Source organism: Arthrobacter sp. 9AX, from assembly GCF_902506095.1.
Lineage (GTDB): Bacteria > Actinomycetota > Actinomycetes > Actinomycetales > Micrococcaceae > Arthrobacter.
This window is the reverse complement of sequence record NZ_LR733293.1, coordinates 2489044-2546714: the sequence shown is the minus strand read 5'-3', so window position 1 is coordinate 2546714 and position 57671 is coordinate 2489044. Positions and strand designations below refer to the sequence as shown.

General features: G+C 65.2%; 49 protein-coding genes and 4 pseudogenes (2 of these 53 only partly in view). 39 read left to right on the top strand and 14 right to left on the bottom strand.

Annotated features, from left to right (window positions below; translation table 11 throughout):
- The 5 genes from BACI348_RS11660 to pdxS all read left to right on the top strand — a co-directional run.
- Window positions 1–3203, top strand: the 3' portion of a protein-coding gene (locus BACI348_RS11660) for a DNA polymerase III subunit alpha (RefSeq protein ID WP_159826001.1). The gene continues 286 nt to the left of window position 1, outside the view; only the last 3203 of its 3489 coding nucleotides appear in the window; the start codon falls outside the window, past its left edge; its stop codon occupies window positions 3201–3203.
- Window positions 3204–3319: 116 nt separating this feature from the next.
- Window positions 3320–5329, top strand: coding sequence for a threonine--tRNA ligase (thrS, locus tag BACI348_RS11655; RefSeq protein ID WP_159825999.1), 2010 nt, complete (start codon window positions 3320–3322; stop codon window positions 5327–5329).
- 18 nt (window positions 5330–5347) lie between these two features.
- Window positions 5348–5935, top strand: coding sequence for an HIT family protein (locus tag BACI348_RS11650; protein WP_159825997.1), 588 nt, complete (start codon window positions 5348–5350; stop codon window positions 5933–5935).
- Window positions 5925–6548 carry a phosphatidylinositol phosphate synthase gene (gene pgsA / locus BACI348_RS11645; RefSeq protein ID WP_159825995.1) on the top strand — a complete coding sequence of 208 codons (624 nt, stop codon included), beginning with the start codon at window positions 5925–5927 and terminating at the stop codon, window positions 6546–6548. The genes BACI348_RS11650 and pgsA overlap by 11 nt, the downstream gene beginning before the upstream one ends.
- Before the next feature lie 146 nt (window positions 6549–6694).
- A complete protein-coding gene (pdxS, locus tag BACI348_RS11640; protein WP_159825993.1) occupies window positions 6695–7621 on the top strand; it encodes a pyridoxal 5'-phosphate synthase lyase subunit PdxS in 927 nt (308 codons plus the stop codon).
- 69 nt (window positions 7622–7690) lie between these two features.
- Here the strand turns inward: pdxS and BACI348_RS11635 are convergent, their stop codons facing one another.
- Complete coding sequence (locus tag BACI348_RS11635; RefSeq protein ID WP_159825991.1) at window positions 7691–9709, bottom strand: M3 family metallopeptidase; 2019 nt, start codon at window positions 9707–9709, stop codon at window positions 7691–7693.
- 86 nt (window positions 9710–9795) lie between these two features.
- On the opposite strand from BACI348_RS11635, the gene BACI348_RS11630 reads away from it, so the two are divergent.
- A complete protein-coding gene (locus BACI348_RS11630; protein WP_159825989.1) occupies window positions 9796–11055 on the top strand; it encodes a CapA family protein in 1260 nt (419 codons plus the stop codon).
- Between the two features lie 50 nt (window positions 11056–11105).
- Here BACI348_RS11630 and BACI348_RS11625 read toward each other — a convergent pair whose 3' ends face one another.
- Together BACI348_RS11625 and BACI348_RS11620 are read right to left on the bottom strand one after the other, a co-directional pair.
- Complete coding sequence (locus BACI348_RS11625) at window positions 11106–11867, bottom strand: type 1 glutamine amidotransferase (RefSeq protein WP_159825987.1); 762 nt, start codon at window positions 11865–11867, stop codon at window positions 11106–11108.
- Entirely contained in the window at window positions 11864–13156 is a 1293-nt protein-coding gene (locus BACI348_RS11620) for a Mur ligase family protein (protein WP_201298413.1), read from the bottom strand. Before BACI348_RS11620 ends, BACI348_RS11625 begins: the two co-directional genes overlap by 4 nt.
- Before the next feature lie 89 nt (window positions 13157–13245).
- On the opposite strand from BACI348_RS11620, the gene pdxT reads away from it, so the two are divergent.
- From pdxT to BACI348_RS11575, 9 genes are all read left to right on the top strand, one after another.
- The gene (gene pdxT / locus BACI348_RS11615; RefSeq protein WP_159825983.1) at window positions 13246–13956 is read left to right on the top strand and encodes a pyridoxal 5'-phosphate synthase glutaminase subunit PdxT; all 711 of its coding nucleotides are present in this window, start codon (window positions 13246–13248) and stop codon (window positions 13954–13956) included.
- 3 nt (window positions 13957–13959) lie between these two features.
- Window positions 13960–14715, top strand: a complete 756-nt coding sequence (locus BACI348_RS11610; RefSeq protein WP_159825981.1) for a YebC/PmpR family DNA-binding transcriptional regulator — start codon at window positions 13960–13962, stop codon at window positions 14713–14715.
- Between the two features lie 32 nt (window positions 14716–14747).
- A complete protein-coding gene (gene ruvC, locus BACI348_RS11605; protein ID WP_159825979.1) occupies window positions 14748–15326 on the top strand; it encodes a crossover junction endodeoxyribonuclease RuvC in 579 nt (192 codons plus the stop codon).
- Between the two features lie 99 nt (window positions 15327–15425).
- Window positions 15426–16070: a Holliday junction branch migration protein RuvA gene (gene ruvA, locus BACI348_RS11600; protein WP_159825977.1), complete on the top strand. Its 645-nt coding sequence runs from the start codon at window positions 15426–15428 to the stop codon at window positions 16068–16070.
- Window positions 16063–17151: a Holliday junction branch migration DNA helicase RuvB gene (ruvB, locus tag BACI348_RS11595; RefSeq protein WP_159825975.1), complete on the top strand. Its 1089-nt coding sequence runs from the start codon at window positions 16063–16065 to the stop codon at window positions 17149–17151. Before ruvA ends, ruvB begins: the two co-directional genes overlap by 8 nt.
- 209 nt (window positions 17152–17360) lie before the next feature.
- Window positions 17361–17771 carry a preprotein translocase subunit YajC gene (gene yajC / locus BACI348_RS11590; RefSeq protein WP_159825973.1) on the top strand — a complete coding sequence of 137 codons (411 nt, stop codon included), beginning with the start codon at window positions 17361–17363 and terminating at the stop codon, window positions 17769–17771.
- Window positions 17772–17874: 103 nt separating this feature from the next.
- Window positions 17875–19635, top strand: coding sequence for a protein translocase subunit SecD (gene secD, locus BACI348_RS11585; RefSeq protein ID WP_159825971.1), 1761 nt, complete (start codon window positions 17875–17877; stop codon window positions 19633–19635).
- On the top strand, window positions 19635–20651 hold the full coding sequence (gene secF / locus BACI348_RS11580; protein ID WP_159825969.1) for a protein translocase subunit SecF: 1017 nt from the start codon (window positions 19635–19637) through the stop codon (window positions 20649–20651). Before secD ends, secF begins: the two co-directional genes overlap by 1 nt.
- Window positions 20652–20783: 132 nt before the next feature.
- Window positions 20784–23174: a RelA/SpoT family protein gene (locus BACI348_RS11575; protein WP_159825967.1), complete on the top strand. Its 2391-nt coding sequence runs from the start codon at window positions 20784–20786 to the stop codon at window positions 23172–23174.
- Here the strand turns inward: BACI348_RS11575 and BACI348_RS11570 are convergent.
- The 3 genes from BACI348_RS11570 to BACI348_RS11560 all read right to left on the bottom strand — a co-directional run bounded on the left by BACI348_RS11570 (window position 23055) and on the right by BACI348_RS11560 (window position 26483).
- A complete protein-coding gene (locus tag BACI348_RS11570) occupies window positions 23055–23792 on the bottom strand; it encodes a type IV toxin-antitoxin system AbiEi family antitoxin (RefSeq protein ID WP_159825965.1) in 738 nt (245 codons plus the stop codon). The two genes, BACI348_RS11575 and BACI348_RS11570, sit on opposite strands and share 120 nt — an antisense overlap.
- A gap of 100 nt (window positions 23793–23892) precedes the next feature.
- On the bottom strand, window positions 23893–25635 hold the full coding sequence (locus tag BACI348_RS11565; protein WP_236557533.1) for a DUF349 domain-containing protein: 1743 nt from the start codon (window positions 25633–25635) through the stop codon (window positions 23893–23895).
- Between the two features lie 617 nt (window positions 25636–26252).
- Entirely contained in the window at window positions 26253–26483 is a 231-nt protein-coding gene (locus BACI348_RS11560; protein ID WP_159825963.1) for a hypothetical protein, read from the bottom strand.
- A 711-nt stretch (window positions 26484–27194) separates the two neighbouring features.
- Here BACI348_RS11560 and BACI348_RS11555 point away from each other — a divergent pair.
- Window positions 27195–27437, top strand: a complete 243-nt coding sequence (locus BACI348_RS11555; protein ID WP_159825961.1) for a hypothetical protein — start codon at window positions 27195–27197, stop codon at window positions 27435–27437.
- A 674-nt stretch (window positions 27438–28111) separates the two neighbouring features.
- Window positions 28112–28348 (top strand): annotated as a pseudogene (locus tag BACI348_RS11550) (acyl-CoA dehydrogenase family protein); the annotation flags it as partial.
- 497 nt (window positions 28349–28845) lie between these two features.
- Here BACI348_RS11550 and BACI348_RS21110 read toward each other — a convergent pair.
- The 3 genes from BACI348_RS21110 to BACI348_RS11535 all read right to left on the bottom strand — a co-directional run bounded on the left by BACI348_RS21110 (window position 28846) and on the right by BACI348_RS11535 (window position 30117).
- Window positions 28846–29190 carry an Lrp/AsnC family transcriptional regulator gene (locus BACI348_RS21110; protein ID WP_159825958.1) on the bottom strand — a complete coding sequence of 115 codons (345 nt, stop codon included), beginning with the start codon at window positions 29188–29190 and terminating at the stop codon, window positions 28846–28848.
- Window positions 29187–29333 (bottom strand): Lrp/AsnC family transcriptional regulator, encoded by a 147-nt coding sequence (locus BACI348_RS21105; RefSeq protein ID WP_159825957.1) that lies wholly within the window; start codon window positions 29331–29333, stop codon window positions 29187–29189. The genes BACI348_RS21110 and BACI348_RS21105 overlap by 4 nt, the downstream gene beginning before the upstream one ends.
- Before the next feature lie 208 nt (window positions 29334–29541).
- Window positions 29542–30117 (bottom strand): MarR family winged helix-turn-helix transcriptional regulator, encoded by a 576-nt coding sequence (locus tag BACI348_RS11535; protein ID WP_159825956.1) that lies wholly within the window; start codon window positions 30115–30117, stop codon window positions 29542–29544.
- Window positions 30118–30225: 108 nt separating this feature from the next.
- Here BACI348_RS11535 and BACI348_RS11530 point away from each other — a divergent pair, with 108 nt between their 5' ends.
- Both BACI348_RS11530 and BACI348_RS11525 read left to right on the top strand, forming a co-directional pair.
- Window positions 30226–31296, top strand: a complete 1071-nt coding sequence (locus BACI348_RS11530) for an FUSC family protein (protein ID WP_159825955.1) — start codon at window positions 30226–30228, stop codon at window positions 31294–31296.
- Between the two features lie 873 nt (window positions 31297–32169).
- Window positions 32170–32724: an HNH endonuclease family protein gene (locus tag BACI348_RS11525; protein ID WP_159825954.1), complete on the top strand. Its 555-nt coding sequence runs from the start codon at window positions 32170–32172 to the stop codon at window positions 32722–32724.
- A gap of 123 nt (window positions 32725–32847) precedes the next feature.
- Here BACI348_RS11525 and BACI348_RS11520 read toward each other — a convergent pair whose 3' ends face one another.
- The gene (locus BACI348_RS11520) at window positions 32848–33894 is read right to left on the bottom strand and encodes an AAA family ATPase (RefSeq protein WP_159825953.1); all 1047 of its coding nucleotides are present in this window, start codon (window positions 33892–33894) and stop codon (window positions 32848–32850) included.
- A 578-nt stretch (window positions 33895–34472) separates the two neighbouring features.
- Between BACI348_RS11520 and BACI348_RS11515 the strand changes: the two genes are divergently transcribed.
- Complete coding sequence (locus tag BACI348_RS11515) at window positions 34473–34736, top strand: antibiotic biosynthesis monooxygenase (RefSeq protein WP_159825952.1); 264 nt, start codon at window positions 34473–34475, stop codon at window positions 34734–34736.
- Between the two features lie 261 nt (window positions 34737–34997).
- On the opposite strand, the pseudogene BACI348_RS20690 reads toward BACI348_RS11515, so the two are convergent.
- Window positions 34998–35105: pseudogene (locus tag BACI348_RS20690) on the bottom strand (LacI family transcriptional regulator); the annotation flags it as partial.
- On the opposite strand from BACI348_RS20690, the pseudogene BACI348_RS11510 reads away from it, so the two are divergent.
- The 5 genes and pseudogenes from BACI348_RS11510 to BACI348_RS11490 all read left to right on the top strand — a co-directional run.
- Window positions 35104–35658: pseudogene (locus tag BACI348_RS11510) on the top strand (carbohydrate ABC transporter permease); the annotation flags it as partial. The pseudogenes BACI348_RS20690 and BACI348_RS11510 overlap by 2 nt on opposite strands.
- Window positions 35659–35704: 46 nt before the next feature.
- Window positions 35705–36625 carry a DAK2 domain-containing protein gene (locus BACI348_RS11505; RefSeq protein ID WP_159825951.1) on the top strand — a complete coding sequence of 307 codons (921 nt, stop codon included), beginning with the start codon at window positions 35705–35707 and terminating at the stop codon, window positions 36623–36625.
- On the top strand, window positions 36622–37116 hold the full coding sequence (locus tag BACI348_RS11500; protein ID WP_159825950.1) for a ribose-5-phosphate isomerase: 495 nt from the start codon (window positions 36622–36624) through the stop codon (window positions 37114–37116). Before BACI348_RS11505 ends, BACI348_RS11500 begins: the two co-directional genes overlap by 4 nt.
- A complete protein-coding gene (locus BACI348_RS11495; protein ID WP_159825948.1) occupies window positions 37113–38105 on the top strand; it encodes a 3-hydroxyacyl-CoA dehydrogenase family protein in 993 nt (330 codons plus the stop codon). The genes BACI348_RS11500 and BACI348_RS11495 overlap by 4 nt, the downstream gene beginning before the upstream one ends.
- Before the next feature lie 513 nt (window positions 38106–38618).
- Window positions 38619–38866 (top strand): annotated as a pseudogene (locus BACI348_RS11490) (NAD-dependent epimerase/dehydratase family protein); the annotation flags it as partial.
- A gap of 285 nt (window positions 38867–39151) precedes the next feature.
- Here the strand turns inward: BACI348_RS11490 and BACI348_RS11485 are convergent.
- Window positions 39152–39952 (bottom strand): peptidylprolyl isomerase, encoded by an 801-nt coding sequence (locus BACI348_RS11485; RefSeq protein WP_159825946.1) that lies wholly within the window; start codon window positions 39950–39952, stop codon window positions 39152–39154.
- 225 nt (window positions 39953–40177) lie between these two features.
- On the opposite strand from BACI348_RS11485, the gene hisS reads away from it, so the two are divergent.
- On the top strand, window positions 40178–41548 hold the full coding sequence (hisS, locus tag BACI348_RS11480; protein WP_159825944.1) for a histidine--tRNA ligase: 1371 nt from the start codon (window positions 40178–40180) through the stop codon (window positions 41546–41548).
- 83 nt (window positions 41549–41631) lie between these two features.
- On the opposite strand, the gene BACI348_RS11475 is transcribed toward hisS, so the two are convergent.
- Window positions 41632–42873, bottom strand: coding sequence for an APC family permease (locus BACI348_RS11475; RefSeq protein WP_159825942.1), 1242 nt, complete (start codon window positions 42871–42873; stop codon window positions 41632–41634).
- Between the two features lie 109 nt (window positions 42874–42982).
- On the opposite strand from BACI348_RS11475, the gene aspS reads away from it, so the two are divergent.
- Together aspS and BACI348_RS11465 are read left to right on the top strand one after the other, a co-directional pair.
- On the top strand, window positions 42983–44761 hold the full coding sequence (gene aspS / locus BACI348_RS11470; RefSeq protein ID WP_159825940.1) for an aspartate--tRNA ligase: 1779 nt from the start codon (window positions 42983–42985) through the stop codon (window positions 44759–44761).
- 73 nt (window positions 44762–44834) lie between these two features.
- On the top strand, window positions 44835–45620 hold the full coding sequence (locus BACI348_RS11465; protein WP_442858498.1) for a GNAT family N-acetyltransferase: 786 nt from the start codon (window positions 44835–44837) through the stop codon (window positions 45618–45620).
- Window positions 45621–45630: 10 nt separating this feature from the next.
- Here BACI348_RS11465 and BACI348_RS11460 read toward each other — a convergent pair whose 3' ends face one another.
- On the bottom strand, window positions 45631–46302 hold the full coding sequence (locus BACI348_RS11460; protein ID WP_159825938.1) for an acVLRF1 family peptidyl-tRNA hydrolase: 672 nt from the start codon (window positions 46300–46302) through the stop codon (window positions 45631–45633).
- Between the two features lie 82 nt (window positions 46303–46384).
- On the opposite strand from BACI348_RS11460, the gene BACI348_RS11455 reads away from it, so the two are divergent.
- From BACI348_RS11455 to aroB, 11 genes are all read left to right on the top strand, one after another.
- A complete protein-coding gene (locus BACI348_RS11455) occupies window positions 46385–47794 on the top strand; it encodes a replication-associated recombination protein A (protein WP_159825936.1) in 1410 nt (469 codons plus the stop codon).
- Window positions 47795–47964: 170 nt separating this feature from the next.
- Window positions 47965–48591, top strand: coding sequence for a 30S ribosomal protein S4 (gene rpsD / locus BACI348_RS11450; protein ID WP_015937210.1), 627 nt, complete (start codon window positions 47965–47967; stop codon window positions 48589–48591).
- A gap of 146 nt (window positions 48592–48737) precedes the next feature.
- On the top strand, window positions 48738–49112 hold the full coding sequence (locus BACI348_RS11445) for a DUF948 domain-containing protein (protein ID WP_139029301.1): 375 nt from the start codon (window positions 48738–48740) through the stop codon (window positions 49110–49112).
- 17 nt (window positions 49113–49129) lie between these two features.
- The gene (locus BACI348_RS11440) at window positions 49130–49372 is read left to right on the top strand and encodes a hypothetical protein (RefSeq protein ID WP_236557532.1); all 243 of its coding nucleotides are present in this window, start codon (window positions 49130–49132) and stop codon (window positions 49370–49372) included.
- A gap of 132 nt (window positions 49373–49504) precedes the next feature.
- A complete protein-coding gene (gene alaS / locus BACI348_RS11435) occupies window positions 49505–52183 on the top strand; it encodes an alanine--tRNA ligase (protein ID WP_159825934.1) in 2679 nt (892 codons plus the stop codon).
- A 7-nt stretch (window positions 52184–52190) separates the two neighbouring features.
- Window positions 52191–52790, top strand: a complete 600-nt coding sequence (ruvX, locus tag BACI348_RS11430; RefSeq protein ID WP_159825932.1) for a Holliday junction resolvase RuvX — start codon at window positions 52191–52193, stop codon at window positions 52788–52790.
- Window positions 52787–54523 (top strand): endolytic transglycosylase MltG, encoded by a 1737-nt coding sequence (mltG, locus tag BACI348_RS11425; RefSeq protein ID WP_159825930.1) that lies wholly within the window; start codon window positions 52787–52789, stop codon window positions 54521–54523. The genes ruvX and mltG overlap by 4 nt, the downstream gene beginning before the upstream one ends.
- The gene (locus tag BACI348_RS11420) at window positions 54520–55380 is read left to right on the top strand and encodes a shikimate dehydrogenase (RefSeq protein WP_159825928.1); all 861 of its coding nucleotides are present in this window, start codon (window positions 54520–54522) and stop codon (window positions 55378–55380) included. The genes mltG and BACI348_RS11420 overlap by 4 nt, the downstream gene beginning before the upstream one ends.
- A 26-nt stretch (window positions 55381–55406) precedes the next feature.
- Window positions 55407–56606 carry a chorismate synthase gene (aroC, locus tag BACI348_RS11415; protein ID WP_159825926.1) on the top strand — a complete coding sequence of 400 codons (1200 nt, stop codon included), beginning with the start codon at window positions 55407–55409 and terminating at the stop codon, window positions 56604–56606.
- Between the two features lie 57 nt (window positions 56607–56663).
- Window positions 56664–57173 carry a shikimate kinase gene (locus BACI348_RS11410; protein WP_201298508.1) on the top strand — a complete coding sequence of 170 codons (510 nt, stop codon included), beginning with the start codon at window positions 56664–56666 and terminating at the stop codon, window positions 57171–57173.
- Window positions 57170–57671, top strand: partial view of a 3-dehydroquinate synthase gene (gene aroB, locus BACI348_RS11405; protein WP_159825922.1) — the start only. It continues 590 nt past the right edge of the window; only the first 502 of its 1092 coding nucleotides appear in the window; it begins with the start codon at window positions 57170–57172; its stop codon lies off the right edge, out of view. The genes BACI348_RS11410 and aroB overlap by 4 nt, the downstream gene beginning before the upstream one ends.

Sequence of the window (57671 nt, the reverse complement as noted above, 5' to 3'; positions counted from 1 at the left end):
GCTACCGTGCGCTGTGCCGGCTGGTGTCCGATGCCCATGCCCGCACCTCGGGAAAATCCGGGGGAACTGTTCCTGTGGCTGTGACCCGGGCGGAACTTGCCTCCCGCACCCTGGATCCCCACACCCTGAAACCCGTGCTGATGGTCCTGATCGGGCCGGATTCCGACGTCGGCCGTGCCATGGGCGGGCGGCGTTACCTTCGGCCGCGCACCCTTTTCAAGCAGTGGCTGGACGCCATGCCCGCAGGAACCGTGGTGGCCGAGACCATGTCCCAGCTCAGCGCCCCGGGATCTCCACTGAGCACGGCACACGCCGTCCGGATGCTCAAACTCGCCGAAGAACACAGCATCCCGGCAATACTCACCAACGCGGTCCGGTATTGCGCCGAGGACGGCGCGGCAACAGCAGACGTCCTGGACTCGGCGCGGACCCTGAAATCCCTTCCGGAGCTTGCCCAGGAGCCACTGCTGCAGCCCAACGGCCAGGGCTGGCTGAAATCCCCTCAGCAGATGCTGCAGCTGGGCAAGGAAATCATCTCCGCAGCGGGCTATGGTGCCGAAGACCTCAACCGGCTCATGGCACAAACAGAGGCGCTCGCCGATGCCTGCAGGATCGATCCCGTCACCGACATGGGGTGGAAGCAGCCGGTGGTTCCGGAGGCCGCAGTCATCGGTATCAGCCAGGATCCGCACATTGAACTGGTGCAGCGCTGCCACGCCGGAATCGGCAGGCGGTTTCCCGGGATCACCGGTTCCAGCGAAAAGGAAATGCTCAGCCGGCTGGAGCATGAACTGAAGATCATCAGGAACCTGGGGTTCTCCTCCTACTTCCTCACCGTTGCGGAGGTTTCGCGCATGATCCAGGAGATGGGGGTGCGGGCAGCGGCCCGCGGCTCCGGTGCCTCCAGCCTGGTCAACTACCTCATTGACGTCAGCCAGGTAAATCCGCTGCAGCACGACCTCATCTTCGAACGCTTCCTTTCCCGGGACCGGGCCACCCTGCCGGACATCGACATCGACGTCGAAAGCGCCGAGCGGCACAACGTGTACCACCGGATTTTCGAGCGCTTCGGGTCAGAACGCGTCACCCTCATGAGCATGCAGAACGGCTACCGGGCGCGGGGTGCAGTGCGGGACGCCGGCCTTGCCCTGGGGATGGACGACGACGACGTGGGGGACATCGCCAAGCAGCTCTGGCGGTTCTCGGCCCGGAAGTTCCGCGAAGCGCTGCAGGAGAAGCCCGAGTTGAGGGAATTTGCCGGCCGGGTGGAAAAGCGTGATCTCCACGGCAACCAGCAGCTTGACCTGCTGGTGGACCTGACCGAACGCCTGGACCGGTTGCCCCGGCACATCTCCATGCACCCTTGCGGCGTGATCCTGGGGGATGCCACCCTCCTGGACCGCACGCCCGTCCAGCCCAGCGGGCTTGGATTGCCCATGAGCCAGTTCGATAAGCACGACATGGACCCCATGGGCATGCTCAAGCTCGACGTCCTGGGCGTCAGGATGCAAAGCGCCATGGCCTTTGCCGTCCGGGAGGTCATCCGCATCCATCCCTCCAAAAAGGAAGTGGTTGCGGCCGGGGGCCACAACCCCGGGCCTGACGGCTGCGGGCCGGACTTCATCGCTGACAACGGGCACATCGACCTGAACGCCGTTCCCCTGGATGATGAGCCCACTTTTGAACTCATCCGGAGCACCCACACCCTGGGCTGCTTCCAGATCGAATCCCCCGGGCAGCGTGAGCTGATCGGCAAGATGGCGCCGCGGGAGTTCAATGACCTCATTATCGATATTTCGCTGTTCCGTCCGGGACCCATGAAATCGGACATGGTGCGGCCCTTCCTGGAGCACCGCCACGGGTTCGCCCCCGAGGTCTATCCGCACCCGCTGCTGAAACCGGTGCTTGAGGAAACCCATGGGGTGACGGTGTTCCATGAGCAGATCCTGCGGACCTTCGATGTGATGACCGGGTGCGGGCTTGCGCAGGCCGATGAATTCCGCCGGGCCCTCAGCAGCGAAAGCGGGGAATCCCGTGTTGAGGAGTACTTCCGGAAGCATGCCAGGGAAAAGAACTTTTCACCCGACGTTGTGGACAAGGTCTGGCAAACCCTGAAGTCCTTTGCCAGCTTCGGCTTTTGCAAAGCACACGGGGCGGCCTTTGCCGTACCCACATACCAATCAGCCTGGCTGAAGGCGCACCACCCTGAAGCCTTCCTGGCCGGGCTGTGGGAACACGATCCCGGCATGTATCCGAAACGGCTTCTGGTAGCGGAAGCCAGAAGGCTCGGCATCCCCATCCTTCCCCTGGACATCAACCGCAGCAAAGCGGAATACCGGGTGGAGCGGATCCTGCAGGGCCCCGATGCCGGCAGGCTGGGGATCCGGCTGAGCCTGAACGGCATCTACGGGCTGTCAGCCACCGAGCTTAAGAGGATCGTTGCCGGCCAGCCCTATGATTCCCTGGCCGACCTCCGCACGCGCTCGCGGTTGAGCAAACCGAGCATTAAACGGCTGGCCCAGCTGGGTGCTTTTGATTCCCTCCACCGGGAGGCGGGGGGAATGGCCAACCGGGCAGACCTGGTCCAGCACCTGCAGCAGCTGCAAAATGCAGGCAGCGGACGGAAGGGCGTCGAGGTGGTGGAGGGGCAGTTGTCCCTTCCCCTGGGCGATGTGGAGCTGCGGAACGTCAAGCCGGGATTGCCTGCACCCACCCTCGTCGAGAATGTCCGGGCGGAGCTGGACCTGATGGCGGTTGATGTCAGCAGCCACCTGATGGAAAGCCACCGCCCCACCCTGGAAAAGCTGGGTGTCACCACGGCTGACAAGCTCCTGGGCCTGCGCAACGGGACAGAAGTGCTGGTGGCCGGAGTGCGGGTAGCCACCCAGACACCTCCCATGCGGGGAGGCAGGCGGGTGGTGTTCATCAGCATTGACGACGGCACCGGCTGCGTTGATTCGGTCTTCTTCCATGAAGCCCAGGAGAACGCAGGGCTGCTGCTGTTCGGGACCAGGCTGTTGCTCATCCGCGGCACCACCCGGAGGACGGGACCACGGGGCATCAGCATCAGCGCAAGCATGGCCTGGGACCTCAGCCGCACCGATACCCTGCCCTTCCCGTCTCCTGCGGACCAGCCCGCTGACGTCCCGCATCCCCTGGACGGGATCAGCAGAACCCTGGCGATTACCGGTTTTGGCGGTTGACGCTGCCGTGTGCCGCTTTGGTCGGCCCTCCGCCGAACCGATAGCATTGACGGTGGCTGGCTGTGGTCCCCGTATGCCACAAGCTATGAAGCCTTAACTTTGAATAGGAGACACCCGTGTCAGATGCCCAGCAGATCACCCTTCTCGTCGATGGCGAAGAAACCAAGGTGACTACCGGGACAACCGGTGCGGAACTCTTCTTTGAGCGCCGTGATGTTGTTGTGGCCCGCGTCAACGGCGAGCTGAAGGACCTGGACCAGGAACTGCCGGATGGTGCCGAGGTCGAGGGCGTCACCATCGATTCCCCGGACGGGCTGAACGTGCTCCGCCACTCCACGGCCCATGTGATGGCGCAGGCCGTCCAGCAGCTCCGCCCGGACGCCAAGCTGGGCATCGGCCCCTACATCGCTGACGGCTTCTACTTCGACTTCGACCTCGCCGAGCCCTTCACCCCCGAGGACCTCAAAACCCTCGAGAAGATGATGCTCAAGATCGTCAACCAGAACCAGAAGTTCGTCCGGCGCGTCGTCTCCGAGGACGAGGCTCGTGAAGCGATGAAGGACGAGCCCTACAAGCTGGAACTCCTGGGCAAGAAAAACGAGGCCGCTGAGGCCGGCGAAGGCGTCAACGTGGAGGTCGGCGCCGGTGACATCACCATCTACGACAACGTTGAGCGCAAGGAAGGCACCACCGTCTGGTGCGATCTTTGCCGCGGCCCGCACCTGCCCAACACCAAGCTGATCTCCAACGCCTTCGCCCTCACCCGCTCCTCTTCCGCCTACTGGCTGGGAAACCAGAAGAACCAGCAGCTGCAGCGGATCTATGGCACGGCCTGGCCCACCAAGGACGCCCTTAAGGCGTACCAGGAGCGCCTTGCCGAAGCCGAGCGCCGCGACCACCGGAAGCTCGGCTCCGAACTGGACCTGTTCTCCTTCCCGGACGAACTCGGCTCCGGCCTGCCCGTCTTCCATCCCAAGGGCGGCATCATCCGCAAGGAGATGGAAGACTACTCCAGGCAGCGCCACGTCGAGGCCGGCTATGAGTTCGTGTATACGCCGCACATCACCAAGGGCCACCTTTACGAGGTGTCCGGCCACCTTGACTGGTACAAGGAAGGCATGTTCCCCGCCATGCGGGTGGATGAGGAGCTCGACGCCGACGGCACCATCCGCAAGCCGGCACAGGACTACTACCTGAAGCCGATGAACTGCCCCATGCACAACCTCATCTTCCGCTCCCGCGGACGTTCTTACCGCGAGCTGCCGCTGCGCCTGTTCGAATTCGGTTCGGTGTACCGGTACGAAAAGTCCGGTGTGGTGCACGGCCTCACCCGCGTGCGCGGCATGACACAGGACGACGCCCACATCTACTGCACCCGCGAGCAGATGAAGGACGAACTCACCAAGACCCTGACCTTCGTGCTGGACCTGCTCAAGGACTACGGGCTTAACGACTTCTACCTGGAACTGTCCACGAAGGACCCGGAGAAGTATGTCGGCGAGGACGCCGCCTGGGAGGAAGCCACCAGGACCCTTGCCGAAGTTGCGCAGGAATCCGGCCTGGAGCTCGTCCCCGATCCCGGCGGAGCTGCCTTCTACGGTCCCAAGATCTCCGTGCAGGCGAAGGACGCGCTGGGCCGCACCTGGCAGATGTCCACCATCCAGCTGGACTTCAACCTGCCCGAACGCTTCGAATTGGAATTCCAGGCGGCCGACGGCACCCGGCAGCGCCCCGTGATGATCCACCGTGCGCTCTTCGGCTCGGTGGAGCGGTTCATGGGCGTCCTCACCGAGCACTACGCCGGGGCCTTTCCCGCATGGCTCGCACCCGTCCAGGTGGTGGGCATCCCGGTGGCGGAGACGTTCAACGAGTACATGTTCGACGTCGTCGACCAGCTTAAGGCGGCGGGTATCCGTGCCGAGGTGGACATTTCCTCGGACCGGTTCCCGAAGAAGATCCGTACCGCCAGCAAGGACAAGATCCCGTTTGTGCTGATCGCCGGCGGTGACGACGCCGAGGCGGGTGCTGTGTCCTTCCGCTTCCGGGACGGAAGCCAGGACAACGGCGTGCCCGTTGAAGAAGCAGTCAAGCGGATCACGGAAGCCGTCCGTAACCGGACCAGCTAGCGGAAACGGAACAAGACGGTGCAGGAGAACACAGGCGCAGGATATCCAGGCGATGCCGGCGTCACCGACGACTTTGACCTCGCCGGTGTCCCGGACGCTTTCCAGCGCCTGTGGACTCCGCACCGGATGGCCTACATCAAGGGAGGCCAGCACCAGTTCAAGAACGAGCACGACTGCCCCTTCTGCGTAGGCCCCGCCCGGACCGATGAGGAAGCACTCATCGTCCACAGGGGAAAGACCTGCTACGTGGTGCTGAACCTGTTCCCGTACAACCCGGGGCATCTCCTGGTCTGCCCGTACCGGCACATTCCCGACTACACGGACCTCACGCTCGAGGAGACGGCAGAGTTCGCCGAGCTCACCCAGACGGCCATGCGGGTCCTGCGCAAGGTATCGAATCCGGGCGGTTTCAACCTTGGGATGAACCAGGGCGTGGTGGGCGGGGCCGGCATCGCCGCGCACCTGCACCAGCACATCGTTCCCCGGTGGGGCGGCGACGGGAACTTCTTCCCCATCATCGCCCAGACCAAGGCGATTACGCAGACCCTCGACGAGGTCCGCCAGCTGGTCGCCGACGCCTGGCCCGGGGAGACGGATGCTGAATAAGCACGCGCGCGGGTTCTTCACAGCACTTTTCACCCCGGTTGCCCGTTGGCTGCTCCGCCTCGGAATATCACCGGACGCCGTCACCATTATCGGCACGGCCGGCGTGGTGGTGGGTGCCCTCGTCTTCTACCCGCTGGGACAGCTCTGGTGGGGAACACTGTTCATCACCGCATTCATCTTCTCCGATGTCCTGGACGGCATCATGGCCAGGATGCAGGCCGTGGGCGGCCGGTGGGGCAACTTCCTCGACTCCACCCTGGACCGGATCGCCGACGGTGCGCTGTTCGCGGGGCTCGCTGTCTGGTTCTTCACCGGCGGGGCCAACGTCCCCATCGCCATGACGGCCACTGTGTGCCTCGTCCTGGGAATGGTGGTTTCCTACGCCAGGGCCAAAGCCGAGTCCCTGGGCTTCACCGCCAACGTCGGCATCGCCGAACGGGCGGAACGCCTGGTCTCGGTCCTGGTGGTCACCGGATTCACTGGCCTTGGCCTTCCAAGCGTGGTGCTGCTGGTCACACTCGCGCTGCTCGCCCTCGCCAGCTTCGTCACAGTGGTCCAGCGCGTCGTTTCGGTACGCCGCCAGGCGCTTGCGGAACCCTCGCCGGCGGATTAACACGAATTAAGCCGGCCGGCCGCGGTGAGACTAGTATTAGGACTGCCCGGTCAATGGATCCGGCAACCCGGTGTGTGTAAACGCGGCATCTGACGTGCCGCCCTGCACGCCCGGCGAAGGTCATCTATCTACCCATAGGGGTTTTTGTGTCTACACCTGATGTAAGCAACGAGGCCGGTTCGTCCGCGAACAGCGTCACGGGCAGCAGCCGCGTGAAGCGGGGCATGGCTGAGATGCTCAAGGGCGGCGTCATCATGGACGTCGTCAACGTCGAACAGGCCCGCATCGCCGAAGACGCCGGTGCTGTCGCTGTGATGGCGCTGGAACGCGTTCCAGCCGATATCCGCGCCCAGGGCGGCGTGTCCCGCATGTCCGATCCCGACATGATCGACCAGATCATCGATGCCGTGTCCATCCCGGTCATGGCCAAGGCCCGCATCGGCCACTTCGTCGAAGCACAGGTCCTGCAGTCCCTCGGCGTGGACTACATTGACGAGTCTGAGGTCCTGACCCCGGCCGACTACGTCAACCACATCGACAAGTGGAAATTCAAGGTTCCCTTCGTCTGTGGCGCCACCAACCTCGGTGAGGCCCTGCGCCGCATCAACGAGGGCGCGGCGATGATCCGTTCCAAGGGTGAGGCCGGCACCGGCGACGTCTCCAACGCCACCGGCCACATGCGCCAGATCCGTGCCGAGATCGCCAAACTCGCGGCCTTGCCCGAGGACGAGCTGTACGTCGCGGCCAAGGAACTGCAGGCACCGTACGAACTGGTCAAGGAAGTTGCCGCCGCCGGAAAGCTTCCGGTGGTTCTGTTCACCGCCGGCGGTATCGCTACCCCGTCTGATGCCGCCATGATGATGCAGCTCGGCGCTGACGGCGTGTTCGTTGGCTCCGGCATCTTCAAGTCCGGCAACCCGGCACAGCGCGCGGCCGCCGTCGTCAAGGCTACTACCTTCTTCGACGACCCCGACGTCATCGCCAAGGCCTCGCGCGGCCTGGGCGAAGCCATGGTGGGCATCAACGTCGACGAAATCCCCCAGCCGCACCGCCTCGCCGAGCGCGGCTGGTAACAGCAGCACAACTGAGCAAACCGCGACGGCGGCGGGTCACCTTTGTGGATGACCCGCCGCCGTCGTTCTTTAAAGTGACTCGAGGCCGCGGCGCTTCAGGAGGGGCTCGAGCCTGGCTTCGCGGCCGCGGAGGGTGCGGAACGATTCCAGCGGATCCCGACTGTTGCCGCGCGACAGGAGCTCCTGCCGGAAGCGTTCGCCGTTGGCCCGGGACATGCCGCCGTTCTCGGTGAACCAGTCCACCGTTTCGGCGTCCAGCACCTCGCTCCAAATGTAGGAGTAGTAGCCGGCCGCGTACCCTGCCCCGGCGAAGACATGCTGAAAATAGCCCGTCCGATAGCGCGGCGGAATGAGGGCGTGGGCGATGCCGGCGGCTGCGAGGGCCTTGTCCTCGAAAGCCACTGCGTCCTCGGGAACTCCGCCGGATCCCAGGACATGCCAGGCAAGGTCCAGCAGTGCTGCCCCGAGGTACTCGGTGGTGGCGAACCCCTCACCCCACAGCCGCGATTCGTTGAGTTTGTCCACGATCCCGCGGGGCAGCGGTTCTCCGGTTTCGCAGTGCTTCGCGTAATTCGCCAGCACCTCCGGCCGCATGATCCACATCTCGTTGACCTGCGACGGGTACTCCACAAAATCGCGGGGGACGGCAGTACCGGAAAACCGCGGATACGTCACGTCGGAGAACAACCCGTGCAGGGCGTGGCCGAACTCGTGGAACGCGGTCCGCAGCTCGTCCAGGGTCAGCAGCGTCGGTTCGCCCGCCGGCGGCTTCGAGATGTTCAGGTTGTTGATGACCACGGGTTTGGTCCCCAGCAGCGCCGACTGTTCCACGAGCGAATTCATCCAGGCACCCCCGCGCTTGGACTCCCGTGTGTAGTAGTCGCCCAGGAAGAGGCCCAACGCTTCGCCGTCCTCGTTCCGGACCTCCCAGACCCGCACATCCGGGTGGTACCCGGCCAGGTCCTTCCGCTCGTGGAAAGTGATGCCGTACAGGGAGGTGGCTGCGAAGAAGACACCGTCGGTCAGGACCCGGTCCAGCTCGAAATAGGGCCGAAGTGCCTGCTCGTCCACCTCGTATTTTTCGCGCCTCACTTTGGCCGAGTAATAGGCCCAGTCCCAGGCTTCCAGGGGATGCCCGGCAGCCTCAGCCAGGGCAGCAGCCTCGCGGTCCGCGTTGCGGACAGCAGCGGGCGCCATCCGGTTCAGCATCGACTGGATGGCTTCGAAATCGGGTGCCGTTTGGCGGTCCACCACCAGCTCGGCGTAGTTGGCGAAGCCCAGCAGGACGGCCTTTTCCGCGCGCAGCCCCGCCATGGACCTGGCCAGCTCCAGGACGTCGAGGTTTCCGCCGCCGCTGCCGCGCGCCACCGACGCTGCGAACAGCCGACGGCGGATGGCCCGGTTTTCGAGGACAGCGAGGGCAGGCTGGTTGGTGGGCTGGATCAGCGTCAGGAGGAACTTCCCGCTGTGCCCTGCGGCGCGGGCGGCTTCTGCGGCGCGGGCGACGTCGTCCGCGGGCATGCCGGCGAGGTCAGCCTCGTCATCAAGCAGGAGGGCTGCCGACTTCATGCCTTCCTTGACCCGTTGGCCGAACTCCGTGCCCAGCCGGGAAAGTTCTGCGTTGAGCTCCCTGAGCCGGGACTGCCCGGGTTGGTCCAGCTGGATACCCGACTGGCGGAATTCCTTCAGGTACTCCGCAACGAGGCGTTCCGACTCAGCATCAAGGCCGGAGGTATCGATGGCAGCGAACCGTTCATAGAGCCCCCGGTTCAGGAAAACTTCGTCCTCATGGGCCGAAAACCGCGGGGAAAGTTGAGTTTCAAGATCCCGGATGTCCTCGGTTGCGTCCGCGGAGACGAGGGTGAAGAACGCAGCCGAGGCCCGCTGCAGCAGCTGGCCGGAACGCTCCATCGCCACCGCCGTGTTCTCGAAGGTGGCCGGTCCGGCGTTCTCCGTGATGGCCCGGATTTCTTCCAGGTGCTCCGCGAACCCGGCCTCCGCAGCCTCCGCGTAGTGGGAAACCTGGATGTCAGCGAACGGAGGCAGGCCGAACGGAAGCGGACTGGGATGAAGCAGGGGGTTTGTCATGACGTAAATCTTTCATACGGGGCCACGCCTTCTCAACGACCCGCAAATGGCCGTGGCGGCACGGGACTGTACCTACAATGACGGCTATGGGGATCAGTTGGGGTGGTGCCGCCGCGCGTGCAGGCGCCGCCGTCTGCGCATTGTTCGCGGCTGCCGTACTGGCTGGCTGCGGCCTGGTGGCTGAGCAGGACGGGCAGACGGCCCGGCCTGCCGTTTCCGCTTCCACAGTCCCTAGTGCCGGATCATCAACGCCGGCTCCCAGCCCCACGCCCACCCCTGCACCGACCCCTGGCAAGGGCCCGGCCTGCCCGGTGGTGCGGTGCACCTCGGTTCTGGTCACCGGTGACATGCTGGTCCACACCCAGCTTTGGCAGCAGGCACAGCAGGATGCTGCCGCAGCAGGCAAACCCGGATACGACTTTGTGCCGTTGTTGGAAGGGCAGCGCCGATACATCAACAGCAGTGACGTGGCCATCTGCCATCAGGAAACGCCCGTGGCCGGTCCTGAAGGCCCGTTCTCGGCGTACCCGTCCTTCAACGTTCCGCCGCAAATCATCGCCGCAGCCAAGAATGTGGGCTACCAGGCATGCACCACAGCCAGCAACCACACCATCGACCGCGGCACGGACGGGCTGCTGCGGACCCTTGACGCAATGGACGCCGCCGGCCTGAAGCACACCGGTTCCTACCGGACCGAGAACGAGTCCCATGGAATCCTCATCATGCAGACCCCGGCCGCCAGGGTGGCCCTCGTCGAGGCCGCCTATGGCCTCAACGGGCTGGTCCCCGACTACCCGTGGCAGGTGGACATGCTGGACGCCCCGGCCATGATCGCCAAAGCAGTCCGCGCCCGGGAGCTCGGGGCGGACATCGTTATCGGGGCAATGCATGCCGGTGAGGAGTATGCCAGTGAACCGAATGCCCAGCAGCAGGACGTTGCGCACGCCCTGGTGGACAGCGGGCAGTTTAACCTGATCTATGGGCACCACACCCACTCGGTGCTGCCCATCGAAAACTACAAGGGGACCTGGATTGTGTACGGCCTCGGTAACGGGATTACTGAGCTGTCGCCGTGGTACGTGGTCAACAACGAGGGCCTGCTGGTCCGGGTGCAGTTGGGCCAGGACGCTGCCGGGAAATGGTCGGCCACCGATTTGGGCTGGGCACCGTCGGTCATTGTCCGCGATCCCTACCGCTGGTGCCCGGTGGCAACGGACGCCCCGCAGGGGCCGTGCGCCGGACCGGAAGCGGACGCCGCCACCAGGCAGCGCACCAGCACGGTGGTGGAATCACTGGGCGCAGCCGCGGCCGGCGCCCACGAGCTGCTGATCACCCGAGAACCGTAAGCCTCGGCGGGAACGCAAGTGCCGCCGTCGGCCGTGCACACCAGGCGGAATCAGCGTGGACGGCGTGCCGCGTGCTCCCGGGCCAGCTGGGCGAACCGGTCATCCGGCTGGCCCGGCTCGAAAGTCCCGAACTTCCGCTCGGCGGCCGTCCGAATCAGGAAGTCCGCAATGGCGGGGTTCTTCGGCAACAGGGATCCGTGCAGGTAGCTCGCCACAATATTGCGGTAGCGGGCGCCCTCATGGCCGTCGCTGCTGTTGTTGCCGGTGCCCTTGGGGACGGTGCCCAGGGGCCGCACTCCGCTGCCGAGCGTGGTCTGGCCGCTGTGGTTCTCGTAGCCAAGGACTTCGCCGAACTCGGACGTGGCAACCTTGACGTTGCCGATCAGGCGTTCGTCGGTGCCATGGGTTTCCACGTCCAGGACGCCGATGCCGGGGATGACCGCTCCGGTGCGCGTCTTGAAGAAATGTCCGAATAGCTGGTACAGCCCGCAGATGACCAGCATCGGGGCGCCGTCCTCGGCGAGGTCCTTCAGTGTTGCCGCGCGGGCCTGCAGGTCGTCCTGGATGACCAGCTGTCCGCTGTCCTGCCCGCCGCCGCCCACGATGATGTCCACGTCCTCGGGGAAGGGGTCGCCCACGTTGTATTCGAGCAGTTCGGGGGTGTAGCCGTGCCAGTGCAGCCGCTGCTGCAGGACCAGGGCATTGCCCCAGTCACCGTAGATGTTCATGTCCCGCGGATACAGCTGCACTACCCGGAGGGTGCCTTTGCTCTCCGGGCTTTCCCCTGCGGGATTCGCGCCTGCCTGGCTCAAGAGACAACCTCCACGGTGGTGATTTTGGACAGTTCGCGGCGGATTGCCAGCATGGCGGTGTACGTGCAAAATATGCGCTTCGGCTTGCCTTGGGCTTCCCTGATGAAGGCAGCCAGGGCAGGAGCGATCTCGGTTTCCACACCACCGACCGGGACCTCGTCGTATTGCAGCCGCAGCGCCATGTCGTAGGCGCGCGACCCGGTGACCTGGTCCACTCCGCCTTCGCGCAGGGAATCGAATTCCACGTCCCACAGCCAGGACATGTCCCGGCCGTCCGCGTAGTTGTCATTGATGGCGATCATGGTGGCGTAGCCGCCGGCGGGAAAGGACTTCAATCCGAGCCGGAAGCCGCTCGGGTTCTTCACCAGGACCAGGTCCAACGGCTGCCCGTCCACGGTGAGGCTCTCGCCGCGGCCAAACGCCGGCTCCACCTGCGAAAGTGCCTCCAGCAGCGTTGCATGGTCTGCGGTGGCGGCGCCGCCACCGCAGATGCTGCGGGCAAGCGTCAAGGCCGCCGCGGCGTTGAAGATGTTGTACACGCCCCGCAGTTTCATGCCGGTGGTGACAGTGCCGCCGTCGTACTCAAAATCCGCACTGTCCGCGCCTACTTTGCGGAGCACGACGTCGGCAGCGGGCTTCTCCGGCAGGCCCGCCGGGGCGGGACTTCCGGGAGCGGCGCGCATGTCGTCGTCGTTGGGGAAGGTGTCCAGCAGCGAATCGTCCAGGCCAAAGTACGCGACGTCCTGCCCGGTGAGGGTATCCGCGATCCGGGCGACCCTGGGATCCTCGCGGTTCAGGACCACGGTTCCCGTGGTTTTCGCTGCAATGTGCTGGAGAAGCTGCGCGGTCTTGTCGATCTCGCCGAACCGGTCCAGCTGGTCGCGGAGGACGTTCAGGAGGAGGCAGTAGCGCGGGGGCACACTGTTGACGAAATGCACGGCGTGGGCTTCGTCGAGCTCCAGGACGGCGACGTCGGCATCCAGCCGGCCGCGCCAGTCCACCTCGCCGAGCAGGGCAGCCGCCACCCCGCGGGTGAAATTGCTGCCCGTGCGGTTGGTGAAAACCTTCAGCCCCTGGCTCTCGAGCAGTTCCACCACCATCTTGGTGGTGGTGGTTTTCCCGTTGGTGCCGCTGACCACCGCCACACCGTGGGGGAGGCTGCTGAGTGTCCGCCGCATGAAGCCGGGATCGATTTTTTCGACCACCAGCCCCGGAAAAGCAGACCCGCCGCCCCGGAGGCGGGAGGCCCGGCGGACCAGCTTGCCGAGCGGAACACTGAAGTAGAACATGGTTCGAATATATCCCAGCAAGGGCATACAGCTGCCGTCCGGGAGGTGCCTGGGGCGGGTGGAAAGCGCTGGCCCCGTATGCTGGATGGATGACAAATTCCCTTTCAGCTGCTTCAGCGCGCCCCGGTTCCGGACTGCGGATCGGCGTGCTGGCGCTACAAGGTGACTTCCGCGAGCACCTCCGGGCCATGGAGGCAACCGGGGCGGAGGGCGTGGGTGTCCGCCGGACAGAGGAACTTGATGGCCTGGACGGGCTGGTAATTCCCGGCGGTGAATCAACGGCCATCGATAAGCTGGCACGCGCCTTTGGCCTCGCAGAGCCTCTCAAGGAGCGCATCGCCGGCGGTCTGCCGGTTTACGGTTCCTGCGCCGGAATGATCCTGCTGGCTGACGAGATCGCCGATCCCGCCAAGGACCTCGCCGGAGCGCCGCAGCAGACCTTCGGCGGGCTGGACATCACGGTGCGACGCAACGCCTTCGGCCGGCAGCGCGAGTCCTTCGAAACCGACCTGGATTTCAAGGGGCTGGACTTCAGCACCACCGAAGCCGGGGTCGCCCCGGTCCACGCCGTCTTCATCCGCGGACCCTGGGTGGAGCGCGTAGGACCGGACGTGGAAATCCTCGCGCAGGTGGAGCCGGCTGATCCGGAACACGCGTCCCACGCCGTCCAACTGCCCGGGACGGCTAGAATTGTTGCAGTGCGTTCAGGCCACCTGCTGGCCACCTCCTTCCATCCCGAAGTGACTGGGGAGAAACGCGTACACGAACTTTTTATCCGCATGATCAGAGGAGAAGCGTAAAGCATGTCAGGCCACTCCAAATGGGCGACGACCAAGCACAAGAAGGCGATCATTGACAGCCGCCGCGCAAAGTCGTTCGCCAAGCTGATCAAGAACATCGAAGTTGCCGCCCGGATGGGTGGACCGGACCTCGCCGGCAACCCCGGCCTGGAACTCGCCGTGACCAAGGCGAAGAAAACCTCGGTACCCAACGACAACATCGACCGCGCCATCAAGCGCGGCGCCGGCCTCACCGGCGAAGTGGTGGACTACACCGAGATCATGTACGAAGCCCGCGGCCCGCAGGGCTCCGCGCTGTTGATCGAGTGCCTCACGGACAACAAGAACCGTGCAGCCTCGGAAGTGCGCCTGGCCATTTCGCGCAACGGCGGCACCATCGCCGATCCCGGCTCCGTGAGCTACCTTTTCGCCCGCAAGGGTGTTGTCAACCTGCCCAAGAACGGGCTCAGCGAGGACGACGTCCTTATGGCGGTCCTGGACGCCGGCGCCGAAGAGGTCAAGGACAACGGCGAGACCTTCGAAATCCACTCCGAGCCCGGCGACCTGCAGGCCATCCGTGAGGCCCTCAACGAGGCCGGCATCGAGTACGACACCGACGAGGTGGAGTTCGTCCCCTCCATGCAGGTGGAGCTCGACGTCGATGGCGCCCGCAAGTTTCTCAAGCTGGCCGATGCCCTCGAGGACCTCGACGACGTCCAGAACGTCTACAGCAACGCCGACCTCAGCGACGAAGTCCAGGCTGCCCTGGAATCCGAGTGACGTCCCGCGGTGCCTGCTGAACCCTCAATCCCGTGACGCTGCGCGTACTGGGCGTTGACCCGGGGCTGACCCGTTGCGGGATCGGCGTGGTGGACGTCGAACGGAACAGACGGGCCACCATGGTGGCCGTGGGGGTGGTGGGCACCTCGCCCGAGGAGACGCTGGACCAGCGCCTCCTCGTCATTGCCCTGGCCATCGACGAATGGCTGGACCGTTACGAACCCCAGGTCCTCGCCGTCGAACGCGTCTTTTCCCAGCTCAACGTCAGCACGGTGATGGGGGTGGCTCAGGCGTCCGGTGTGGTGATTGCCGCCGCAGCCCGCCGCGGCATCCCGGTGGCATTGCATACGCCGTCGGAAGTGAAAGCGGCCGTGACCGGCAGCGGCTCCTCCAACAAGGAAGCCGTCACCAAACTCGTCACCAAGATCCTCCGGCTCGATGCCCCGCCGCGCCCGGCCGATGCCGCCGACGCGCTTGCCCTTGCCATCACCCACGCCTGGCGTGCAGGCAGCGGTGCGGCCGTTGCCACCACCGGGCCCGGCAGTTCTTCGCTGACACCGGCCCAGCGGGCGTGGGCAGAAGCCGAAGCCAAGGTGCGGCGTGCCCGCTGAATGTCCTGGCCGCTTGCTAGGCTATTCGTAGATATGTTCGGATAGCCGGTCCTGCCCTCTTCCCAGATGGCAGCCCGGCGGTACACCAGGAGCCAGGCCTTGATCAGTTTCCTTCGCGGAACCGTAGCCCATGTAGGCCTGTCCACGGCCGTGATAGACCTCAACGGCGCGGGAATGAGTGTCAATGCCACCCCCCGGACGCTCAGCAAGCTCCGCACGGGGGAGGAGGGCCAGCTCTTCACGTCCCTGATTGTCCGGGAGGATTCCCTCACCCTCTTCGGCTTCGCGTCCGACGACGAGCGGGAGGTTTTCGACGTCCTGCTCAGTGTCAGCGGGGTTGGCCCCCGGCTGGCGCTGGCTGTTCTTGCCGTCCACGATCCGGAGGCCATCCGCGTGGCGGCACACACCGGGGACAGCAAAACGTTCACGAAAGTACCCGGCATTGGTCCCAAGGTGGCCGGCCGGATCGTCCTGGAGCTCGCCGGAAAGCTGGTGCCGCACGGCACAGCCGGTGCCGCCAGTGCACCCACCGCCGCGGAAGCTGCCTGGAAACCCCAGGTGGTGGCCGCTCTGACAAGCCTGGGCTGGTCGGAAAAGGACGCCTCTTCCAGCATCGACAAGGCACTGGCCGACGATCCCGAGGTGTCCTTCCGCGGCAACGTCCCGGAGATCCTGCGCACCACCCTGCGCTGGCTGGGCCAGGACGGGGCGCGGGCCGGGAACCGGGTAGGCAGCCGTGGCTGAACCTTCGCTGGTGGCCGCGGGGGAGGAGCCGGAAGAGCGGGCCATCGAGGCCGCCCTCCGGCCCAAGAACCTCGACGACTTTGTGGGGCAGCACCGGGTGCGGAAGCAGCTCTCGCTGGTGCTTCAGGCCTCCCGGATGCGCGGCAGGAGCGCGGACCATGTGCTGTTTTCGGGCCCGCCGGGGCTGGGTAAAACAACGCTGGCCATGATCGTGGCGTCGGAAATGAACGCGCCGCTGCGGATCAGCAGCGGCCCTGCCATCCAGCACGCCGGAGACCTGGCTGCCATCCTGTCTTCCCTGTCGGAGGGCGAAGTCCTGTTCCTGGACGAAATCCACCGCATGTCCCGTCCGGCCGAGGAAATGCTCTACATGGCCATGGAAGACTTCCGGGTGGACATCGTGGTGGGCAAGGGGGCCGGCGCCACGGCCATTCCGCTCGAACTTCCGCCGTTCACCCTCGTCGGCGCCACCACCCGTGCGGGCCTGCTGCCGGGGCCGCTGCGCGACCGTTTCGGTTTCACCGGGCACCTGGAGTTCTATTCGGTCGCCGAGCTGGAGCTGGTCCTCCGGCGTTCGGCGGGGCTGCTGGACCTGAAGGTGAACTCTGCCGGGTTCAGCGAGATCGCCGGCCGCTCCCGCGGCACGCCCCGTATCGCCAACAGGCTGCTGCGGCGCGTCCGTGACTGGGCGCTGGTGCACGGCATCGAACAGATTGACGCCCGGGCAGCGTCGGCAGCCCTGGACATGTATGAGGTGGACAAGAAGGGGCTCGACCGGCTGGACCGTTCCGTCCTGGAGGCGTTGATCACCAAGTTCGGCGGCGGCCCCGTGGGCCTGTCCACCCTTGCCATTGCTGTCGGCGAAGAGACTGAGACGGTGGAGACCGTGGCCGAGCCCTTCCTGGTCCGCGAGGGGCTGCTTGGCCGGACGCCGCGGGGCCGGATCGCGATGGCGCCGGCGTGGACCCACCTCGGTTACGCCATCCCGTCCGGCGTGTTCGGGCAGGAGCCGCTGGACCTTTTCGACGCTGCCGCCGACGCCGCGGACGACACCGATGACTGGGCCCCGCAAAGCCGCTAGCAGGCTCCCTTCAGCTTTTCCCTTTAGACTGGTATGACGCTCGGCACGTTCGGGTCTTTGTTTCGTGGGCGGCACCTGCCGCCCGCGTCGCTGGGGAAGGAACCCGTCAGGCCTCTGCCTGCCTGACAGTCCTGCCCCGGCCGGAGCGAAGCCGACGTCGCTGGAAAATCAGCTAGGCACATAAAAGGACGGAATTCCCCTTGGATCCAATGTCAATTCTCCTGTTCGTCATGCTCGGCGTGTTCATCTTCATGATGTTCCGCCGCAACAAGAAGACGCAGCAGCAGCAGGCGGAGCTCCAGTCGAAGTTCGGCCCCGGCGTCGACGTGATGACCAGCTTCGGCCTCTTCGGCCGGATCGTGGAGATCGACGAAGCCGAGAACAAGGTCACCCTTGAGCTTTCCCCCGGCAACACCGCCACCGTTCACCGCCAGGCCGTGACCAAGATCGTTGAGCCGGCAGTGGTGCCGGAAGCTGACGCCCCGGCCGTCCCGGACGATGTATCCTCCATCACCGGACATGACGTCAGCGCCCAGGAGACCGGCACCCCGGCCCAGGCCAACGAAACGCCGGACGAGACCCTGAAGCGCCTTAATGATGAGGGCAAAAAGGACAGCTAGTCCCCGTTAGCCCTTTTCAATACCTCTACGGCTGCGGAACACCGCCGGCGCCGGTATCAACCAGGCACCGGCGGTTCGTCCGTGAATAAGAGAAAGATCAACAATGGCACGAACTGGCCTTAAGAAACCAGGCCTCAGGGTCCTGGTCTGGCTCGGCGTCATCATCGTCGCGCTGACCGCTGTCCTGGCCGGCGGCACCATGGCCGGCAAGGCAAGCTGGGCGCCCAAGCTGGCCCTCGACCTCGAAGGCGGCACCCAGATGATCCTGGCGCCCAAGGTTGAGGGCGGTTCGGACATCAACGAGGAACAGCTCAACCAGGCTGTGGCAATCATCCGCCAGCGCGTGGACGGCTCGGGCGTTGCCGAGGCCGAGATCAGCACCCAGTCCGGGCGCAACGTGGTGGTCAGCCTTCCGGGCACCCCGTCAACTCAGACGCGCGACCTCATCCAGGCCTCCGCTGACATGAACTTCCGCCCCGTCCTGCTCAACGGAGCGGGCGCGGCTGTCCCGGAAGAAGCGCGGGCACCCGAGGACCAGCTGCCCAAGCCGACGGCCGAACCTGCCAACAGCAGCGATACCAACTGGATCACGCCGGAAATCTACCGCCAGTTCGAAGCCCTTGACTGCGACAACCCGTCCCAGGACAAACAGGAACGCTCAGACCCGGCCAAGCCTCTGGTCACCTGCGAGCCTGCGTCCGGAACCAACCCTGCCATCAAGTACATCCTTGGTCCCGTGGAGGTTAAAGGCAGCAACATCGTGACTTCCTCCTTCCAGCTCCAGCAGGGTGCGCAGGGTGCCGTCACGAACGAGTGGGCCGTCAACATCCAGTTCGACGACGAAGGCACGGCCAAGTTCAAAGAGGTCACCGAGCGCCTGAACCAGTTCTACGTGGCTGCCGGCGGGGAATCGGGCACCGACCCCAAGGCACAGTTCGCCATCGTCCTCGATGACCAGGTCATTTCCGCTCCGCGTTCGCTGGCCGTGATTACCGACGGTCGTCCGCAGATCACCGGCGGCTTCACCGAACAGACCGCCAAAGCGTTGTCCGACCAGCTCCGGTTCGGCGCACTGCCGATCAGCTTCGAAATCCAGAGCGAGCAGCAGATTTCCGCCACCCTGGGCGGTGAGCAGCTGCGCATGGGCCTCCTGGCGGGCATGATCGGACTGCTCCTGGTGGTGGTCTACTCGCTGTTCCAGTACAGGGCCCTTGGCTTCGTCACCATCGCCTCACTGGTGGTGGCAGGCATCCTGACCTACCTGGCCATCGCCATCCTCGGCTGGACGGAAAACTACCGGCTGTCCCTGGCCGGTGTGGCCGGCATCATCGTGGCCATCGGCCAGACCGCCGATTCGTTCATCGTCTACTTCGAGCGCATCCGCGATGAACTCCGTGAGGGGCGCGGCCTGGTGTCCGCCGTCGAAAACGGCTGGAAGCGGGCCAAGCGGACCGTCCTGGCTTCGAAGGCAGTCAACCTGCTGGCGGCCCTTGTCCTGTACTTCGTGGCCGTCGGCAACGTCCGCGGCTTCGCCTTCACCCTGGGCCTGACCGCCATCGCCGACCTCATCGTGGTGTTTATGTTCACCCACCCCACGCTGCAGCTGCTGGCCCGTACGCGCTTCTTTGGTGAGGGGCACCGGTTCTCCGGCCTCGACCCGAAGCGGCTCGGTGCCGTCCCGCTGTACCGTGGCGCAGGTCGTCTCCGCACGCCGGAGGACCGGCCCGCCGTCGCTGTCCGCGCCAAGAATGCAGGCGCCGCAGCAGAGGCAGAACGCCGGATGACCATCGCCGAACGCCGCCAGGCGCAGAAGCAGGAGCAGCTCGCAGGTTCCTCGAAGTCTGCAGCGAAGGAGAACAAGTAATGCCAAGCTTCGCGACTTTCGGTAACGAGCTCTACACCGGGAAGCGCTCCTACAACTTCGTGGGGGCCAAAAAGATCTGGTTCATCATCGCGGCTGTCGCTGTTGCCCTGTCCATCCTCATTCCGGTGGCCAAGGGCGGATTCAACCTGGGCATCGAGTTCCGCGGCGGCTCCGAGTTCACAGTTTCCAACGTAAAGACCACGGACGCCACCGTGGGCGAGGAAGCCGTCACCGATGTGGTGGCCGGCAGCGTGCCCCGCGTCGCCAACGTGGCCGGGACCACCATGCGGATCCAGACCGACAAACTCACCGATGACGAAACACTCCGCATCAAGGAGGGGCTGACCACCGCGTACGGAGTCACGGACAACGAAGTGACTTCCACGTTTGTGGGACCCACCTGGGGTGCGGACGTCACCAAGCAGGCATTGATCGGCCTGGTGATTTTTGTGCTGTTGGCCGCGGTACTGATGGCGCTGTACTTCCGCACCTGGAAGATGTCGCTCTCCGCCATCGCCGGCATGGTGGTGACCATGTTCGTCACCGCCGGGGTGTACGCGCTCAGCGACTTCGAAGTGACGCCGTCGGCCATCATCGGATTCCTGACCGTCCTGAGCTACTCCCTCTATGACACCGTGGTGGTGTTCGACAAGATCCGCGAGAACACGGCAGAGATTGACGCGTCGACGCGGCGTACCTTCGCGGAGGAAGTCAACCTTGCCGTGAACCAGACCCTGGTTCGCTCGATCAACACCATGATGGTGGCCATCCTCCCCGTCGGCGCCATCCTGTTCATCGGTGCCGGCCTGCTGGGTGCGGGAACCCTGCGCGACCTCTCGCTGGCACTGTTCGTTGGCATCCTCATCGGTACCGCGGCCACGATCTTCGTCGCCGCTCCGATGTACGCATGGCTGCGCCAGAACGAGCCTGACCTCGTCAAGCAGGCGAAGCGCGTGGAGCAGCGCCGGGCGGCTGCGGAGCGGACCACCGCTCCGGCGGAGCCGGCCCAGGCGTAGCCCCTTCCGGTGCGGGCCGGCCAGCGTCAGATTCCTGACGCTGGCCGGCCGCTGCTGTTTTGGTGCCGGTTATAAAACTCACTGGGCTGAGGAATAGACTGGGGTAATTAAACGGTCATGAGGGGTGCTTCATTGGAAGAACGTTCTGCGTCGGTGCCGACAGCACAAGGAGATCAGAGTCAGCCCGGTGTGCAGACCGGTGCGGCCACTTCCGCGCGCGCAGGTTCATTGGTCCCTGTGGACAACTCCGGTTCCCGTCCCACGTTTCCCGGCCGGCGGGAACGCACCAGGTCACGGCTTGCCCGCCTCACGGGCCGCAGCAGCGCAACCTACTCACCCATCCTTGAGCCGCTGCTCCGAACCGTCCGGGCCAACAATCCCAAAGAGGATTTTGACCTGATCCAGCGCGCGTTCGATGTTGCGGAGCAGAGCCACCGCGGGCAGAAACGCAAAAGCGGTGATCCGTACATCACCCACCCGGTGGCCGTGGCCACCATCCTTGCCGAACTGGGGCTGAGCGGCACCACCCTGGCAGCGGCCCTCCTGCATGACACGGTAGAGGACACCCCCTACACCCTTGCCGATCTGAAACGGGATTTCGGCCCGGAAGTTGCCATGCTGGTGGACGGGGTCACCAAGCTGGATAAGGTCAGCTTCGGCGAAGCGGCGCAATCCGAGACCGTCCGCAAAATGGTCGTGGCCATGGCCAAGGACATCCGGGTTCTGATGATCAAACTGGCCGACCGGCTCCACAACGCCCGCACCTGGCGATTCGTTTCCGCCGAATCCTCGGCCCGCAAGGCCCGCGAAACCTTGGAAATCTTTGCCCCGCTGGCGCACCGGCTTGGTATGAACACCATCAAATGGGAGCTCGAGGACCTGTCCTTCGCGGCCCTGTACCCGAAGGTGTATGAAGAGATCGTCCGCATGGTGGGGGACCGTACCCCCGAGCGGGAAAAGAGCCTGGGCGTCATCCGCGACCAGATCACCGAGGACCTGCGCACCGCCAAAATCAAGGCGACCATCACCGGCCGCCCCAAGCACTATTACTCCATCTACCAAAAGATGATTGTCCGCGACAAGGACTTCGACGACATCAACGACCTCATGGGTGTCCGTGTCCTCGTAGACTCCGTCCGTGACTGTTACGCGGCCCTGGGCACCATGCATTCGCGCTGGAACCCGCTGCCCGGCAGGTTCAAGGACTACATCGCGATGCCCAAGTTCAACATGTACCAGTCGCTGCACACCACTGTGATCGGTCCCGGCGGCAAACCGGTGGAAATCCAGATCCGCACCCACGAAATGCACCGCCGCGCCGAGTACGGCGTGGCCGCGCACTGGAAGTACAAGGACCAGCCCAACCGCACCGCAGTGGGCCCCGGCAGCCCCCGTGACGGCGACATGGGCTGGCTGCGGTCCCTGGTGGACTGGCAGCAGGAAACCTCGGATCCGGGCGAGTTCCTCGATTCCCTCCGCTTCGAGATCAATGCCCGCGAGGTGTTCGTCTTCACCCCCAAGGGCGAGGTTATGGCGTTGCCTGCCGGGTCCACCCCGGTGGACTTCGCCTACGCCGTGCACACGGAAGTGGGACACCGGACCATTGGCGCCCGGGTCAACGGGAAGCTGGTTCCGCTCAACAGCGAGCTGAACCACGGCGACTGGGTGGAGATCTTCACCTCCAAGGCTGAAGGAGCCGGGCCAAGCCAGGACTGGCAGCACTTCGTCAAGAGTGCACGCGCCCGCAACAAGATCCGGCAGTGGTTCAGTAAGGAACGCCGTGAAGAGGCGATCGACCGCGGCAAGGAACTCCTGACCCGGGCGATGCGGAAGCAGAACCTGCCGCTCCAGCGCCTGATGACGCACGAGGCGCTGGCGGCGGTAGCCGAGGAATTCAAGTACGTGGACATCTCCGGCCTGTACGCCGGGGTGGGCGACGGACACACCTCCGCCCAGTCGGTCATGGAAAAGCTCGTCGAGAGCCTTGGCGGCAACGAAAGCGCCGACGACGACATCACCGAAGTCAGCATCCCCACCCAGGTCACGAAGGCACGTTTCTCCGATTCCGGTGTTGTGGTACGCGGTGTCGGTGACGTCTGGGTGAAGCTGGCCCGCTGCTGTACTCCCGTTCCGCCGGACCCTATCCTCGGTTTTGTCACCAGGGGCTCGGGCGTATCCGTGCACCGGACTGACTGCACCAACATTTCGGACCTGAAGGACCAGCCGGACCGGATCGTTGATGTGGACTGGGCGCCCACGCAGTCCAGTGTGTTCCTTGTGGAGATCCAGGTGGAGGCGCTGGACCGGAAATCGCTGCTGTCCGACGTCACCCGGGTGCTGTCCGAGAACCACGTCAACATCCTGGCCGCCAGCGTCCATACCTCCAGTGACCGGGTTGCCATCTCAAAGTTCGCCTTCGAGATGGGTGACCCCAAGTACCTCAACCACGTCCTGAGCGCCGTCCGCAGGATCGACGGCGTCTTTGACGTCTACCGCACCACCGGGAACAAGCGCCGGAGCTAAGCGCGCGAGTTTCTCCAGCGCCGCCCTTTTGTGGGGTACTCGCGGGCTCGCCTCGATTGCCAGGACGAGCAACCTTAGGCGCACATCGTTCTCCGGACGGGCCAGCAGACCTTCCAAGGCAGGGATGGCCCGTTCCGCGTCCACATGAAGGGCAACGTCAAGGGCGGTCCGCAACGGGCTGGAGACCATCAGGCCACCCAGGCTCACAACGTCGAACGGCCCAAGCTTTACCTCGTGGAGCGTGCACCCCCTGGTGTTGCGGAGACTCGAAACCCGGCGCTTGGCGTCCACAAGCAGCGCGAGCCGGTCCGGCTCAGCGGCGCAGCCGTAGATCCAGGCTGCGGTCATGCGCCCGGCCACTACCCGGCGTCGGACGCCTGGAGGAACTCCTCCCGCGGCAGCCCGGGCCCGTAGCTGCGGCGTGGCAGCGGTCCCCGGCAGCGCGTAACCGTGCTGATGGAAACGTGTCAGCAACCCGTCGGCGGCCAGCGATTGAAGTTCCGGGAAGGCAAACGGCATGCCGGGGGCATACATCTCAGGGAACCGCAGGACGGGTTCTGCGCCGGGGGAGTGATCCGTGCCATGGGTGCCGGCGGGAGGTGCCGTTGGTATCGCCATTCACCCATCCTGCCGCGCTGTCCTTAACGGGCACAGGCCCGGCTCGGGTTATGTGGATAACCGGAACCGGGCCTGCAGGGAATCAGTCTGCCGAAATGCCCTAGGACAGTTCGCTGGCCGAGCGCTGGATCTGGTCCAGCCAGGCCTGGCGGGCTTCCAAAGCTTCCTGGGCAGCCTTAATCTTGCGCTGGTCGCCCGTCTTCTCAGCCTTGGCCAGATCTTCCTGGAGCCCGGCAATGGCGGATTCCAGTTGCGAAAGGGCGCTGTTGGTGCGTGCCTTCCGCTCCGGGTTGGACCGCTGCCACTGCTCTTCCTCGGCGTGGCGGACGGCATCCTCCACCTTCCGCAGCCCGGCTTCGACGCGTCCCATGTCGGCGCGCGGAACCTTGCCGGCTTCTTCCCAACGGTCCCGGACGGACTGCAGGGCCTTCTTGGCAGCTGCCAGGTCCTTCACCGGGAGAATAGTGTTTGCCTCCGCCAGGAGGGCTTCCTTGACCGTGAGGTTCGCGGCGTATTCCTGGTCGATCTCGTCGTTGGCTGCCTGGCGGGCAGTGAAGAAGGCGTCCTGGGCGGCGCGGAACCGGGCCCAAAGTGCGTCGTCGTCCTTGCGGCTGGCACGAGGGGAGGCCTTCCACTGGTCCATCAGGCGGCGGTACTCGCCGGCTGCAAAGCCCCAGTCGGTGGAGGTGGACAGAGCTTCGGCTTCGGCAATCAGCTTTTCCTTGGCCGTTTTGGCAGCCGAGTTGTTGCTGTCCAGCTGCGAGAAGTAGGCCCGGCGGTGGCGGTCGAAGACGGTGCGGGCGGCACGGAACCGCTTCCACAGGGCGTCCTCGTTGCTCCTGCCCAGGCGGACTCCACTCTTCTGCGCAGTCTTCCAGGTCTCGAACAGTTCGTTCATGCGCGCGCTGGAGGTCTTCCACTGCGTCTGGGCAGGATCCTGCCCGGAGATCTGTTCGGCTTCGGACACGATCGCTTCCCGGGCGGCGAGCTCGGAAGCACGGACGGCGTCGTGCTCAGCCTTTTCGGTCTTTTCGAGTTCGCCGATCTCGGCGGCGAGCTTGTCGAGGCGGGCTTCCGCGGACCGAAGGTCACCCACCATGTTGCGCTCGGCGAGCTGCCCGCGCAGGTGGGTGACGGTCTTCTGCATGTCGGTGCTGGGAGCCTTCGAGCTGACGCGCTGTTCAAGCAGCACCACTTGTGCCACGACGTCGTCATATTTGCGCGCGAAGTAGGCCAGGGCCTCGTCGTTGCTGACGCCGGGGTACTGGCCCACGGGGTGCTCGGCGCCGTCGATGGTCAAAAAGACGTGCCCATCACCTTCAACGCGGCCCCATTTCGACGCCTCAGCCAGCGACGTTGCGGGCGCTGCGGGAACTGGCGCTGCGGCAGGTGCAGCGGTAGTGAGTATTGTCCGGCCCTGGGCATCGAGAGCGCAGACGCCGACGCTGACCGTGTCCATGACCGTGCCAAGGAGGTGTTCTCGTTCCTCGCTCGCTCTTAGTAGCTCCTGAACCTCGGTTTGCTGTTTTCCCAGCAGGCGTCGCTGAAGGCAGAGTACGTTGTAAACCGCATAGACGGTGAGTGCAATGGTCGCCAGGATAACGGGCAGGAGCACTATTCGGACAAAGTCCGCTTTGGTGAAACCGGTGCCCAGGATGATCGGGGGCAGGACCGCGCTGAGGAGGGTCGCAAGAATGGCGGTGATGGCTCCGCTGCGGTGCTTGGTGGCGGACAGCCAGATCACCGGAAAGACGAGGAGGTAGCCCAGCACGGCGAGGTATTGATCGGCGGCCCCGCGGGTGAGTCCCACGGCCAGGCAGTCCAGGACCGGGATGATAAACACTGCCCGTCCCGGCAGCTTTTCCCATGGTACGAAAAGGCAGGCTCCGAGAAGAAACAGATGGACCGTCAAGCTGTACACGAACGGGCTGGACATTTCGAGCTCGGGGTGTAGGAAGGTAACTAAGACGGTTACCAGCAACATGGTTACGGACAACGGAAGCTGGAACAATACCGTCCGCCCACGAGGCCCCAGCTCGCGAAAAAACCGCTCCGCCGACACAAAAAGCATGCCTTTACTCATTTCAACCTTTTACTAAAGAAAACTGACTCTGATCCTATTGCCGTGCAAAAGGGACTGTGAAAAGGGAACCATCTCGTTTGCGGTCATTGCAGATGAGCGTGGTGTCGGTGACGGTCGGAAAGTGAGCTGTTGTGAAGCGGCGAAATGGCCCTCTTTCCGACCTTCGCTGACACGGCTTCGTGGCGACTTGGCCCAGGGCCGAAAAAGCTCTTTCGGCGGCCCAGGTCCGGGTTTCACGGGCTCGACTTCCTGGCAACCACGGGGCACGACCGGGCCGGCATCAGTCGGGGAGGGTATCCGAATCCACTGCCCAATCCGACTTCGTCAAATTACCGCCGCTTTATACTTGAGCGGGGTCTTTGCTGCCGGGAGATGTGTCACCAATGCTCACATTCCCGGGTGATTCCATAGGGGACATCGCCGCTCACAGCCACGGTGAAGGACGCGTGCCCATGCCGTGTGACGAGGACGCCATGTTTTCCCTCTCCGATAGCATCCTGTTGCGCCAATTCGACCGCCGCGTTCAGGTTCTCGTTAACGACATGCGCACTTTCTCCCGTAACGCGATAAATACGTCCGTTCTCGGCATTAGTAATCATGTGCGCCATTCCTGCTCTCCGTGTTCTCCAGGATCTAAGACATACCGTTTTCTTAGCTGGATCCCCACACCGAAGTGAGGTTCCGAAATTGCGCTCAGCCAAGCACAATGCTTGTTCTTGGCTGCGCCTTGCGTCCCATTCCTGTCTCTCCGAGGCTTTGAACATCAACTTCGTTTGCGATCCTACGGTCGTGCACGTTGGAAGAACGCGGCCGGAACGTCATCGCGTGCAGACTTGGGCGCAGGATGAACCACATCGTGCAAACGGGAACGAAAGCAGGACATCCGAACCGAGCTTCTGGCGGCAAACGATTTCGAGGACGTTGGGCAGAGGACTCAAACAGCCTGCGGATCGCCGCCGACAGCCATGGCCCCAGCTGACTGTTTCAAATGGCCCAAGGCATCCAAATGTGGGTCACACCGCAGAACCTCAGCGGGTAAGCAGACCACGCCATCATCTTCAAGACTCCAAGGAAAGGGACACAGAATTTGACGCGTTCTGGCAGGTACCTCTATCGGCAGGGGCATCGTTCTCCGGCGCAACACAGGGCAAGGACCGGGCTGGCGCCACGGAGCACATCCTCTCAAGCGCCCTCGGTCTTGTGCATAAGGGCCACGCTGACTTCCGCCTTTGCCAGCAACGCGGATAGCGGCTTGATCAGCGCCTTCGAAGGGCTGGGTACTTCTGCATCGTCCTACGTCTGGAGGAAGGCTCCGGGGTATGAGTGTGAACGAGTACGAGGCGTCGCTGGTCATCCGGTCCGGCGCGGAGCTGCTGGTAAGCGCTTCGTCCGACCCGCGCCCGGATGAAGGCTATGCTGCGGTCAAAGCCAATATGTCGCAGGCGCTGGAACTGATAGCGCAGGCGCTTGCCACCTTTGAAGCTGGTGTGGCGGGTACAAGCCGCTCCACCGGCTGGGTACAAGACCTTCGCGGTGTCGCGGATGACTTAGGAGAGAAGTGAGGCAGGCCGCCCTTCCGCCGCTAGCCAAACCGCGCCGTGTCCTGCGGATCAGCACTCCCCAGGAGCATGATTACACCCAGCGGCTGGCAAATAGAGAACGCGAGGCCGCACTGCGGGACACCGCGTCCAGAAATAAGCCTACTTACTACTAGGGAAGTGCGTAAACCATAGCCGAAGGCCAGGCTTAGCGTTCAGCAGTCCACGGGGCGTGCTGCCGTTCTAACTTTCCTCGACATCCCCGCGGGAGCTGAGCGCTGGCGGGCCGTTTTACGGGCCTCCCCGGGAGTTTCCGGGCGACGATAATAAAGATTCGGTAAGTTCCCGTAGCTTTCTGCGCAACTCTGTCCTGCCAAAGGTCAAGGCCAATCCTTCCCGCTTGGCCTGGCGCGGATGCCTGTGGATAATCTCCCTTTTAATTCCATTACCGTGAGCGTATGGAGCTCCAGGATCTGAGCAATGACTACGAATTGAAGTGGCACGTCTCGGTCTTTCGCGCAGAAGCGCTAGCCCTGATCGATACCGACTGTGTGGGGCACAAGCCCGTCGACGCCCCGCCCTGAGGACCTCACCCAAAGTTTCCTTGTTTCTCTAGTTAGTCTCGCTCCCGAGCTGGCGACACGTGGCGGAAAGCATGCCGTCTACGCTCAGCGGATGGGAGTTGCTCCCTCGACGCCGGCGCCCCGGGGCCCTGGGGCGCAGAGGCCAACATGGCCAAGCACCTCGCCTCCGAAGCCAGCTGGGCCGCCGCCAACGCCTGCCTTGACACCCACGGCGGCTACGGCTTTGTGGACGAGTACGACATCAAACGCAGGTTCCGCAAAACCCGCATGTTCCAGGTGGCCCCGGGCAACAACAACCTGATCATGAGCTTCGTAGCCACCCAGGTCCTGGGCCTGCCCCGCTTCTACTAGCCGCGCGGTGTTGCTGCCAGATCCACTGGAATGGCTGCGGTTGAATGCCTAGGTTCTAAGGCGAAGAACTGTGCGACTTACTACATGATGAGCGCCCTATTCGTGGCAGGTGCCCGCGATCATGCTGGTATGGAGTGCTCCAAAGCTTCCGCGGCGGACGATACCCTCAGTCTGGTGGGCATTGTCTTGTGCTCCTGCTGGCTGATGGAGCTCTCATCGGGAGATCTGAGAGGGCCTTTAAGGCCTATCCCCGGCCATTGAAAGACGCCGATAACCAGCCTTCCGTCATGCTGGCCAAGCTTGGATACGTGCCCCTGCTACCCGGACCTGCTGTCACATTAAGCGGTCCATGGCTGGGGTCAATTCAGGTTATCCACGGCAGGAAATCTAGAGCCGTTGGGGTAGCTCCCTAGCAGCAGTAGCGGTGGATAACCTACGGAGAATTGTCCCCGGTTGTGGGCGGCGGCAACCTACTTCGGTGTTCCGACTCCTGGGGCTCAGTCGCTGGGTCTGTTGTCCTGGCTCCCTGGCTTCCTGGCCCCCCGCTGAACGACCGGAGCCCAGCGCTTGGGCGACGAGAAGATAAACGATGTCGCAGAGCTGCCCTTATCGTGGAGCGAATCGGTGAACGGTTCCAAGTCCCGGATAGTCTCCGCGACCACACGCAAGATGTGATCGTCCTGGCCCGCCACCCGATGATTCTCGAGTACATACGGGTCGGCGATAGCCTGGGTTGCGATTCCGTAGGACTGCAGCTTGCCGGTACTTTCAATGTGAATGGAAGCTTCAACCGCGTATCCAGCAGCAAGGGGATCGACACGGGCACTGTAGCCAGTTATCACTCCGTGCCGCTCAAGACGCGCACTCTGCTAGCGACCGCGGGGGCGGTCAACCCGACGTGCCGCCCGAGCTCTCGGTAACCGAAGCGAGCATCTTCCTTGAGCAGCCGCAACAATTCCCCGTCCACATCATCCAGAGTCGCCATGCCCGAGATTCCAGCCGTCCGGCTTTCCAAATGGATACTTTTTCGCTCAACAACTCTACAAGGAGCGTTCCGCTGATGGCAGCCGTCTCCCTGGACTGGATGCCACGTTTGAACAATCACTCTTCGCAACCCGCGCCGTTGGTGGTCTACCACGCGGAACCCAGTAGCGCGTCGGCTGATGCTCACCCGAAGCGCGCGCTGTTGCGGCTCATCCGGAGGGGTCGAGCGCGCCATTCCGCCGGTCCTTGCTGGACCCGGCTTGGTGGCCGCGTCCTTGCTCCCACACGGAGGTCAGTGCCCGCAGGGGATCGACCAGGCCCTCGACGGCCCAGGCCGGGGCTTCGGCGAGTAGGGCATCTTCCAGGGCGAGCTGGGCGGGAATCACCTCGTCCACGAGCGCGGCGCCAGTATCGGTGAGGACGAGCAGGGACGAGCGGCCGTCGGCCGGGTTGGCCGTTCGGCTCAGCAGTCCCCGAGCCTGGAGGGCGTTCAGCCGCATGGTGATCGCGGAGCGCGGGACAAGCAGCGTCTGGGCCAGCGTCGTAGGGCTCAGAGGTTCGCCCGTACGGCGCAGCGCGGAAAGCACGTCCAGCTCGCCGCGGGTGAGCCCGTAGTCCGCGAGGAAGGCGTCCCTGGCTTCGAGGATAAGGCGGGAAGCGCGCAGCACGCGGTGGATCACCCCGAGGCTGCTGAAGCTCAGGTCCGGGCGCAGCCGGGCCCACTCACGCTGCATCCGGTCCACGACGTCGTCATGAGCGGGCAGGCCGTCTGCGTCCTGATCCATCCGGCCCCTCCGCGCCCCCGTGGCCGTCGCCTCGGTCACCACAATAGTAGTTCATACGTGTAGTAACCTTGCAATACTTCATTCCTGTACCACTTCGGAAGGTCAAAAATGACGCACGCCACCCCCACGCGGTCCTGGTGGGCGGCTGTCTTCGACCTGGGCCCGCATGCCGGCGCCCATTGGACCGCCCTGCGCGCAGGCCTGGCGATCTTCGTGCCGCTGGTGGCTTGCTTGGCGTGCGGTCGTAGCGACCTGCTGCTGTATTCGGCGATCGGTGCCTTCACCGCCCTGTACGGCCGACACGAGCCGGCACGGGTGCGCCTGGCCATGCAGGCGCAGGCGGGCGTGGTGCTGGTGGTCGGCGTCGTCGTCGGCGCCCTAGTGGCGACCGTCCCGTTCCGGCTCTGGTTGCTCGTCCCGGTCGCGGCCGCCTGGGCCGGCGTCGCGGTAGTGCTAGCCGAGCTGGGGCGATGGCATCCGGCCGGAGCTCTCAACCCGGTCTTCGCCCTCGCAGCCTCGGCCACAGTCCCGATCGCGCTGAGCACGGTGCCCGCAGCCGCCGTCGCTGCAGCTGGCGCGGCCGTCTTCGCGCTGCTGCTCGCCCTCCCGGGTCGCACCGCCCGCGACGACGGCGACCCGGTGCGGTATTGGCTGTCGTGGCGCGGCCTGCGCCCGTCCGATCCGGTGGGACGGCACGTCGCCCGCTATCTGCTCGGTATCGCCGCCGCCGGCCTCGCCGTCGCGACCAGCGGCATCGGCCACCCCTACTGGACCTTCGTCACGGCATGCGTCCCCATGTCGGCACCCGACCTGCAGGCCCGCCTCACGCGCGCTGCCCAGCGGGTGATCGGCACCGCCGCCGGCCTCGGCGTCGCAGCCCTTGTCCTGGCCGCCCACCCCAGCGGCTACGCCGCCATCGTCGTGATCGCCGTGCTCCAGGCGTGCACCGAGCTGACGACCGGGCGCAACTACAGCCTCGGACTGGTCTTCTTCACCCCGATGGCCCTTCTGCTCGGCGATCTCATGCTGCCAGCCTCGATCGGCACCCTCCTGACTCAGCGCGCCCTCGAGACCGTCATTGGCCTTACCATCGCTCTAGCTGCCACTGTCATCACCCACGAAAGGCGCACTCCTACGAGCCGGGCCCGACCGCGTGATCACCTGCCCGACCACGTGTAAAGGCGGCCACGTGGAGGCGAACCTGTCCTCAGCCGCGGGGCTCCTTGTCGTGTGGCGAGTTCAGGGACACACCCAGTGAGACTAGGTGGTCGGTCACAAAGCGCTGCAAAAACCAAGGCGGTAGTCCACGTTGTCGGCTTTGGCCTGGCGGTGCTCGAAGACCGTGAACGTCGATCCATCGCCAAGTCAATCAGTCACTGCATATGCCCGCCACCGGGCAAGTGCCTGATAAGAAGTACCGTGTACTTGGCCTCATCTGTGGTCTGTAGGGACGCCAGCAACTCAGGGATGTGCTAGCGGTCCCACGCCGTCCTGGCTGATCCAGGACGGCGTAACGATGTTCACTATCTCGCGCCGGCTCGGGCATGCCTTTACGCGGACGACTGCGCAGGTCTACGGGCACCTGGTGCCGGAGGCGCTGCAAGCCGGGGCTGACGCTACGGACCGGTCGATAACGACCTTCCTGCGCTAGCGAAGGTTCTGGAGAACGCTTGGGCCGGTGGATTTCTGCCTCAGGGAACGTTACGGTGCGCTGAGCCAGTGTGAGTGCCCCCTTCGGGTTGCGGTTCGGAGGCTCAACCAGGCAGGTGACGCCGGACGCCGAGTATGCGCGAGGATCAGGGGAGTAAGGGCCTGTGACGGGCACCACGGACACGCCTACCAGCGGCAAGCATCGGGCGAAGCTAGCGTGGAACAACCCGCTGCAAACGAAGGACCACCAAGATCATCCGCTCCGCCGCCAAAGCCCTGACAGCCACCACCGCCCTCCTTCTGGGCGCATCGCTTGCCGGATGTGACGCCGCCGCCAACGCCCTCGAGGTCATCGAATCTCCCGCCGGCATCGCTGCGGGGTCGCCTTCCCCGGTAGATGCAATGAACGCGCTCGAACACCTGAAGAGTGTCCCGGTGAAAGGCCGCGCCCCGAAGACTGGTTACACCCGTGATGAGTTCGGACCTGCCTGGGCTGACGTTGACCGCAACGGCTGCGACACCCGCAATGACATCCTCGCCCGGGATTTGACGGACGAGTCGTTCAAGCCCGGAACCAACAATTGTGTAGTTGCCAGCGGAACCCTGGCCGACAGGTACACCGGTACAACCATCCACTTTGTCCGTGGCCAGGACACCAGCTCCGGTGTCCAAATCGACCACATCGTTGCCCTCAGCGACGCCTGGCAGAAGGGCGCGCAACAGCTCAACGCTGACCAGCGCAAGGAACTCGCCAACGACCCGCTGAATCTTATGGCGGCCGACGGCCCTACCAACGGTGCCAAAGGCGACAAGGATGCCGCGACGTGGCTGCCTCCGAACAAGGCCTTCCGGTGCGAATACGTCGCCCGCCAAACGGCCGTCAAGACTAAATACCGCCTCTGGGTCACTCAAGCCGAGCACGACGCAATGGTCGGCATTCTCGAAGGCTGCAAGTAGACCCTCTTAGTGCTGGTGGAATTCATGCGGCACGCAGTGGGGTCGTGATGCTTTTACCCACTCGGGACCGGCAGGTGCATTCGCCTGACAGCGGCCGCGGATCCGATCAGGCCAGCAGCCCGGTCAGGCCAGCAGCCACCGCCACCAGCGTGACTTGTCCGGTTCCGGCGCCGGTTCCGGTTCCGGTTCGGGCTCCTCGCCCAAGGCCAAAGCGGCCTCGACGATGTCGTCCGCGGTGAGGGTCATGACGGCCTCACGATCGAGGTCGTCCAGACTACGTTCCTGGTCGAGCGACAGCCGCAGCGCCTGGCGGTTGAGTGCCTGTTCGAACAGTGTGCGGGCGAACCGTGCGTTGCCGGAGTCCTCGCCGGCGTGGAGCCCGGTGAGGATGCGGCGCAGCATTTGGTCCGCACCCGGCTCCAGCGTGTACTCGTGCTGGGCCAGCATCTGGTGGAAGATCGTCTGAAGTGCGTCGACGGAGTAGTCGGGGAACGTGATCTCGCGGGCGAACCGGGAGCGCAGTCCGGGGTTGGAGAGCAGGAAGGACTCCATCAGCCGGGGGTAACCGGCCACGATCACGACCAGGCGGTGGCGGTGGTCCTCCATCCGCTTGAGCAGGACCTCGACCGCCTCGGGGCCGAAGTCCATCCGGCCGTCCTCCGGGGCCAGCGCATAGGCCTCGTCAATGAACAGGACACCGTCCAGTGCACGCCGGATCACCCGGTCGGTCTTGATGGCGGTCTGGCCGACGTACTGCCCCACCAGGCCCGAACGGTCGACCTCGACCAGGTGGCCTTTCTGCAGCAGGCCCACCGCGCGGTACATCTCGGCCAGGAGCCGCGCCACGGTGGTCTTGCCCGTGCCCGGGTTTCCGAGAAACACCAGATGCTGTGATGTGGCCACCTCTGGCAGGCCGTGAGCCTTACGGCGGGCCTGAACCTGGAGCAGTGCAACAAGGGCCCGCACCTGTTCCTTCACGGTCTCCAGTCCCACGAGGGCGTCGAGTTCGGCCTGCACCTCGGACAGCGGCCGGGCCGGCCCGGGCCGCGCACCGACGAGATCGCCAACCAGGTCGTCGACGCGCTCCGAACCGCCGGGCAGCTTGAGCTGATCGGCCAGATGGCCGATGGTTTCGCGCAGGTCGTCGAGCGGATGGCGGCTGGGAGCCATGCATCCACTGTAATACTCGAATCCCTACCGGCGCGGGGCTGGCCTCTCCCGCAGCAAGCCTTTTTGGTCGCAGTCCGGGACATACCGGCCCTCGTCCGCGATCCTGTCAGGGCCCGGGAGTCGGCACCATGGAGGCTGACGAGAGCGGCAGCGTGCCGCCGGCGGCAGGTTTCGCTGCCGGTCAACTGATTGACAAGCACCCGTCACTTTCGGCTAGTAGGGTCCGCCCATGGACGAACTGTTGGTAGCCCCCACCCTGACCGCGAAGGACCTTGCAAACTGGCGCCTGGACCCCAGGCTCGCCGAGGATCAACAGCCGGGGGAGCGGGTTGGCGGATTGATGGTTTCATTCAGGCAGGGCCCTCGCCTACACCTTTTGCTGTGATGCGGGGCCACCCGAGTGTTCTTGGATCGGGTCGCCGATCCCGTTGACACGCAGGCCCTGACCGGAGTAACACAGCAAATGGCGGACCACCTCCAGGGCCGCCGCAAATGATTGAGCCGCTTCGTTCAAATCAGCTGCATGCCGCATAGCGCGCATGACGGAACAACGTGGCACGCTTCAAAGGAGAAGCACTATGACTGTTGCACTCATCCTGCACCGCGTCGCCGACTACGACGCATGGCGGAAGGTCTACGACTCGGTGGGCGACATGCAAAAGGAAGCCGGAGTGACCCAGGAGGCGGTACACCGGATGGTCGACGACCCCGACAACGTCCTCGTCATCCACCACTTTGCCGATGCGGACACCGCCAAGGCGTTCTTCGGCAGGCCTGACCTAAGGGAAGCAATGGAACGCGGTGGGGTCCAAGGCCAGCCACGCGTCGAACTGTTCGAGTAGCAGCGGTGCAGGCGACACGAAAAGGGTGAGCCCCGTTCGCTGAGCCCACCCTTTACGATTCCCCTCGCAGTCAAATCCCCATCCGACCGCCTCCATAATAAGCATGCTTATTATGGAAATCTCAAGTCCTGGCCCGCGACGTGCTGTTCCGTGTGAAGGCGGTGGCCTCGGAGCGGCCCGAACTGCTGCGCCGGGGAGCCGCCCTCCTGCAGTCACTCCTGGCCCATCGTGGCCTTCTGCGTGTGGGAGTCGCTGGTCTGTTCAGGGGACGCCAGCGGTTGAATCCCGGACAATCAAGTGCGTGGCAAGTTCCACGCGATGCGAGTCAAGAACTTCCCCGCGGGCCTGCCTAAGGAGCGACCGCAGCGCCGTGCTTGCGGACCCGGGCCTGTACAACGCCCTGGGACTTACCTTCCTGATCATGATCGCCTCCTGGCTCGTCCAGACCCCGATCAGCCTCCTCCTGGGAGTCTTCACGGCAGGAAGCCAGCGCTACCGTGCCGCCCTGGCGGTGCTGTATTTCTTGCCTTTGCTGCTGTCATCAGCAGCAGTGGCCATTGCCTTCAAAGCCTTGCTGGACCCGAACTTCGGGCTGGCCACCGGCCTGGGACTGCCGTTCCTGGCCCAGGACTGGCTGGGCGTACCGCATCTGGCACTGGGCTTGGTCATCTTCGTAATTGCCTGGCAATTCGTGCCTTTCCATACGCTCATTTACCAAGGTGGCGTGCGGCAGATCCCTAAATCGCTTTACGAAGCCGCAGAGATCGACGGAGCGGGAACGATCAAGCAGTTCTTCCACATCACGCTCCCGCAACTGAAGTACACCATCATCACCTCGTCCACCCTGATGGTGGTCGGATCGCTGACGTACTTCGACCTGATCTTCGTCCTGACCGGCGGCGGTCCAGGAAACTCCTACCGGTTCCCTGGCCACTTCCGTCCCCGCCAAGCGGGGGATCGGTTCCCGGATGAGCCGGCTGAACCTCCCTGCCGGCCTCGGCGGCTGGATCTGGCTCGCCATCATCATCATCCCGGTCTATTACGTGGTCATCACCAGCCTGAAGACCCAGGAAGGCTACTTCGGCCAGAATCCGCTGGCGCTCCCGAGTTCTCCTGCGCTGGAAAATTACCAGCTGGTTCTTGCGGCCGACTTTGCGAAGTACTTCATGAACAGCACAATCGTCACCCTCGGTGCTGTCATCCCGACCGTGCTGGTTGCCTTTATGGCCCAGGCGAGGGACGCGGTGGTCCGCCATGAACATGAACTGGGCAAGCTGGACGCCATTGCCGGCGACGGCGACCATCGCATCGGCATGCGCCGGGGCGTGGACGCAGCGGTGGCAGCGGCCGATGAAGCTGCCGGAACAGGACTTTCGGTGGACCGCGTCCTCAGCGCGGCGGGCGAGGCGTGGAGCGAACGTGCAGGCGGCACCTCGGGAGCGCTCTGGGAATCCGCCCTGACCGCGGCCGGGCGGGCCCTCGGTAACAAGGCCGCCTATCGCGGCAGGGACGCCGCGGCGGCAGTGACCGCGTTCGTGGACGCCGTCACCGGCCTGGGCAAGGCTGATGTGGGCGACAAGACCATGGTGGACGCGCTGCTTCCCTTTCGTGACACCTTCCTGGCGGCGTTCGAGGACGGTGCGCCCGTGACCGGGGCGTTGACCTCCGCCGTGACCGCAGCCCGGCAGGCGGCCGACGCCACCGCATCCCTGCGCCCGCTGAAGGGGAGGGCGAGGCCGCTGGCCGAAAAGAGCCTGGGCCACCCGGACCCCGGAGCGGTGTCCTTTGCCCTGATTGTGACCCGGGTTTCTGATTACTTCGATTCTTCCGAGCACCTGTCCTGCCCCGGGTCGGCCGCTCTGATCGCCGGAACGGGGGCCCGGGCATGAGCGCCGTTGCAGGGTCAGGATGGCGGATCGTCATTGGGAACGACGAGGCCGGCATCGGATACAAGGAGGCGCTGAAGGCGCTGCTCGAAGCCGACAGTCTCGTTGCGTCCGTTCTGGACGTGGGCGTCGGTGCCGGCGACACCACAGCGTACCCGCACGTCGCCGTCGAGGCCGCCCGCAAAGTGGCGGGCGGCCAGGCCGACCGCGCCCTGCTGATCTGCGGCACCGGACTGGGAGTGGCCATCGCGGCGAACACGGTTCCCGGCATCCGCGCCGTCACCGCACACGACGGGTACTCCGTTGAACGGTCCGTGCTGAGCAACAACGCTCAGGTCCTCACTATGGGCCAGCGCGTCATCGGCCTGGAACTCGCCAAGAAACTGGTGGGCGAATGGCTCGGCTACCGCTTCGACGAAACCTCAGCATCCGCCGCCAAGGTAGACGCCATCTGCTCCTACGAACCCGACTACGCGAAGGCAACCCAATCATGACCGAAACAGCAAGCACCCCCAACCTCGTTGAGGCGCACGGCGCCCGGAGCATCGCCGTCGTCGGTTCCGGCTACATGGGCGGCGGGATCGCCCAGGTCCTTGCCCTTGGGGGAGCACGGGTGGCTCTTGCCGATGTGTCAGCGGAGGTGGCCGAGAGTAACTACGACCGCCTGCTCGCTGAGTCTGACCAGTTCGTCGCCGACGGCCTGTTCCCCGAAGGTTCCACCGAAGTCCTGAAGCAGAACCTCTGGGCCGCCAAGGACATTGAGGAAGCTGTGGCTGACGCGGACTTCATTGAGGAGGCCGTACCCGAGGTCATCGCCATCAAACACCAGACGCTGGCCCGTATCAGCGCAGGGGCCCGGCCGGACGCCATCATCGGTTCCAATACCTCCACCATCTCCATCGCCGAACTGTCCGCGCCAGTCGCCAACCGCGAGCGGTTCCTCGGCGTCCACTTCTCCAACCCGTCCCCGTTCATCCCCGGCGTCGAGATCATTCCCCACGCAGGTACCTCGGCCTCCACAGTGAACGCCGTCCGCCAACTGGTCCACTCGACCGGCAAACAGACCGCCGTGGTGAAGGACGTCACCGGATTTGTGCTCAACCGCCTGCAATACGCGCTTTTCCACGAGGCGCCGCAGCTCGTGGGGCAGGGAATCGTGACGGCGGACGACGTAGACACCCTGGTTCGCACCACCTTCGGCTTCCGCCTGCCGTTCTTCGGGCCGTTCGCCATTGCGGACATGGCCGGGCTGGACGTCTACAACTTCTGCTACAAGTCCCTGCAAACGGATTTCCCCGAAAGGTTCGCCACCCCGAAGATCCTCAGCGACCTGGTGGATGCCGGAAGGCTCGGCACCAAGACGGGCGCCGGGTTCCTCAACGTCCCGGCCGAAGGCACCCCCGCGCTGATCGCCTACCGGAACAAGGCGTACGTCGCGATGCAGAGACTGCTTGATGAGCTGGGCCCGGCACCTGTTCATTAAGGCTCCATCCGCAGTCCGGCATCCTCACACGCATACTTCGAGGACTGGGGATCGACCCGAGGCTTGCAAGCAGTGGGGACCGCGGGGGCTATCGGCCTGGTCGTCTCCCTCATCATCATTGCCGGCAGTCAACTGGTCGTCCGTGCGGTCGCCAAGGACTCATGATGCGCCGCGTACGCTTCGAGGGGACAGCCAGTACCCACACCGTTATCTTCGTCCTCGGGGCTTCTTTCGCCGGTTACGTTCGATTATCGGGATTTCAGGGAGGGTAGGACTCCGCGTCCTAGGAAGAGCAGGGGCAGGAAAACGTGCTGACCAGGCCGCGGCATGTGCGTATCGTCGATGAGGGTACTCCTCAGGAAACGGGTTCCCCATCACGCTGGAAGCCCTGCCGCTGGTAGCCCCTCTCTAACGGTTCGGAAGCCGCCGGGTGGGCTGTAGCGAGCCCGATGAAGAGGCCGCTGCGGCCTTGGCCGCGGGATGTCGAGGTGATGGATAAAGCGAGGAGCGATCGTGAGAATTGCAGTAACGGGTGGAAGCGGAAAGCTGGGGCGGCACGTTGTTCGGCGGCTGGTGGATGACGGGCACCAGGTGCTGAACCTGGACCGGGCAGGGGAGCGGAACCCCCAGCTCGTGGTGGTGGACCTGCGCAACTATGGCCAGGTGCTGGACGTCCTGCTGGGCGTGGACGACCGGCATCACGGATTTGATGCGGTGGTGCATCTGGGCGCGATTCCCGCGCCGGGCATCATCCCGGACGCNAAGCAAAAGCGGCCGGGGAGGGGGCCGGGCGGGGAGCCGGAGCCGGTGCCTCGGAGTTGCTTTCCGGCGAGGCGCTCCCGCCGGCCGTGCTTTCCGGGGTTTCTTCCACGGTAGTTTCCGCTGCCGGGGTGCTGGCTGCAACAGGAACTTCCTCGGCGGGTACCGCCGTTTCGGTCAGGTCTGTTGCTGTTTCGTCGGATTTCTGACTGTCTGTCACCGCTAAAAGTCTTTCGCTTGGAGGAAAATACTCAGGTCTCGCACCGCAGCCACCGGGGCCGGGCTTCCTACTTCAGAGAAAACGAGTCTATCGTGACTGGTTCCACAGGTGCGCCGTCTGTGTCGCTGCTGCCCGGGGTAATTCCGGCTGCAGCAATATTCGACACCACGTCAAGGCCGGATGTCACCCTGCCCACCACGGTGTAGCCGCCAGCGCTGTCGGCCGGGATGACGGTGTCCTTGTAGACGATAAAGAACTGTTTTCCGTTGCCGAAAGCATTGTTCCCGGAGCGGGCGACGGCGATGGTTCCTGCCGGATACGTGTTGTCGGCGGGGGTGTTTTCGAGGGGTCCCCACGTGTAGCTGGGATCGCCTTGCCCGTTGGGTCCGGATGCGCCGCACTGCAGGAGCCCGAACGTCTCGCCCGTGGTGAGGCGGTGGCAGGTTTTGGCGTTGAAGTAGCCTTCGTCGCTGAGCGACTTGAAGACGGCGGCTGCCTGGGGGGCTTTGGTCCCGTCGAGTTCCACGGCAAGCGGGCTTCCGTTCAGGACCAGGTCGCCGGTGAAGGTCTTCCCGGCGGCCGTGTCCGCAGCAGGGACGTTCGGGCTGTTGGTTGCCTGCAGTGACGGGCTCGCGGAGGGACTGGAGAGGCCGGCCTCGAGGGCCGCGAACTCCTCTTCAGTGGGGTTGCCTGCGAAAGCAGTCAATTGGAGGACGACGGCGAGCACCACCGCGGCCGTTCCGGCGCCCGCGGCAATGGCGTTGTCGCGCCTGCGCCGCTGCTCCTGGTCCCGGCGCAGCCCGCGTTTGGCTTCCATCTGCTGGATGCGCCGCTTGGCTTCGCGGGCACTGCGTGAACTGGCCGGCAAGGGTCCTCCTTATGGTCGGGCTGCTGCACTGCTCGGCGCGGTGCCCGGTGCGGGTGTCTGACGGCCGAGCCGTGCCGCTCCGCTGCATTAGAGATGCAGGCGGATGACGCATAAACTGACTGCCGCACATAGTTTATGCATGACTGGCTGGACTGCCGCCGTTCCCAACCCGTTTCGGGCCGCGGGTGAGTCCCATGCACCCTTATCAATAGGAGAAAATCCACCATGGCACGCACCGCCTCACTGTCCGGCTTCCCCGAGTGGCTTCCCGAGGAACGGCTGGTGGAGCTGCATGTGCTGGATACGCTGCGTCGTGTTTTTGAGCTGCACGGTTTCGCATCCATTGAGACGCGCGCCGTCGAAACGGTGGGACAGCTGCTGCGCAAGGGTGAAATCGACAAGGAGGTCTACGGCCTCAGCAGGCTTCAGGAGGACGAGAGCGAGAACCCGGTTAAGGGTGGCAAAGCCGACCCGCACGCTCTTGCCCTCCACTTTGACCTGACTGTTCCGTTCGCGCGTTATGTGGTGGAGAACTCCGGCTACCTCGCTTTCCCGTTCCGCCGCTACCAAATCCAGAAGGTGTGGCGCGGCGAACGTCCGCAGGAGGGCCGCGCCCGCGAATTCACGCAGGCAGACATTGACGTCGTTGGCGACGGCGAACTGCCCTTCCGGTACGACGTCGAAATCGCGCTTGTTATTGCGGAGGCCCTCAGCGCCCTTCCCATCCCTGACTTCCGCCTGCGGGTGAACAACCGCAAACTCGCCGAAGGCTTCTACCGCGGCATTGGGCTTGAGGACACGGCCGGTGTCCTCCGGAGCATCGACAAGCTGGAAAAGGTGGGACCCGCGAAGGTCACCGAGCTGCTGAAGGCCGAGCTCGGTGCAACCGACGACCAGGCGCAGAAGGCCCTGCAGCTCGCGGGGATCCGTACGGAGGACACGTCCTTCGTGGAGCAGGTGCGCGCCCTTGGTGTCAGCAATGAACTGCTCGACGAAGGCCTTAACGAGCTGGAACAGGTCATCGCGGCGGCTGTCCAGCGGGCTCCGGGCAAGGTACTCGCAGACCTCAGCATCGCCCGCGGCCTGGACTACTACACGGGCACCGTCGTGGAGACAGTCCTGGTGGGCCACGAGCAGTTGGGCTCCATCTGTTCCGGCGGCCGTTACGACGCCTTGGCGTCGAAGGGCAACCGGAAGTTCCCCGGAGTGGGCCTGTCGATTGGGGTTACGCGGCTGGTGTCGCGCATCCTCAGCCAGGACCTGGCCAGGGCTTCCCGTTCGGTCCCCACCGCCGTGCTCGTCGCCCTGACCACTGACCAGAGCTGGAGCGCCGCACAGGACGTCGCGGCACAGCTGCGCAGCCGTGGAATTCCCACGGAGGTGGCGGCCAAAGCTGACAAATTCGGCAAGCAGATCAAGTTCGCCGATCGCCGCGGCATTCCCTTCGTCTGGTTCACGGACGACGACGGCACCCACCAGGTGAAGGACATCCGCACCGGCGAACAGGTGGTGGCGTTCCCCGAAACCTGGACCCCGCCCGCAGAGGATTTGACCGTTCAAGTGGAGTCGACTGCCCCGGTGGCCTCGGCCGTCTAAACCGGACCATGAGGTTGCCGTCGTACCTAAGAAAAGAGAAAACGGCCCGCCTTCCCAGGCAGCGCGCCGTCGCACTATCGGTGTCAGTGACGGAAGCGCAGCACCAGCCAGCGGCCCGCCACGCCGGCGGCAAGGACCGCCGTCATGGTCAGTACGGAGCCTGGCGGCAGGGTGAACGCCAGCACCAGGCAGGCCAGGAAGCCCACGGCGTTGAGCCACTTCGGCGCGTACCCCGGGTGTACGTCCAACGTGTACGCGGAGGCGTTCGCCACCGCGTAGTACACCAGCACGCCGAAGCTGGAGAAGCCCACTACAGTCATAACGTCGGTGGTCAGTAAGAGGAGGATCACGACGGCGGCCACTACCAGTTCCGCAATGTAGGGCACAGTGTGCTTGCCGCCGATCCTGGCCAGCGGACGGGGGAGGTCGCCTTCCCTTGCCATCGCCATGGTGGTCCGGCCAACACCCGTGATGAGGGCTAGCAGCGCACCGAGACAGGCAGCTGCGGCACCTGCCTGCACCATCGGTGCGCCGGCCGCCACCTGGGAACGCAGCACCGCTTCCAGCAGTGGGGTCTTACTGGCCGCAAGCTGTCCACCGGGAAGGTGGTGGAGGAGCAGCACCGCGAGTGCCAGGTAAATGATGAAGGCGGAAGCCAGCGCGGCAAGGATCGCCCGCGGGATGGCGCGGGCAGGGTCCTTGACTTCTTCGCCCAGTGTGGCGATCCGGGCGTACCCGGCGAAGGCGAAGAACAGCAGGCCAGCGGCGGGCAGCACACCTCCCGGCCCGCCTGCGGCAGCCGGCCCCGCGTCCGCCGAAGGGTGCGGCCCAGCAACCGCGGCTACGGCAACGAACACCAGGGTGGCCAGCACCACACACAGCAGGATCCTGGTCAGCAGGGCAGTCCGCGTGATCCCCAGCAGGTTCACCGCGGTCAATGCCACCACCGCAGCGACGGCCACCGGAACGGCAAAAGGACCGGCCACATAACTCCCAAAAGTCAGTGCCATCGCTGCACAGGAGGCGGTTTTTCCGGTGACAAATCCCCACCCGGCGAGGAAGCCGGGCCACTCGCCAAGTTGCTCGCGGCCGTAAACATAGGTGCCGCCGCTGGTGGGAAACTTTGCGGCCAGTGCCGCTGACGCCACAGCGTTGCAATAGGCCACCGCTCCGGCGAAGACCACCGAAACCACCAGCAGATTTCCGGCCAGCGCGGCGGCTGGAGCGAACACTGCAAACACCCCTGCGCCCAGCATGGAGCCAAGGCCAATGCTGGCAGCGTCGAAGGTGCCAAGCCGGCGTTGCAGCTGCGGGTGGGTGCTCATGCGGTGACTGTCCCTGCGTAGCGGGTAAACTCGAACGGGATCCTTCCCTGATCGATCCTATTTAACTTTGCTGTTATCTTCCCGCTGTTACCCCGCAGAAAGGCGTGCTGTGCTGCGCACACATGACCTCGGATCCCTTCGTTCCGAGCACATTGGACAGACCGTAACCCTCGCTGGCTGGGTGGGCCGCCGTCGTGATCACGGTGGTGTGGCGTTCGTTGACCTGCGCGATGCGTCCGGCGTGGCCCAGGTGGTGGTCCGCGAGGAAGAAGTCTTCCACGGCCTGCGCAACGAGTACGTCCTGCAGATCACAGGCACTGTCTCAAAGCGGCCCGAGGGAAACGAGAACCCTGCCCTGGCTACCGGTGAGATCGAGGTCATGGCCGATAAAGTGGTCATCCTCAACACCTCCGAGCCGCTCCCGTTCCAGATCGACGAGCACGTTGAAGTGGGCGAGGAAGCACGCCTGAAGCACCGCTACCTGGACCTGCGCCGCCCCGGTCCCGCCCGCAACCTTCGTCTTCGCTCCGAAGCCAACCGCGTGGCGCGTGAACTGCTCCACCGGGACGGCTTCGTCGAGGTGGAAACCCCCACGCTGACCCGTTCGACGCCGGAAGGCGCCCGCGACTTTGTGGTCCCGGCCCGCCTCGCCCCGGGTTCCTGGTACGCCCTGCCGCAGTCCCCGCAGCTTTTCAAGCAGCTCCTGCAGGTTGGCGGCTTCGAGAAGTACTACCAGATCGCGCGCTGCTACCGCGATGAGGACTTCCGCGCCGACCGGCAGCCGGAATTCACCCAGCTGGACATTGAAGCGAGCTTCGTGGACCAGGACGACATCATTTCGCTCGGCGAAAACATCGTCAAAGCGCTGTGGAAGCTGATCGACGTCGAAATCCCCACGCCGATCCAGCGCATCACGTACGCGGATGCCATGGCGCGCTACGGTTCGGACAAGCCCGATCTCCGCTTCGGTGTGGAGCTCACCGAACTGACCGAATTCTTCAAGGACACCAACTTTGGTGTGTTCAAGGCGCCGTATGTCGGCGCAGTCGTCATGCCGGGCGGCGCCTCCCAGCCGCGCCGTACCCTGGACGGCTGGCAGGAGTTCGCCAAGCAGCGCGGCCACAAGGGCCTTGCCTACGTCCTCTTCAAGGAAGACGGCGAGCTGGCCGGTCCGGTTGCCAAAAACCTGACCGAGACGGAGCGCGCAGGCCTGGCGGATGCCGTCGGTGCAAAGCCCGGCGACTGCATCTTCTTCGCCGCCGGCGAGAAGACCGCTGCCCGAGCCCTACTGGGTGCTGCCCGGGTGGAAATCGGCCACCGTACCGGCCTGATCGACCCCACCGCCTGGGCCTTCTGCTGGGTGGTTGACGCCCCGATGTTCGAGCCTGCAGCAGCAGCGGTTGCCTCAGGCGACGTCGCGGTAGGCGCCGGCAAGTGGACCGCCGTCCACCACGCCTTCACGTCGCCCAAGCCGGAGTTCCTGGACACGTTCGACCAGGACCCGGAATCAGCGTTGTCGTACGCCTACGACATCGTCTGCAACGGCAACGAAATCGGCGGCGGTTCCATCCGTATCCACGAACGCGACGTCCAGGAACGGGTCTTCGAGCTGATGGGCCTCGACCGGGAGGACGCCCAGACCAAGTTCGGCTTCCTGCTGGAGGGCTTCAAGTACGGCGCCCCTCCGCATGGCGGCATCGCCTTCGGTTGGGACCGCGTGGTGGCACTGCTCGCCGGTGTTGAGTCCATCCGCGACGTGATTGCGTTCCCCAAGACCGGCAACGGGTACGACCCGCTGACTGCTGCCCCGGCTCCGATCACGGCCCAGCAGCGCAAGGAAGCCGGTGTGGACTTCAAACCGCAGGCCAAGCCGGACGAGGCCAAGTAACACTTCACCCGCTCGACCTGGAGGCTCTCCCGCAAGGGAGGGCCTCCAGGCTTTTTCCCGGAAAGGAGCCCCAGTGGTTTACAGCTTCCCGGGCGAACAGGCCCGCACCTTCGAAACGCTGATGGATGCTGCCTGGCCATCAGTGGAACGGCACGACACGGGGGACTGGGTCCTCCGCGCTGCCGCGGGTGTCACGCAACGGGCCAATTCGGTGTGGCCGCGGAATGCTGCCGAACAGCCCGAGGACGCTCTGCGCGGGGCTGCGCAGTGGTACCGGGAACGACGGCTTCCTTTGATCTTCCAGTTGACGGACACGCCGGCCAATGCGGCGCTGAATGAGGTCCTGGACGGGCGCGGCTTCACCCGCCAGTCGGAGACGCTCATCATGGCCCGGCCCGCCGGGCCGGGCCCGGTGCCGTTGCAGCAGGCTTTCCCGGTTGAAGTCCGCGAGCAGCCCGACGACGACTGGCTGGCCCTGTGGTGGAGCGTGGACGGCCGCGGGGGTGCGGCAGAGCTGGAGACGGCGCGGGCCATTCTCTCCGGGTGCCCGTCGCTGTACGCCCTCGTGCGGGACAACGACGGCGTTCCCGCCGCCGTGGGGCGCCTCTCCCTGGTGGCGGGAACCGGAGGGCTCTACTGCATGGCCACGTCCCCGTCCCACCGCCGCCGCGGATACGCTTCCGCCGTACTGCGTGCGCTCATGGCGGAAGGCGACGTGCGCGGCGTGGGCAGGTTCTGGCTGCTCGCCACGGCGGCCAACCACGGTGCGCAGCGGCTGTACAGCCAGGCAGGATTTAGCGAGTGGGGCCGTTGCCTTTACCGCCAGCAGCGGCCGCGGCGGGCGGTAAACGGCTGCTGACCCGGTAGACCTACGGCCGGGGATCGGAGACCTGGACCCGGACCGCGCACGCATCTGCGGCAGCCGTCCGCAGTACCGCCGCCTTGGGATCCGGGACGTCAAGGTAGGCCAACCGGGGCAGGGCGGCGTAGCGGGCAAGGGACGGGTGCTGGAGGACGAGGCCGGCCAGGGCCCTGTCACCGCCGGGAACCAGGTATTCAAAGGACTCACTGCCGAACACCCGCAGCGCCTGCCCGGCAACGCTCTCCACCAGCGCATCCGCCTGGTTCGAACGGCGGCGGGCGAAGCGTTGCTGCGACTGGCCGCCGGCTGCCGTCCGCGACTGCACGTATGTGGAACCAACCTTCGAAGCCAGGGGCAGTCCCTCGCTCACCACCGCCAAGCCGTACCCTCCGCGGCGAACCAGGAGAAGGCCCAGCCTGCGCGGCTGGGACGCGAGCGAGGCGAGCCTTGCGAGGTCGTCTGCACCGCGGCCCGGACGGCCGTCATCGGGCCACGGGGCCTGAAGGAGCGCTTCGGCGCCGTCGGACGCCAGAAGGCGCAGGCCGTCGTCGTCATCTTTGACCTGGAACCCGCCGTGCGCCGCACTGAACCGTTCCGCCCAGCCTGCCAGGCGGCTGCCCGCAACGTAGGCGGTGCGGACGGAGGGCCCGCGCTGCCCGGCGGCAGTAGCTTCGGTCATGGCGGCATCCTTTGAACGGCGGCTTTGAACGGCGGCGGCTTCGGCGCGGAAGCCACGGGTGAACTGGAAGTAGCCTATCTATGTGGATGATCTCTTCGGGCACGGGCCAGGCAATGATGACGACGACGACTCTTCCGTTGCCGCCGCCGGCACGGGTTCCGGCGGGGGAGCCAAGCCCCGCAGCCCCTTGGCCGTACGGATGCGTCCGCGCACCCTTGACGAGGTGGTAGGCCAGCAGCACCTGCTGGGGCAGGGCTCGCCGCTGCGCCAGCTGGCGGCAGGAGCGGACGCGGCAGGACCTGCAGGGCCCAGTTCGCTGATCCTCTGGGGCCCGCCGGGCACGGGAAAGACCACCCTGGCGCACGTCATTGCCAGGGGACCGGGGCGGAAATTCGTGGAGCTCTCCGCCATCACCGCCGGTGTAAAAGACGTCCGGCGCGTGATGGATGACGCCCTCACCGCCCGCGACCTGTACAAAACCACTACGGTCCTCTTCCTGGACGAAATCCACCGCTTCAACAAAGCGCAGCAGGACGCCCTGCTGCCCGGTGTCGAGAACCGTTGGGTGGTCCTGGTGGCCGCCACCACCGAGAACCCGTCCTTCTCCGTGGTGTCCCCGCTCCTGTCCCGGTCCCTGCTGCTGACCCTGAAGCCACTGACGGACGGTGACATCGAAGGCCTGCTGAAGCGCGCTGTAGAGGACCCCCGCGGCCTCGGCGGCGCAGTGGAACTCGACGACGAAGCGCTGGCGCACCTGGTCCGGCTCTCAGGGGGAGATGCCCGGCGGGCCCTTACGGCGCTGGAGGCGGCGGCCGGCGTGGCATTTGGCGATGCGGATGATGCTGGAAACGGCCTCGTGAAAGTCGGGCTGAAGCACACGGAGCGCGCCCTGGATGTGGCTGCGGTCCGCTACGACCGCGCCGGCGACCAGCATTATGACGTGGCCAGTGCCTTCATCAAGTCCATCCGCGGCTCCGACGTCGACGCCGCCCTGCACTACCTTGCCCGCATGCTGGAAGCGGGGGAGGACCCGCGTTTCGTCGCCCGCCGGATCGTGATCTCTGCTGCCGAGGACGTGGGGATGGCCGATCCCACCGCCCTGCAGACCGCCGTCGCCGCAGCCCAGGCGGTGCAGCTGATCGGGATGCCGGAAGGCCGCATCATCCTGGCCGAGGCCGTGGTCCACCTGGCCACCGCGCCGAAATCCAACGCCGCCTATATGGGCATCAACAAGGCGATCGCCGATGTCCGGGCAGGCCTGGGAAACGGCATCCCGGCACACCTGAGGGACTCGCACTACCCGGGGTCCAAGCAGCTGGGCCACGGTCTGGGCTACAAGTACGCCCATGATGCCCCGCACGGAGTGGCCACCCAGCAATACCCGCCGGATGACCTGGTGGGCAAGGACTACTACCAGCCCACCGCCAACGGGGCGGAACGGGACATCGCGGTCAGGCTCGAGCGGCTAAGGAAGATCGTCCGGGGCAAGTGACCGCCATGGTAGGATAGATGTTTGTCTGGCAAGGCCCGGCGCACAATCTCCCCAATTTTACGTTGAGAAGGTTATGCCCTGTGCCCAGTAGCAAAAGGCAGCGGTTGGCCGATGCTCTCCATCGTGGAGGCCAGTAACACTGACACACCGCAGATATTGGAAGGACACAAGTGGCTAACAACACTCGTGCTCGCCGTCAGGCCCGCCTCTCGCGGTCCCTCGGCATCGCTCTGACCCCCAAGGCCGCCAAGTACATGGAGCGCCGCCCGTACGGCCCCGGTGAGCATGGCCGTGCCCGCAAGAAGCAGGACTCCGACTACGCCGTACGTCTGCGCGAAAAGCAGCGCCTGCGCGCCCAGTACGGCATCCGCGAAGCACAGATGACCCGTGCCTTCGAAGAGGCCCGCCGCACCAAGGGCCTGACCGGTGAAAACCTCATCGAACTGCTTGAAATGCGTCTCGACGCCCTGGTCCTGCGTGCCGGCTTCGCCCGCACCATCGCCCAGGCCCGCCAGCTGGTTGTGCACCGCCACATCCTGGTTGACGGTATCCGCGTTGACCGCCCGTCGTTCCGCGTCGGCGAGGGCCAGCTGGTCCACGTCCACAGCCGCAGCGAGACCATGGTTCCGCTCCAGGTTGCAGCAGCAGGCGCCCACCGCGACGTCCTGCCCGCCGTTCCGGCTTACCTGGACGTCAAGCTGGAAGCCCTCCAGGCACGCCTGGTCCGCCGCCCCAAGCGCTCCGAGATCCCGGTGACCTGCGAAGAGCAGCTCGTCGTCGAATTCTACGCACGCTAAATCCCAGCAGCGTATCCAAAGAAGCCCGTGGCAAGCGCCGCGGGCTTCTTTGTATGTAAGGTACTTGGGGGACATCTGCGGAACCGCGCTTTTTGGAAGCATCCGCCGATGGCATGAACCACGGAATTCGAGGAGATGAAACGTCTATGTCTGGTGGCGATATTGCCGGCCTGATCGCTGCTGGAGTGTTCGCGCTCCTGGTGCTGCTGCTGGCAGTGCCCATCCTGAAGCTCGGCAGGGTCCTGGATGAGGTGCGTACGTCCATCCGGTCACTGAGCGACGGCGCCACGCCCCTGATGGACGAGGTCACCGCCACCGTCTCCACCACCAACCAGCAGCTGAAGAAGGTGGACGGCATCTCGTCCAACGTCTCGGACGCCTCAGCCAACCTGTCCGCCTTGTCTTCCCTGGTTGCCGCCACCGTGGGCTCGCCGCTGATCAAGGTGGCAGCGTTCAGCTACGGCGTGCGCACCGCACTGGCCAACCGCAAGAAACCCGCTGCCGGCCGCCGCAGCCGCTGAATCCCGGAGAACATAAAATGAAACGAATTGTTTGGATGGGAATCGGCGTGGCCATAGGTGTCATCGCGTTCCGCAAAGTCACTGAAGCCCAGGCCAACATGCAGTCCACGCTCGGCCCGGAAGGCCTCAACCGGGCAGTGGGCCGGCTCACCGACGGGATCTACGACTTTGCCGACGCCATCCGCGACGGCATGCGCGAACGGGAAACAGATCTTCGCGCGGCCCTCGGTGTGGACTCCGGAGAGCTGGCCCGCCGCTGACCCGGGCAGCAAACCTGCCAGCGGCCTCGCCGCAGCACGTCAGAACCAACCGGCAGCAACCGTGGCTACGGAACTGCCAAGCGAACGAACTTCCGCGCCGCGCGTGGACCAAGAAGGGTAAGTAAACAGCTCATGAAGTCGCAGGAGATCACTAAGCGCTGGGTGGACTTTTTTGTCAGCAAGGGCCACACCGCGGTTCCCTCCGCTTCGCTGGTCTCCAGCGACCCCTCGCTGCTGTTCACGGTGGCCGGTATGGTGCCGTTCATCCCCTACCTCACCGCCCGTGAGGAACCGCCCTACTCCCGCGCCACCAGCGTGCAGAAATGCATCCGCACCGGCGATATCGAGGAAGTGGGCAAGACCGCCCGGCACGGCACCTTCTTCCAGATGTGCGGCAACTTTTCGTTTGGCGACTACTTCAAGGAAGACGCCATCAAGTTTGCGTGGGAGCTGCTCACCACGAGCGTTGACGACGGCGGTTACGGCCTTGCGCCGGAGCTGCTGTGGGTGACGGTCTACGAAGAGGACGAGGAAGCCAAGGAACTCTGGCTGAAGAACACCGGTGTCCCCGCCGAACGCATCCAGAAAATGGGCAAGTCTGACAACTACTGGCACACCGGCCAGCCCGGGCCCGCCGGCCCCTGCTCGGAGATCTACTATGACCGCGGTCCCGCCTACGGCGTTGAGGGCGGCCCGCTGGCAGACGAAACCCGATACATCGAAATCTGGAACCTGGTGTTTATGCAGTACCAGATCGAGAACGTCCGGTCGAAGGAAGACTTCGATGTTGTGGGTGAGCTGCCCAAGCGCAACATCGATACCGGCCTGGGCATGGAGCGCCTGGCCATGATCCTGCAGGGCGTCGAAAACATGTACGAGACGGACCAGGTCCGTCCCGTCATCGACAAGGCCGCCGAGCTCTCCGGCAGGGAATACACCTCCGCAGAGTCCGACGACGACCCCCACCACACCGACGACGTCCGCATGCGCGTGGTGGCCGACCACGTCCGCTCGGCCCTGATGCTGATTTCCGACGGCGTAACCCCATCCAACGAAGGCCGCGGCTACGTCCTGCGCCGGCTCATCCGCCGTGCAGTGCGGTCCATGCGCCTTCTCGGCGTCGAGCAGGCCTGCCTGCCAGAACTGCTGCCGGCCTCCCGGGACGCCATGAAGGGCGTCTACCCGGTGGTCGAGACCGACTTCGCCCGGATCAGCCGGATCGCCTACGCCGAGGAGAAGGCGTTCCTGCGCACCATCGCCTCCGGGACGGCACGCCTCGAGGACGCCGTCAAGGAATCCAAAGCCGCCAACAAGCCGCTGTCCGGCGCCGACGCCTTCGCACTGCACGACACCTACGGGTTCCCGATTGACCTCACCCTGGAAATGGCCGAGGAAGCCGGCCTCAAGGTGGACGAACCTGCCTTCCGCAGCCTGATGCAGGAGCAGCGCCAGCGCGCCCAGGCCGACGCCAAGGGCAAGAAGGGCGGCCACGCCGACCTCAGCGCATTCCAGGAACTGCTCGCCCACGGCGAGACGATCTTCACCGGCTACACGGAGCTCGACGGCGAATCGCGCGTCCGCGGCATCCTCACCGGAGGACGCCCAGTACAGCAGGCTGCCACGGGTGACGAGATTGAGCTGGTCCTCGCCGAGACCCCCTTCTACGCGGAGGCAGGCGGCCAGGCCGCCGATACCGGCCTGATCACCGGCGAAGGTTTCGTCGTCGAAGTCCTTGACGTCCAGCGCCCGCTGAAGGGCCTGAGTGTGCACAAGGCCATCGTCCGCGAGGGTGAGATCGGCGCCGACTCCCTGGTGCGCGCCGCCGTCGACCGCGAACGCCGCCACGCCGCCGAACAGGCGCACACCGGCACGCACATCGTGCATGCGGCGCTGCACCAGATCCTCGGGCCCGAAGCCACCCAGCGCGGCTCGTTCAACAAGGCCGGCTACCTGCGCTTCGACTTCGCGTGGGGTGAAGGCCTGAGCACCGCCACCCGCTCGGAGATCGAAGAAGTTTCCAACCTTGCCATCCGGAACAACTACTCCGTGGAAACCAAGGTCATGGGACTGGCTGAGGCCAAGGCCCTGGGCGCCATGGCGCTGTTCGGCGAGAACTATGGCAGCGAGGTGCGCGTTGTGGAGATCGACGGCGCGTGGTCCCGCGAGCTGTGCGGCGGAACGCATGTGGCAAACACCTCGCTGATCGGCAGCCTTTCGCTGCTGGGCGAACAGTCCGTTGGCTCCGGAAACCGCCGCGTGGAAGCCTTCGTGGGCATGGACGCTTTCCGCCACCTTGCCGCCGAGCGCGCCCTGGTTACGGAACTGACGGACATGCTCAAGGTCCCGTCCGGTCAGCTGGCCGACAGGATCGCCGCCACGCTGGCCAAGCTCAAGGCCACGGAGAAGGAGCTGGACCGCCTCCGCAAGGAACAGCTGGCAGCCTCGGCCGCGCAGCTGGTCAATAACGCCAGGGATGCCGCGGGAGTGAGTGTCCTTGCGCACGACGCCGGCCAGGTCAGCGGCGCCGATGACCTCCGCGGGCTCGCGCTTGACCTGCGGAACCGCCTGGGCTCAGCTGCGGCCACCGTGGCTGTGGCCGGTGTTGCCAACGACCGCCCGATGATCCTGGTAGCAACGAACGAGGCTGCCCGGGAAGCGGGCGTTAAAGCCGGTGCCCTGGTCCGCCTCGCCGCAGGCATCCTCGGCGGCGGCGGTGGAGGCAAGGACGACGTCGCCCAGGGCGGCGGAACCGACGCCGGCAAGGTCGGCCCGGCACTGGCAGCCGTCGCGGATGCTATCGCGAGGCGATAAAGCTCTTATGACCAATCCAACAGCCGCCGTCGGCTTTCCCCAGGGCGTAAAACTGGGGATCGACGTCGGCACCGTCCGGGTGGGGGTGGCCATTTGCGACCGTGACTCGATCCTGGCCACACCGTACAAGACCCTGGACCGGAACCCGAAGAAGAACTCCGATATCCGGGTGATCGCCAACCTGGTGCAGGAGCTCGATGCGGTGCAGGTCATCGTTGGCCTGCCCCGCACCATGAAGGGTGAGGAGCACGCCTCGGCGAGGATGGCCATGGACTACGCCGGCCTGCTGGCGGAGGAGTTTGCGGCCCGGGCACTGGCCGTCCCCGTGAACCTGGTGGATGAGCGGCTGAGCAGTGTGACGGCGCACCGGAACCTGCACGAAGCTGGCATGAGCAGCAGGGATCACCGTAAAGTGGTTGATCAGGTCGCGGCGGCAGGCATCCTTCAGCACGCCCTCGACATGCAGAAAGCCAGGGGAGCGGACGTGGGCCGACGCGTCACCGCGCCCTCCCCTTCCGTGGATCCCCGGATCAACGAGGTGGACGAGTCTGTCCGCGTCGCCCCGGAGGTCACGGACCGATCTTCAGATAATGGAAGGCAACAGTGAGTCCTGCCAACATTGACGACCCTTCCGGCCCGTTGGAAGCGGGGGCGGCCAGGCCGTTGACCCGCAAGGAACTCCGGGCACGGGAGAAGACCCATACCGGGCTCCAGGGCACTGTGCCCGAGCAGGCCTATGAAACGGGGCACGATACGCAGCCCGTGCCTGCTGACCCCCCGGCGGTGGCGGCGACGCCCGCCCCTCCGGTGCCTGAAGACCCGCCGGTACCGGCGGCTCCTGCAGCGCCGCCGTCCATCCAGGACGCCCCTCACGAGGCGCAGGATGTCCCCGAGAGACACGCTTCCGCGCAGACCGGGGACGCCGCCGTCGAACACCGCTATGCGCAGGATGAGGAAGCTCCCGCCACAGCGGTCCACGACACCGTCCACGCTTCGGATCCGCCCGCCACAGCGGTCAACGACGTTGTCCACCGCAACGACGTCCACGGTTCCCATGCCCCGGCCCCGACCGGGCAGCAGCAGGCAGCAGACATGCACGACGACGACGCTCGCTACGCTGAGCACCAGTACGACGTCGAGCACTACAACGGAAGCCTCCACCAAGAGGGGCATTATGACCAGGGGCACTACGACGATGCGCACTATGACGACGTGCACCCCGACGACGCGCACCACACGTTCCTGCCCGGCCCGGCAGCCGCAGCCGTAGTGGCGAAGCCGTCCAAAAAAGTGCGGCGGCGGCGCCGGCTGCTGGCCCTGTTCCTGACGCTTGCCGTGTTTGTTACCGCAGTCGCCGTCGGTGCACAGTTCCTCAAGCCCCTGCTGGGCAACGATAAACCGAACGATTTCCCCGGCCCCGGATCGGGCGAGGTAGTGGTGACAGTCGAGAACGGCGAAGGCACGCGTTCGGTGGCCAGCACGCTGGAAAACCAGCGCGTGGTGGCCAACGCCGATACCTTCCTGGCGGCGTTCACGGCCTCAGGCGGGGTCCTGGCTCCGGGCGACTACACGTTCAAGGCCGGGATGAAGAACAGCGACGCCGTGAACGTGCTGCTCGGCAAGGACAAAACCAAGGTCATCTACTTTGCCCTCAGTGCCGGCCTCCGCATCGGCGAGTCCCTGCAGGCCATCTCGGAAGGATCGGGGGTCTCCATTCAGGACCTGAAGGCCCTCAGCGACCAGCCGGCCCAGTTCGGCCTGCCCGCCACGGCCAAGAACCTCGAAGGGTTCCTGGCACCGGGGGAGCACCGGTACCCGCTCGGGACCTCCGCCAAGGACATCCTTCAGTCGCTGGTGAAAACCACCGTTGACGAGCTCGTCTCACAGGGCATCACCGATCCGGCCAAGCAGTACGAAGCCGTGATCGTCGCCAGCATCGTCCAGGCCGAGGGCGGCCAGGCGGAGTATGGCGATGTGGCCGGTGCCATCTACAACCGGCTGAAGCCCAACGACCAGACCGGCGGGTTCCTGCAGGTGGACTCCGCCGTGACCTACGGCCTGGGCACCAAGAGCTTCAACTTCACGGACGAGCAGCGCCACGACAAGTCGAACCCGTACAACACGTACGCGAATCCGGGCCTGCCCCCGGGACCCATCGGTTCGCCTGGCAAGACGGCCATCGATGCTGCCGCCAGGCCGAAGGCCAATGATTACCTGTACTGGGTGACCATCAACCTTGACACCAAGGAGACGAAGTTCTCCCGTACCCTTGCGGAACACAACGGCTACGTTGAGCAGTACAACGCCTGGTGCACGGCAAACGTCGGCCGCTGCACATGAGCCTCCGGGCAGCCGTCCTCGGCCACCCGATCAGCCACTCCAGGTCGCCGGCGCTGCATCATGCGGCGTACAACATGCTGGGCATCGGAATCAGCTACACGGCCATTGACGTCACCGAGGACCTGTTGCCCTCGCTGATGCGCCAGGTCCGGGTCCAGCCGGGCTGGCGCGGACTGTCCGTCACCATGCCGTTGAAATCGGCCATGGTGGGCGAAGTGGATGAGGTCCGCGGCGTGGCCCGGACCCTGGGCGTGGTGAACACGGTGTCCTTCGAGGAACACGGCAGGGGCTTCCGGACCATCGGTTCCAACACCGATGTGGCCGGCATCGTCAATGCGGTCCGCCACGCAGGTGCCCGCACGCCGGCGGCGCCCGTTGTCCTCGGCGGGGGCGGAACGGCGGCGGCCGCCGTCGCGGCACTGAAGGAACTCGGGGCTGATTCGGGGCGTATCTTCGTGCGCGACCCCGCACGCACCGCCGATGTCCGTAACGCAGCGGACAGCCTCGGCTTCGCTTTGGATGTGCGGCCCATAACGGAGGCCGCTGCACCCACGGCCGCTGCCGACGTCGTCATTTCAACGCTCCCGCCGCGCGCAGCGGACGGACTGGCCGGCGAAATCGCCGCCCTGAAGACCCCCACACCCGGCGTTTTGCTGGACGTGGCCTATGATCCCTGGCCCAGCCTGATCGCCGCGGTGTGGCAGGCCGGCGGCGGTGCGGTGGTGCCCGGCCTTGAGATGTTGCTCTACCAGGCTGTGGAACAGGTGCGCCTGTTCAGCCGGCTTGAAGACGAAGTTAATGCATCTGTCATAGATGTGATGTGTGACGCAGTCGGCCTTCCCCGACGGGCGTTGTGACCGCCATACGTGGCAGGATGGAAAATATGTTGCGTTGGTTGACTGCCGGTGAATCCCATGGTCCGGCTCTGATGGGAATTATTGAAGGGGTGCCCGCCGGTGTTGAAATCACCAGCGGGAACATCGCCGATTCACTGGCCCGCCGCCGGCTCGGTTACGGGCGCGGCGCACGCATGAAGTTTGAACAGGACGTCGTGACCATCCTGGGCGGTGTCCGGCACGGCCTCACGCAGGGCGGCCCCGTGGCCATCCAGGTGGGCAACACCGAATGGCCCAAGTGGGAGCAGATCATGGCTTCCGATCCAGTGGATCCTGAGATCCTGGCCGACCAGGCGCGGAATGCGCCCTTGACGCGCCCCCGCCCGGGCCACGCCGACTTCACCGGCATGCAGAAGTACGGATTCGACGAGGCCCGTCCCGTCCTGGAACGCGCCAGCGCCCGCGAAACCGCCACCCGCGTGGCCCTGGGCACCGTGGCTGCACAGTTCCTGAAGCAACTCGGCATTGAACTCGTCAGCCACACCGTGTCCATCGCCAGTGTCACCGTCCCGGAAGGCCGCCCCCTGCCGGTGCCCGCCGATGTGTTGGCCCTGGATTCAGACCCGCTGCGTTGCTTTGACCGCGAAACCTCTGACGCCATGGTGGCCGAGGTGGATGCGGCCCACAAGGAAGGCGAAACCCTTGGTGGCGTGGTGGAAGTCCTCGCCTACGGGCTCCCGCCGGGACTGGGCAGCTACGTCCACTGGGACCGCCGGCTTGACGGCAGGCTCGCCGCCGCACTCATGGGCATCCAGGCCATCAAGGGAGTCGAGGTCGGCGACGGCTTCCTCACCGCCGCACGCCGCGGCTCCGCCGCCCACGACGAAATCGTCAAGGACGCAGACGGCCGGATCGTGCGCACCAGCAACCGCGCGGGGGGCATCGAGGGCGGCATGAGCATTGGCGACGTGCTCCGCGTCCGCGCTGCCATGAAGCCCATCGCTACGGTTCCCCGCGCACTTAAGACCATCGACGTCAGCACCGGCGAAGCAGCAAAGGCCCACCACCAGCGCTCCGACGTCTGTGCTGTGCCGGCTGCCGGCGTTGTGGCTGAAGCCATGGTGGCGCTGGTCCTGGCCGAAGCCGTCACCGAAAAGTTCGGCGGCGACTCCGTGGCGGAAACCGCCCGGAACATCAAGGGTTACCTGGACAACATTCCGGCGTCCCTGGACTCGATCGGCCAGTAAGTGCCGCACCGCAACAAAACCGCGTCCACTGGCCGTCCGGTGGTCCTCATCGGGCCCATGGCAGTGGGCAAGTCCGCCATCGGGCAGCAGCTTGCCCAGCAGCTCGGTGCCCCGTTCGTGGATACCGACGCCGTCATCGTGGCCTCACACGGATCCATCGCCGACATCTTCGCCGGCCGTGGTGAGCATGCTTTCCGTGAGATCGAAGCGCGGACAGTGGCCGATGCCGTGGAAGCGGCGGAAGGCACCAGCACCGTCATTTCCCTCGGCGGCGGCGCCGTACTGGACTCCGGCACGCAGCAGCTCATCGGCCGCTGCACCGTGGTCTACCTCGAGTGCGACGCCGAAACCGTGGCCGGCCGCATCGCCCGGAACTCGGCGCGGCCCCTGCTGGCGGGGGACGCGATGGGGCGCTGGACAGCCATGTTCGCCACCCGCAAACCGGTGTATGAGCGGCTGGCAGATATCACCTTGGACGTGCGCCACGGCTCGATTTCCGAGCTGGGACGCCGGCTGGAAGCAGCACTGCGGGACCACGCAGCTGCCAAACAGGAAGTTGAAAAGTGAGCGCCGAATCAACAGTCATCAAAGTTACCGGCGAATCCGCCGCTAACAACTACGACGTCGTGGTGGGGCGCGGCCTGCTGGGCGACCTCCCCGGCCTGCTCGGTGAGCGGGTCCGCAGGGTGCTGGTCATCCACCCCCGCGCCCTGCGGCTCACCGGGGACACCGTCCGGGATGAGCTGGCGGCGGCAGGATTCACCTCACTGACGGCCGAGATCCCCGATGCCGAAGAGGGCAAGCACATCCAAGTGGCCGCCTTCTGCTGGCAGGTCCTGGGGCAGAACGATTTCACCCGCTCCGACGCGATCGTCGCCGTCGGCGGAGGGGCTGTCACGGACCTCGCCGGCTTCGTGGCCGCCACCTGGCTCCGCGGCGTCAAGGTCATCCACATGCCCACCAGCCTGCTCGGCATGGTGGACGCCTCCGTGGGCGGAAAAACCGGCATCAACACAGCGGAAGGCAAAAACCTCGTGGGCGCCTTCCACCCGCCGGCCGCCGTCC

Bases quoted from the DNA above. Each gene is read 5' to 3' on its own strand.
- pgsA (WP_159825995.1), top strand. From the start codon at position 5,925: ATGCTGAATAAGCACGCGCGCGGGTTCTTCACAGCACTTTTCACCCCG.
- BACI348_RS11635 (WP_159825991.1), bottom strand. From the start codon at position 9,709: ATGACAAACCCCCTGCTTCATCCCAGTCCGCTTCCGTTCGGCCTGCCT.
- BACI348_RS11630 (WP_159825989.1), top strand. From the start codon at position 9,796: ATGGGGATCAGTTGGGGTGGTGCCGCCGCGCGTGCAGGCGCCGCCGTC.
- BACI348_RS11620 (WP_201298413.1), bottom strand. From the start codon at position 13,156: ATGTTCTACTTCAGTGTTCCGCTCGGCAAGCTGGTCCGCCGGGCCTCC.
- pdxT (WP_159825983.1), top strand. From the start codon at position 13,246: ATGACAAATTCCCTTTCAGCTGCTTCAGCGCGCCCCGGTTCCGGACTG.
- BACI348_RS11610 (WP_159825981.1), top strand. From the start codon at position 13,960: ATGTCAGGCCACTCCAAATGGGCGACGACCAAGCACAAGAAGGCGATC.
- yajC (WP_159825973.1), top strand. From the start codon at position 17,361: ATGTCAATTCTCCTGTTCGTCATGCTCGGCGTGTTCATCTTCATGATG.
- secD (WP_159825971.1), top strand. From the start codon at position 17,875: ATGGCACGAACTGGCCTTAAGAAACCAGGCCTCAGGGTCCTGGTCTGG.
- secF (WP_159825969.1), top strand. From the start codon at position 19,635: ATGCCAAGCTTCGCGACTTTCGGTAACGAGCTCTACACCGGGAAGCGC.
- BACI348_RS11570 (WP_159825965.1), bottom strand. From the start codon at position 23,792: ATGGCGATACCAACGGCACCTCCCGCCGGCACCCATGGCACGGATCAC.
- BACI348_RS11560 (WP_159825963.1), bottom strand. From the start codon at position 26,483: ATGGCGCACATGATTACTAATGCCGAGAACGGACGTATTTATCGCGTT.
- BACI348_RS11555 (WP_159825961.1), top strand. From the start codon at position 27,195: ATGAGTGTGAACGAGTACGAGGCGTCGCTGGTCATCCGGTCCGGCGCG.
- BACI348_RS21105 (WP_159825957.1), bottom strand. From the start codon at position 29,333: ATGGCGACTCTGGATGATGTGGACGGGGAATTGTTGCGGCTGCTCAAG.
- BACI348_RS11535 (WP_159825956.1), bottom strand. From the start codon at position 30,117: ATGGATCAGGACGCAGACGGCCTGCCCGCTCATGACGACGTCGTGGAC.
- BACI348_RS11530 (WP_159825955.1), top strand. From the start codon at position 30,226: ATGACGCACGCCACCCCCACGCGGTCCTGGTGGGCGGCTGTCTTCGAC.
- BACI348_RS11525 (WP_159825954.1), top strand. From the start codon at position 32,170: ATGAACGCGCTCGAACACCTGAAGAGTGTCCCGGTGAAAGGCCGCGCC.
- BACI348_RS11520 (WP_159825953.1), bottom strand. From the start codon at position 33,894: ATGGCTCCCAGCCGCCATCCGCTCGACGACCTGCGCGAAACCATCGGC.
- BACI348_RS11515 (WP_159825952.1), top strand. From the start codon at position 34,473: ATGACTGTTGCACTCATCCTGCACCGCGTCGCCGACTACGACGCATGG.
- BACI348_RS11505 (WP_159825951.1), top strand. From the start codon at position 35,705: ATGAGCCGGCTGAACCTCCCTGCCGGCCTCGGCGGCTGGATCTGGCTC.
- BACI348_RS11500 (WP_159825950.1), top strand. From the start codon at position 36,622: ATGAGCGCCGTTGCAGGGTCAGGATGGCGGATCGTCATTGGGAACGAC.
- BACI348_RS11495 (WP_159825948.1), top strand. From the start codon at position 37,113: ATGACCGAAACAGCAAGCACCCCCAACCTCGTTGAGGCGCACGGCGCC.
- hisS (WP_159825944.1), top strand. From the start codon at position 40,178: ATGGCACGCACCGCCTCACTGTCCGGCTTCCCCGAGTGGCTTCCCGAG.
- BACI348_RS11475 (WP_159825942.1), bottom strand. From the start codon at position 42,873: ATGAGCACCCACCCGCAGCTGCAACGCCGGCTTGGCACCTTCGACGCT.
- BACI348_RS11460 (WP_159825938.1), bottom strand. From the start codon at position 46,302: ATGACCGAAGCTACTGCCGCCGGGCAGCGCGGGCCCTCCGTCCGCACC.
- BACI348_RS11445 (WP_139029301.1), top strand. From the start codon at position 48,738: ATGTCTGGTGGCGATATTGCCGGCCTGATCGCTGCTGGAGTGTTCGCG.
- BACI348_RS11440 (WP_236557532.1), top strand. From the start codon at position 49,130: ATGAAACGAATTGTTTGGATGGGAATCGGCGTGGCCATAGGTGTCATC.
- alaS (WP_159825934.1), top strand. From the start codon at position 49,505: ATGAAGTCGCAGGAGATCACTAAGCGCTGGGTGGACTTTTTTGTCAGC.
- ruvX (WP_159825932.1), top strand. From the start codon at position 52,191: ATGACCAATCCAACAGCCGCCGTCGGCTTTCCCCAGGGCGTAAAACTG.
- BACI348_RS11420 (WP_159825928.1), top strand. From the start codon at position 54,520: ATGAGCCTCCGGGCAGCCGTCCTCGGCCACCCGATCAGCCACTCCAGG.
- aroC (WP_159825926.1), top strand. From the start codon at position 55,407: ATGTTGCGTTGGTTGACTGCCGGTGAATCCCATGGTCCGGCTCTGATG.
- BACI348_RS11410 (WP_201298508.1), top strand. From the start codon at position 56,664: ATGGCAGTGGGCAAGTCCGCCATCGGGCAGCAGCTTGCCCAGCAGCTC.